We start from the raw sequence: 54,779 nt of genomic DNA, 5'->3' as shown, positions 1-54,779 counted from the left end.
TGATCAATAGGACCCGGTGAGACGAAGCTGCACACGGCCTGTTGTGTCTGGCCCCCCAATGCACTGGTCACGGCCGGAGGGCGGCGGTCACTTGTCGGACGGATGCGGGATTTCCATGCGGGACAGCCAAGCTGTGAGCAGCCCTTCGAGTGCCTCGGCTTCTGCGGGCGTCAGCAGGTCCAGCAGGCGGCGTTCGTTGCGCATGTGGTCAGTGAACGCCCGGTCGATCAACTCGCGTCCCGGACGGGTGAGGGCGACGATCCGGCCGCGCTGGTCGTCGTGGGAACGGCGGCGGGTGACGAGTCCGGCCCGCTCCAAGCGGTCGATTCTCTTCGTCATCGCACCGGTGGTGACCATGGTGTGCGCGGCGAGTTCGCCGGGTGCCCGTTCGTAGGGCTCACCCGCGCGGCGCAATGCGCACAGGACGTCGAACTCTCCCTCGGTGAGGCCGTAACGGCCGTAGACGAGGCAAAGCTCCTCGGTGAGCTGGTCGGCCAGGCGGTGCAGCCGACCGATCACGCCTTGGGGGGTGATGTCGACGTCGGGCCGTTCGCGGCGCCAGTCGGCCTGGATACGGGCCACATGGTCCAGCGGTTGCGGGTCGTCCATGAACACAATATAGCTTCCCGGGAAGCTATATTGTCTTCCGTGGAAGCTAATATGCGATGGGTGACACTGACCGCTGTCGCGCCGGCGGCCTGGGGGACCAACTACTTCGTCACCCACGAGTTCCTGCCCGCCGACCGCCCGCTCTGCGGGGCGGCCCTGCGGGCGCTGCCCGCCGGCCTCATCCTGCTGGGTCTGTGCAGGCAGCGGCCTCGCGGCGCGTGGTGGTGGCGGTCCGCGGTGCTCGGGATGCTCAACGTGAGCGTGTTCTTCGTGCTCGTCTACGCCGCCTCCCAGCTGCTCCCGACGAGCATCGCCTCGACCGTCATGGCGGTGTCCCCACTGGCAATGATGATCATTGCTTGGGTACTGCTGTCCGAGCAGCCCGGCATCGCGCACCTGGCCGGCGCCGCGATCGGGCTCGGCGGGGTCTGCCTCATGCTGCTCACAGGGACCGAAGGAGTAAGCGTGCCGGGCGTCCTTGCTTCGGCCGCAGCCATGCTGGTGTCAGCATTCGGCCACATCCTGGCCAAGCGGTGGAGCGCCGATGTGGACGTGCTCGCCTCGACCGCCTGGCAGTTGACCGCCGGAGGGCTGTTCCTGCTCCCGGTCGCCGCAGCTGTGGAGGGCCCTCCGCCCGCGCTTTCCAGGTCGGCGCTCCTCGCGTTCGGCTACGTCTCCCTGGTCGCCACCGCGCTGGCCTTCACCGCCTGGTTCACCGGTCTACGGCACCTTCCCGCGGGAACCGTGGGCCTGATCGGACTGCTCAACCCCGTCACGGGCGTGCTGCTCGGCACGGTGGTCGCCGGAGAGGTCCTGACAGTCCAGCAGCTGTGCGGGCTGGTACTGGTCCTGGTCGGAGTCGTCCTCGGCCGACCCGCCCGCGCGGGACGACGCAACAGCACCCAGGGGCCTCCCCATCCCGCATCCGATGAGTGTCCCACCCACGAGTCATCCACCTGCAATCCCCGGTGAGGACAAGAGGCACGGGAGCCAGGGCTTCGCCGATGTCCCTGGACGGGCCAAGGCATTCGGACCACGGCAGCGAGAACAGTGCTCTTCGGTGCTTCGCCAGAACTCGCGGAGTGCGGTGACGAGGGCCTCGGGTGCCTCTTCGGCGATGTGGTGTCCGGAGACGATCGGGCCACCGACCAGCCGGTCGCCCGCCCAGTCGCGCCAGACGCTCAGCACGTCGCCGTACAGGTCGGCCATGTCGTCATGGGTGGCCCACAGGACCTGCAGCGGAGAGCCGATGCGTCGCCCGGTCTGCCGGTCGGCGTCGTCGTGGGCACGGTCGACACCGAGCCCTGCTCGGTAGTCCTCGCACATGGCGTGCACCGTGGCCGGGTCGTGGATCGCGCGGCGATAGTCCTCGTACGCTTCGGTGCCCATCCTGTGGTGTCTGAGACGTTGGGAGACCGTTTCCCCAGGCAGACGCGTTCCTGGGGGAGAACCTGTGACCCTGTGACATAGCTGGTAGGTGCAGCCCGCGACGATCACGGAAGGTGACTGTCACACTGTCGCGCCCAGGGGGTGTCACGCACCCCGTCCGGCTGTCAGGAGGGTGTCACGCAGCCGGCTTGGCCCGGAACCACGGGCCCGGACCCCGATCCAGGCCTCTCGCCTGATCAGCGTGACACGGCTCGCGTCCGGTTACCGTCCGCTCCTGAACAGACCGCCCGACCTAGTCCCGTCACCGAACCCTGATGTCCCGTCTCAAGCGATCTGTCCGGAGGCCATGCCTGTGAGCCTGGTGCGACCAGATCAGCTGAGACGGATGAACCCCTGTGAGCCGAAGGTGATCCGGTCCAGTGGATCCGGACGTTGCCCGCCATCCCGAACGATCTGGTCTGCTGGTACCGCTGTGTGGCCCTCAGCGACCCGGCCCGTGGCGATGGACCAATGTGTGATCCCGTGCGTGATACTGAATCCGACTTGACCATTTTCGGGTGATTTACCGGTCTCGACTCGCGGTACAGGAGTGCATGCCAATGAACCTGGGTCTCACCGACAGGGTTGCTGTCGTCACCGGCGCCAGCAAGGGCATCGGCTTGGCCATCGCCGAAACCCTCGGCCGCGAAGGCGCCCGGGTCGTCGCCGGCAGCCGTACCCAGACTCCTGAGCTCGCCGCACTGTGCGAGAGGTACGGCGCAACTTTCGTTCCCGTCGATCTGGGTGAGGCCCAGGGCCCGGGCCTGTTGATCCATGCCGCTGCCGAGCGCCACGGCCGGATCGACGTGCTGGTCAACAATCTCGGTGCTGCCCGCCCCCGCTCCAGCTTCCTGGACATCGACGATGCCGAGTGGCAGGGCGTCTTCGATCTGACCTTCTTCAGTGCGGTCCGCACCAGCCGCGCCGCATTGCCTCAGCTGCTCGCCGGCAATGGCGGAGCGATCGTCAACATCAGCTCCGTCAACGCCCGCCTGCCCTTCCCCATGGTCGTCGACTACTCAGCGGCCAAGGCTGCGCTGAGCAATCTCACCAAAGCTCTGTCGGAGGAGTTCGCCCCGCAGGGCGTACGCGTCAACGCCATCGCCCCCGGGCCGGTCCGCACGCCGTTCTGGACCGCCCCCGGCGGCTTCGCCGACGCCGCAGCAGCCGGCACCGGCAAAAGCGCCAAGGAGACCCTCGACAAGGTCGTGCCCCAGCAGATGGGCATCTCCACCGGACGGATCACCGAACCCCAGGAAGTAGCCGAACTCTGCGCCTTCCTGGCCTCTCCCCGCGCCGCCAACATCACCGGCGCGGAATTCGTCATTGACGGCGGGCAGATCAAAACCACCTGACCCGTCCCCAGCCCCGCCGAGCCTGGCGGAGGATCCGCGGATCTGCCCGCTCAATGAGACGGTCACCTGCCTGAGCCGTCTGTCGATGAACCCGGGGAACCACTCCTTGATCAGCTTTGACCAGTCGGCCTCGCTCATCGGCGGCCCGCCCGGGCTGATCCGCTTCCGCCGGCGCCAGGTACTTCCTGACCGTCTTGCGGTCACCCCCAGCGACGCGGCCAACTCGCTCTTCGACTCCGCGACGACCAGGTCCCTCGATCCCGACCTCCGCACTACCCATGGCCAATTAGGAGAATTCGGGATGGAGAATTATATGAAACTCAAACCGCCCAAGCTGGGGAAAACTTGATCGTCGACAGGAACACCTCCCAACCTGGCGCGCCCGTCTCGCTCACGAGCGGGGCGAGGAGCTGCCACCCGAGGACAAGGCCCTCAAGCTCGTCCGCGACGCTCTGGAACACCTCGACGAGGACGCCTTCACCGAAGACGCCGCCCGCTCTCCGGAATCCAAGGGACCCGCTGGCCGGGCCCTCCGCGACCTTCCCGAGCAGCAGCTGCGCCTGGTGCTCGGAGGCCGCAGCCTCTTCGAGGTCCTTAAACGCGGAACAACTCGACGAGGAGGCCCTCAGGGGCGTCCAGTCCATTGAGGACGAGCTGGGGGAGCGAGCCGTGGCCGCGTATCAGGCCCCCTGAGCGGGCACTGACCCTCACCGCTGTCCTGTACCAGGGATGGGATCGAGGCAACCCTGGCAGGGCTCTGACCGGCGCGATCAATGTTCGATGACGCAAACGCGCGTCCGCCACGCTTCGGTGGCACGCGGTCAGAGTTCGGTGACACAGGACAGACCTGTCTCATCACCCTCCTGTTCTCCCAGGCGGACATGCCTGTCTGTGTCACTGATCAGCTGATCTGTGTCATCGCCGACCGGGACCCGGGTGGACCCAGCAGCCGCCCCAGAACCATGGGTCCCTGGGTCCGAAACTGGTGTTTTCCCTGGTAGACACGAACGGGGCCCGTAGCTGGGTCCTCCTTGGTCCCGCCCGCTCGCACGGGCCGGTTCGTCCGGAGTGGTCCCCAGCACCCGGGGCGGCCGATACCGTGGGGGAGACGCCAGTTTCGCCCTTATGGAGTCCTTGATGAGCGAACAGCAAGCATCGGCCGACCACGCCCGGCAGCAGCTGGAGCCCGCGGCCGCCGACGCGGTCCGCGCGTACGCGGCCAAGACCCGCGAGAACGCCGACCAGCTCGCCGCCGTCCTGGAGGACATCGCCACCAACGGCCTGCCGTCGGTGGAGGACTGCACGCCGTGGGAGGAGCTGCGCGAGGCCCACCTCGCCCGGCTCGCTCGCCAGCGCCCGGCCGTCGCCTGATGGCCCCGCAGCACGGCCCGCGCCGCGCCCGCATCGCCTTCTCCGACTCCGCCGCCAAACAGCTGGAGAACATCACCAGCGAGGCAGAGATCCACGCCCTGGACCGCGCCCTGGTCGTCGTCTCCGTCGACCCCGACGTCGGCGAGTCGATCCCCGGGGACACCGTCGGCCCCCAGCTGCGCCAGTACACCGACGCAGTCGAAGCCGTCCGGGTCCTGTACTTCGTCACCGCGCTGCGCACCGTCGTGGTCGTCGCCTACATCGAGGTCTAGCCCGACCAGGCCGACCCTTGCGCCCATTCACCGCGCCTTCGGCCGGCCCGGACCTGCAGCCGACGGCCGGCCACTGACCCGTCTCACCGAACTTTGACCGATCTCACCGGACTTTGACCGGTCCGGCTGTTGGTCGGCGGGCGGCTGCCGCACCCCTCACGACGGTCTCTGGCTCGGCGGCTGGCCGACAGCACCGCTCCGCCGCACGATTCCGCCGCCGGACGGCGTGATCAGGCCAATGCCCGGTATCTGCGGCTGCTTCGCGGTACTTCTGCGTGCTTCCCCCTGTTGTCCCCGGCGACGATCACCGCTCGCCCCGTTCATCCGGTGCAGGCGGTGCCACGCGCCGAGAAGGGACACCACCGCCGAATGAGCACGCACCACCTGGGCCGGACGGCCGCCGTACTGACCGCCGCCCTCGCCCTGGCCACGGCAACGACCGGGCTCACCGCGTACGCCGCCGACCCCGCCGATACGACGGGCAAGCACACCACCGCCATGCCCAGCGGTGGCCGTGCGGGGCAGTGCGACGACGACCCGGACGGCTGGGAGCGCGACGGACTGTGCCTGAACGCCGCGGACAACCGCAAGGTCGACGGGTACCTTGCCCGCGCCCGCGCGGCGGAGCCGTCGATCAGCCGCGACGTACGGGCTGCCGCCGCCCTGAGCCACGCCGAGCTCGTCGGCTTCGACTACCGCCTCAAGTCCCCCGACTCCCTCAAGCGGAAGGTCGCCACCGACCTCAAGGAGCATCCGGAACGCAACACCGACGACGTCCTGGCGCGCCTGAGTGACGCGGTGCGCTACACCCTCCAATGGCCCGACGACCGCTACGTCACCGGTGCCACCATCGCTTCGCAGGCGCTGTCCGCCTGGGGCAGCGACACCACGAAATGGTCCAACACCTGGGGCCGCGAGAAGGGCTACAAGGGACTCAACACGGGCTGGCGCGCGCCCGGTTCACGACAGCTGTTCGAGGTGCAGTTCCACACCCCGGCGAGCAAGTCCGCCCAGGAGGAGACGCACAAACTATACGAGGAGGAGCGACTGCCCTCGACCGGCCCCGAGCGGAAGAAGGAGCTGCAGGACCAACAGGACGCGATCTTCGCCGCAGTACCTGTCCCGGACGGCGCTCCCGCCCTCGCTCCACCCGCCCCTCTGCCCCATCACACGGCTCTGACACCGGCCGCCTGACGCCCACTACGCAGCCCCGGCCGCCTGCCCGGGGCTGCCCTCAGTTCCCCCGCGCCACCCGGTGACCCGGCCGCGCTCCTGGAGGAGAGCTCCAATGTGGTGTCTCAGCGAAGCTGCACTGGTCTCACTGCAGATTGACGACCGGCCTGTTCTCATCTGAGATTCAGGTCACCTTTTCGTACCTGAGGCGTTAAGCCGATCATGAATAGGTTGCATTCCATCGCCAGGGCCATGGCGGCAGTTGGTGGGGCTGTGGTGCTACTTGCCACGTTCACCAGCCCCGCCAACGCGGCGGGCGGCCAGTTCCCCTACGTCAGGTTCGACACCGGGCCCCTGGACGCACTCGTCAACCCGCCAAACGGCGTGTGCCTGCAGCTGCCAGGTGGAGCAGCTCACGCGGGCAACGATACGGATGCCACCGCCTTCGTGTACGCCGACACTGGGTGCCAGCAACTGCTCGCCATCATCGGCGTCGGAGGCACCTGGGACGAGACGGGTCCGCCGCCGCTGCCCGCCCGCAGCGTGGCCTTCGGATCCGGCTGATCCGAACCCGCCCGATCCGTCTGCCCTCCCTCGGATCAGCAACAACGCCCGGCGAACGACAGCCTTTGCGAGCCGAGTCCGAGTCCGTGCGCTCGTTCAGCCGTCCTGCCGCAGGGCGTGCCGGTCGGCCCAGCGTGCCCGCAGCCGTTGGCGACGGCCTGGTGGCGGGGGTCCGCCGGGTGACGGCGCGGGGCCGGCGCGAAGCTGGGCGGCGCAAACCTCAGCGACGCGCAACGGCATCTCCTCACCCGTGGCCGTCCGCCCTCGGTGGTGCGCGTGGCCGCTATCCTGCTCCGCGCGCGCCGACACCCCTGTCCGAACCCGGCGGTGACCCTCGCAACGGTCCAGGAGCGCCTCGGCCGCCCGGGCCCTTCCCCGGCTGCGCGGGGAACGGATCGCCGACCTGGTGCAGGCCGAACCGGCACCCCCGAGGAGGGCGCCAGCCGCCTCGGCTACCCGACCGTGGTGCAGCGTACCGCCCTTGCCGGCGCCGCCACCGAACTGCGCGCCCGGCAGGTCCAGCCGTACCTGCAGCGCGTCGCCGACGTCCTGGTCGGTGCAGGCCTGGCCGAGGCTCAAGCCGTCAGGGTGTAGCGCCTGGACGGAGACTGCTCGCCGCGGCCGTGGCACTGAGCGGATCCGTAGCGCCCGCCCTCGTGTGGGACGGGCGCTACGGCTGGCGTACCGCCGTCAGCAAGCGGCACCCGATCGGCAAGGAGACCGGCACTCCGCCGGAGGGCGATGGCATCCGCTACCTCAGCGAGTACCGGCAGCCCGAGCCCGCCGAACTGCTTGCCGCACTCACCGACCGCCGGCACGGCGCCAGGCATCCCAAGACTGTTTACACGGGGGAGGCACGCTGCAGGGCTGAACTGCGCCAGCAGGAAGACGCGAGGGGCGATATCCCCGGCCAGCGGCCTGGACACCACTTTCGGTGTCCAGGCCGCTTCGTGTGGCCGGTGTCGGTCAACGTGCCTGGCTTCGTAGTGCGAGAACGCAGAGCGAATGTCGATGGGGCCTGGCATCGGTTCTTGATCGAGATGTCCGGAAATGTTGATGAGAACTGGCAGCGCCCAGAGGGCTCGGCTCGGGCGTGTCGGCACGGACGGACATAATGCGGCTGTGGACCTGAGAGCAGAGTTGTTGCCCCCGCCCGTGAGTCGGCAGCGGCTGGATGAGCTAGGCGCCGAGGTGGAGCGGATCGTTGACCTGCTGGAAGCCCGCCCGGAGGCGGCGGACGAGGCGATTGCTGCCTTCAACGCGATGACTGGGCACGATTACGTGGCTCTCAACTTCGCCGAGTACTACGGGAGCAGGAGTCTGGAGGAGTTCACGAGGGAGGCGGCCAGGCCGGCTCGCCCCGTGGTTGCGGACATCACCCGGGACGAGCTCGTCGAGATGGTTCGCAGACTCCTCAGGGCCGATCCGGAGAGCGACTACTATCTGCGGCTCCTGGAGGCGAACGTGTCGCATCCCAGGGTAAGTGACCTGGTCTTCCACCCTTCGGATGCCCTTAAAGATGTGTCTGCGGAGCAGATTGTCGACGAGGCTGTGAAGTACCGCCCGATCGCGCTCTGAGTTCCAGGTTGCCGTGGATGAGCGCGCACTCGCGGAGGAAGTTGGGCACCTGGTCAGGAGCGACCGTCAGGTCCCCGCTGCCAGCATCGGGAAAACTGCGCGCCCAGCGAGTGAACCATGTCCGACCCCCCACACCGTGGAGCGCCGGCTCTCGGGGCCGGCCAGGTCGGAGCAGTTGGCAGGAACGTCCTGCACGCACATCTGACCGTCATCACAACAACGAACAGGTCCACAGCCAGGCTCACGCTGCTACCCGATCACGATTCCTCCTGGCTGGTCCAGAACGTTGGCCCCCGCCGTCCGGGACTACTCGGTCGTGGAGGCGCTTGCTGTCGGTCACGGCGGTCTGCGCGAGGCCGCGGGCCGAGCAATTAGCATCGTCGCGAGGTTGGACGAGGAGTTCGAGCGACGGACCTTGCCGGATCCGCTGTCCCCTGTGAGGCTCGGCGCCGGCTGGTGGCACCGACGCCTGACGGGACGTCACGCTTCATCCCCGTCGCAGTCGCGGCTTGACATCAGCATTGGGAAGTCCCGTAAAGGCTGGTGGGACCGCCGCGACTCGGACCTTGCGCCTGTGGCAGCCTGCCGTCATGCCAGCCGAGCTGAGAGAACATGCGGGGCGTCACTACGCCATCCAGTTCCATTACGCCCTGCCCGACGATGCCTGGGCTGTGGAGCTGAGCGAGGCCGTGCCGGCACCAGCCGCGTGGGCCGAGGACCCCAGCGCCGAGAGGCACCTGCCTGGAGCCGCCTTCTTGGTGGCGTTTATCCCCGACGAGGATCCAGATCTGGAACCGACCGTCCACATCCACAGCCATGATGAGCACGTCATCCCTTACGAGATCATGCGCTGGTTCATGGAGCAGGTGGCCGAGCAGGTCGAACGCTGCCGCATCGCGTTCGCGCAGGACGGGCGGGAAGCAGTGGAATGATCTTGCCGTGGCTGGTGTGATCACGGCATCGGAGCCGTCCTGGATAGCCCCGTTCACCGGCTGAGCCCGCGTGCATTCGGGAGACTGGTGACGGTTCTACGGCGCGAGGGCGCGGATGCGGTCCGCAGGGGCCGGCCGTGGAGCCTTCCGTTGGAGGACCGGGCACTGCTGGTGGCCGCTTACTGGCGCACAAATTTGACGATGCGGCAGCTCGCTCCGCTGTTCGAGGTCTCGAAGTCGGCGGCGGACCGCATCATCGACCACCTCGGGCCGATGCTCGCGCTTCAGCCCCGCAAGCGATTCGCCAAGGGCACCGTGCTCATCGTGGACGGCACGCTGGTTCCCACTCGCGACCACTCCGTGACGGAGCAGTCGAAGAACTGCCGGTACTCCACCGCCCACCAGGTCGTCATCGACACGGACACCCGTCTCATCGTCGTGGTCGGCCGGCCTCTGCCGGGTAACCGGCACGACTCCTGCGGCTGGGGGGAGCCCGGCGCCAAGGCCGCCATCGGCAACACCACCACGATCGCCGACGGCGGCTACCAGGGCACCGGACTGGTCATCCGGCACCGAAAGGCGAAGGGGCAGGCCGAACTCCCGGACTGGAAGGAGGAACACAACAGGTCCCACAGGCAGGTCCGAGCACGCGTCGAGCACGTCTTCGCCCGCATGAAGACCTGGAAGATCCTCCGCGACTGCCGTCTCAAAGGCGACGGCGTTCACCACGCCATGCTCGGCATCGCCCGGATGCACAACCTGGCCCTCGCCGGATAGGCAAGCGGGCCGCACGGCGGTGCACCATGCCCGAGGCGACGAGAAGATCACTTACGGGGTGTGTCACTCAGGGGCTGTACGGTCGCTCGCGCAGCCTCGGAGTGGTGCCACCTCCCGCTCCGACTTACTCGCTGAACGGGGCTGCCGCGCCTGCACGGCATCTCCGACCCCTTCGTTCTGACGTTATCCACAGGCCCGAACGCCGCGCCCTGTGCTGCCCGGGCCGGAGACCGTCATACAGGAACCCCTTCCGTCACGGATGACAGCAAGAGGCCGTCCGCCCGCGCATCCCCCGTCCGCCTTGCTGCTTCGTCGGAGCCCGTGCCTGATCGCCTTGCACCGTCCCGGACCCCGTGTCGGGCCGCGACTGGGCAGGTCATGCTGCCGGACCCCCACCTCCGAGGAGTGGGACGCCTTCCTCGCCCACTTCGAACGACGCAAGCCCTCCGTCGGCATCTGCGCCCGCGCCTTCGGCACCTCCTGTATCCACGAACACGCCTGCATCCGCTGCTCCATGCTCCGCCCCGACCCTGCCCAACGCGCCCGCCTGACGGAGATCCGCGACAACCTTCTCGCTCGGATCACCGAAGCCGAACGCGAAGGACGGCCGGGCGAGATCGAAGGACTCGAGATCAGCCTCGCCGGAGCCCAGGACAAACTCGCCTTGCTCGATGCAGAGCAAGCCCGCACACGGCGAACCGTCGACCTGGGGATGCCCTCCTTTGCCAACCTCGCCGGACGCACCTCTACGGCCGACCAGCCGTGACCAGGACGCTTTTAGATCACTCGCCGCGCGAGCGCTTCATTGCGGCCGGTGAGCTGATCGCGGACGCACGCCAGGTCAGACACCGCAGGGAAAGCTCAGTCGACGCCATCTCATAACGTGACGCTTCGACCGAGCTTCATCCAGGCGGTTGATCAACACCACAGCGCCCCAGACCACGGGCCACGTTCTACGGGCGGCGGGACAGCACATGCGTGTCGAGGAAGCCCCGCTCGGACGCTGGGTCGTGGAGCAACCGCGCGAACGTGACGAGCCCGGCGCCAGCCAGCAACTCGGCAAACCGTCCCGTCGGCCAGCTATAGGCGGGCGCGACCTTGTGGTCGAAGCGGACCGGCTCCGGTCCCTCGGTCCCGAAGAAGGACACCAGGAGCAGGCCCCCTGGTGCCAGGACTCGCACCTGCTCCGCGAGCAGCGCGGGCAATTCCTCCGGCGGGGTATGGATCATCGAGTAGTGAGCCAGCACTCCGCCGAGCGCGCCGTCCTCGACCGGTAGAGCCTCCATTCGCGCTTCGTCGAACCGCAGCGCCGGATAGGCCCGCCGAGCGTGAGTGATCATGCCCGGGGAGAGGTCGATCCCGAAGGCATCCAACCCCAAGTCGTGCAGCATGGCCGTCAGATGACCAGGTCCGCACCCGACGTCCGCTACCCGCAGGTTCCCCGTATCACGTACGAACTCGGCGAAGGTACCGATCATGTTCCGTGCGAACGGCCGCGTCTCCAGGCGATTTGAGAACATCGACGCATACAGGTCGACGACCCCGTCGTAGGCCGCTCTGGTTTCATCTTGGTGTTCTAACACGGGAAGGAAGCTAACACCTTTGCCGTGCGCGGCCGTTCTCCGGCCTCGTACCGGCCCCTTCCGGGATTGGCGCCCTCGCCTGATCACGGGTCGCCCCGGTGGTTCAGAGAAGGCCAGCGTGCCGGTCAACGTGGTCGGCGCGACCGTGGCCGTCGCGAAGTACGCGTGGAGCAGCAGGGAGAGGCTGGGCCTGCTCCGTGTCCGTGACGACGTCCTGGTCCTGCACGCCATGCGCTGGCAGGACGAGATCCGCGACCCCACCGAACTGCTCCCGCCGCCGGTCGAGGTGTCCGACGCGGAGATCGACAGCGCCCTCGCCCTCATGGACACCATGACCGTGGACAAGCTGGAGGGCCCCGAGTTCCAGGACCGCTACACCGAGGCCATCGCCCAGATCATCGAGGCGGAGCGGGAGGAGAAGCCCCTCCCTGGGGTGCCGGAGCACGAGCAGCCGGCCCAGGTGCTCGACCTCATGGCCGCACTGCAGCAGTCGGTGTCGAAGGCCAAAGCCGCCCGCGGCGAGGACACCGGGCCGGGCGAGGTACACGAACTGCCGAAGCCGAAGAAGAAACCAGCGAAGAAGCAGCCCGCCAAGAAGGCCGCGGCGAAGAAGACGACGGGCCGTCCGCCGCGTAGCGCCTGAAGGCGTGTCCGGTGGATCGGTTCCTTGCCCACTGGACACGCCCCGGCACTGCGGAGCCGGACGGCGGCCTGGCTCGGCCGCCCCTGTGTCCGGCCTGTGTCCTGCATCATCCGGCGGGCGGCCCCAGCCACGCCCAGAGCGCCCGCCGTGAGACTGTTCCGGGCGGTTGCGCGTCAGTCGTTGACGCAGACGTTGCCGAACGTCGGGTTCAGCAGGCCGACGATGTCGATACTGTTGCCGCACGCGTTGATCGGCACATGGACCGGCGCCTGGATCACATTGCCGGAGACGACGCCGGGCGAGCCCACCGCTGCGCCTTCGGCGGCGGAGTCGGCGAAGGCGGCACCGGAGCCCCCGAGGATGGCTGCCGCAGCCAGGGTGCAGGCGGCGACGGTGGTACGGATACGCATGGTCCCTCCCATGGATAGTGGTCTCGAACCGGCGGTGCCAGTCGCCAGGACTGCCAAGAAGTGCCGGTTGCAGGGAAGAAGATCTCCGGCTCCGTCCCGGACAAACGATTCAGGCACCTGGTTCCATCGAACCGGTGATGACCTCGAATTGCGCTGTACAAAGGTCAGTTGAGTAGTCGCCCCACCGGACAACCTCTCGTCGAGGACGCCCAACTCGGTGTCCGGCCGGCATTGCGGGCAGGCCGCGACGCCCTCGGCCGGCGCCCTCAGTGCGGTCGATCGGTCGACACCTTTGCTGCGTCCTCCGGCGTTCCAGCAGCCGCCGACGTGGACCATACGGCGGCGGCGTCCCGGTTTGAGGCCGAGTTGCAGCAGCCAGTCGGGCACGGGCGGCCGTGCCCGCTCACCGCGCTGCTGTTCCGCCTGACGCTGTTCGGCCGCAGCGATCTGCTGCCCGGACTCGGTCGAGGGAGAGCACCAGCCAGGTCTCCAAGGTGCGGAGGCGCGGCAGGTCGGGCGGCATGTCGTTCACATGTTCGATTCTAGAAGGTAGGCTGCCCAGCGGCACCACACAGGGGCGCTTGTCCTTTGCCATCCGATCTTGACCAATTGACAAGTGACCTTGATCGGGCCCGCCGGGGCGTTGCCCCAGATGCGGCTTCACCCAGCGACTTGTGATGCGGTTCTTTCAGGTGACTGGAGCGAGTTCTGCCCCTGCTGGAGGGCGCGGATCGTTAGCGTCGAGCCGGCCGGGTTGTCGCATGGAGGGAGAGCGCCGTGACTACGGATCCGACGCGCAGGATCGTGCTCGTTCGTCACGCCAAATCGGAGTGGAACGACGAGGACGACCACGAGCGTCCGCTGGCGGATCGGGGGCGGAAGGACGCCCCCGTGACCGGTTGATGGCTCGCCGGCAGCGGCGTCAACCCTGATCTCGCACTCGTGTCGACCGCGGCGCGCGCCCGGGAGACCTGGAAGCTCATCGTCCCCGAGCTCGCCCAGCCTCCCCGGACCGTTTACGAAGACCGCCTGTACGAGGCCGGCCTCGCCGAACTCATCGCCCTGCTCAACGAGACCTCGGACGAGGTGGCTGACCTGGTGGTGGTCGGTCACAACCCCGGTATGCACGCTCTGGCGGACGCGCTCGCGGGTGAGGCCGACTGTGATCTCCTGGCTCGTATGAACCGCTCGGGTTTCCCGAGCAGCGCGGTCGCCATCCTCGCCTTCGTCGGCTCCTGGAAGTCGGTCGAGCACGGGGGCGCCCGCCTCGTCGCGGTCTGGGCTCCGCACGCCTGACCGTGAGGAGGTACGGCCGCTCATGCCCGAGGGGCACGCGTGAGCGGCCGTACCTCTTTGCAACCACTGGTGGCGTGCCGTTCCTTCGCTTCGGGCGGTCAAGATCACTTGGCAATCGGTCAAGATCACCTGTCACAGGACAGCGCTGCCCTATCGCAGTGAAGGTTGAGCGTTCTCACCGAACCTTGGTTGACGGCTTGTTTCACACCGAAGGTTGAGCGCGCTGGACAGAGCTGGGTCCTTGGATGGATGCGTTGGTCAGCGCGCGCAGAGCGGGCACGTCACTGATCTGCGCCGTTACCTAAGGATGACGGCATGTCTGACCGTCACAGGACCGTGGCTGGGGAGGCGCGTCGGACCGTGCTGTCGGTGGGCAGTGCGAGGAGCGCGATCGACAAGGTGTTGAAAACCGGATGATGCGAAAGGAGCAGGGGCGCTAGCGTGCGCGTATGGATCTTGAACCTGGAAAGACCGTGCCCGCCGTTCCCGTTCCTCTCGATGCCGAACTTCAGGTCGCTTATGACGCCTACCTGGCGGAGGAACCGGACTTGGCACCGATGAGCCTCGAGAAGCTGTCGGTGATCCGCGCGGAGGCCGACGCCGCAGTGGCGGCGCTCGAGGACCTCAGCCATGGCGGGCGCTTCACCGTCTTCCAGCCCTCGGTGCCCGGCCTGGACGGCGCCCCCGAGATCCCGCTGCTGGTGTGCACACCCTCCGGCGCGCCCGCATCGCGGCCGGCGCTCTACTTCATGCACGGCGGCGGCTTCTACTGTGGCGATCACCGCACCGGGCTCGACCAGATACTCGAGACGGCCGAGCGGTTCGGGGCCACGCTGATCTCGGTCGGCTACCGGCTCGCGCCCGAGCACCCCTACCCCGCCCAGATCAACGACGCTTACGCCGGTCTGCTGTGGGTCGCCGACCACGCGGACGAGCTCGGCATCGACTCGGAGCGCATCGTCGTCACGGGCTTCAGCGCCGGCGGCGCCCTCAGCGCCGCGCTCGCTTTGACCGTGCGCGACAAGGGCGGTCCCCGCCTGCTCGGCCAGCTGCTGATTGCCCCGCTGCTCGACGACCGCAACGACAGCGCCTCAGCCCTGCAGATGGACGACGTCGAACTCTTCGACCGCAGCCGCAACGGGTTCGCCTGGAGCTCGCTGCTCGGTGACGCCCAGGGCGGAGCTGACGTGCCGCAGTATGCTGCGCCCGCCCGCGCCACCGACCTGGCCGGCCTGCCGCCTACATTCATCGACGTCGGCTCCGCCGAGTGCCTGCGCGATGAGATCCTCGCCTACGCCGACCGGATCTGGCAGGCCGGCGGCGAAGCCGAGCTGCACGTGTGGCCCGGCGGAATCCACGGCTTCGACCGGAAAGCCCCCGAGGCGCGGATCAGCAAGGCCGCTGTCGCGGCACGCCGCAACTGGCTGGAGCACCTTCTCGCCACCAACTGACGGTCTCCTCCGGCGGTAGTCGGTCGCGGGATGGACAGCGTGCCGGCCAGGCGTCCCATAACAACGAGGTCGAGGAACGTTGCGCGGGACTCAGGCGGATGGCTGCGTGACACGGAGCCCTCCCAAGGTTCTGGACCAACAAGTGTCCAGCATCCCGGCTCCGTCGAACCCCGAGCGCATTACCGTAGACAGCCTCGAACGAGACGTTGTGGAGTTCACGTGGCAAGTGCTCCCAGCTGCGATGCTTTGATCTTCGGCAAGGCCGATCATCGCAGATCAGGGAGCACTTCTGCGTTCCGACATCAAGATCCGGACTTGCCTGGTGAACGCGTCAGGCTAGAAGCGATGCTGTGCAGGAGATGAGGGTTTGGCCCCTCGGAGTCACCCTACGGGGGGAGGCTCCAAACCACCACATGCTGCGTGAGCGGTGACGCGATCGTGGTGAGCGATGTGGGAAAGGCGCCCATGAGGTGTCAGGTAGGGACCAGCCGGGCGGCGGCCGGCACCGGCCTGTCGCCAGCGCTGATCGCGGTGTCGGCCGCGTCGAACCGGTCGAAGGCGGACCAGGACCCCTCCACGTGGCTGCCGCCCGCCGTCGGATACCGCTGCACCTATGTCACCGACTGGGTGGTGGACAAGACCCGCTGGGGCTTGAGCGTCGATGCCGGCGAACAGGCCGCGCTCGCTGAAGTCCTGGGCAGCTGCCCGGACGTGCCTGTCACCGTGACCCGGGCCCGCTGACCTCCGGTCCGCGCCCTGGTCGTTCTGCCCCGCGCCGGGCCCCGGGGCCGCGACGTCAACGCGGGCGATCTTTCCCGGATCGGTCCCGAACCTGCCGGAGGGGCTCCTGGTGTCGGCTCGTCAGCGTCCAGCCACCAGCGCCGGGGGAGAGCGGTATGCCCAGCAGGAAGAACCTCCTCGAGGCGCTGCGGGCTTTGCGCGACCACGAGGAGGCGGCCCAGCACGGCTGGGAGGGCGGGCCGGTTGTGTGGGCGGTCCGGCTGATGTGGGGGCTCGCGTGAGATCATCCGTCCATGAGTAGCGACCCGGAAGGGAGTGCTCTGGCGATCAATGTCACGATCCCGCAGGCCCTCCGCTGGACGGACACGCGACGCGGTGAAGCGTTCACCCTCACCACACTCAACGTCCGGCTTCTCCCGGACGGTCACCTCGCCGTAAAGGCCTATGGCCGACCCGTTGGTGGTGGTCGGGGCGCGTACGTTTCGTTCCCAGTGCCCGACAAGCCCGAACTGGCGTCCCTGGTTGCAGACGCTGCCAGCCGTGCCGGGAAGTTGTGGGCCGCCCATCGTGGTCTCGGCTGAGCTCAATTCGACTCGATGGCGGAAGGTGGCAGTGCCGGGTTTCACCCTCGCGGCGCGGCCGGTGAGGATAGATCTCCATTCATGGCGCGAGTGCAACTGACGGACATGGAATGGGAGTTCATCGGGCCGTACCTGTCGATCGGCGAGTACGGCCCGTATCCCGAGCGGTTACGGCAGCAGTTCGAGGATGTGATCTGGCGGTTCAAAACCGGCGGTCAGTGGCGGGGGATGCCGCAGGAGTTCGGTGCCTGGTCGACCGTCCACCAACCGCTTCCGGCAGTGGCGTGACGCCGGGGTCTTCGAGGCCCTGCTGGAGGGCTTGATCGCGGAAGCGGCGAAGCGGGGTGAGGTGGACCTGTCCCTGGTCGGCATCGACTCCACCACCGCGCGTGCTCACCACGACGCTGCCGGGATGCGCCTGAGCGAGGACGTCCTCAGCACACCGGAGAAGGCTGCCGCCGAGGAGGAGAAGGCCAGGTCAAAGGGGGCCGCATCGAAGAACAAAACGGTCAGGACGCCGAGACCGATCCCGAGCGGGAAGAGCGACGACGTATCCAGCGGAAGAACGGCTGGACCCTGGCGGAGGAAGCCGGCCATGCGGGCCCAGATCGCATCCACCGAATGCTGAACCGGATCGAGTGGGACGCCGATGAGGTACTCGACGACGTGCGTCAGTACGTGGTCGACAATCTCGGTGATCTCGATGCCGTCCTGATCGTGGACGACACAGGCTTCTTGAAGAAGGGGACGCGGTCGGCCGGGGTGCAGCGGCAGTACTCCGGCACCGCCGGGCGGACGGAGAACTGCCAGGTCGGCGTGTTTCTCGCCTACGCCACCGGCCGCGGGCGGACACTGATCGACCGGCGTCTGTATCTGCCCACCTCCTGGACCGACGACCCCGAACGGTGCCGCCGCGCCGGCATCCACGACGACGTCGGCTTCGAGACCAAGGTGGCCATGGCCAAAGCGATGGTCCGCCGCGCCATGACGGACAAGATCCCGTTTCGCTGGGTGACCGCCGATGCCGCCTACGGATTCAGCAAAGGCTGGCGCTCCGAGCGGGAACGGGCGGACGTCTTCCACGTCATGGCCACCACCCGCCACGACACCGTAGTCACCCGATGGGCGATCGACCACCCCATCCACGACCTGTTCAACGCCCTGCCACAGCAGAAATGGAAGCGCCGCTGCTGCGGCAACGGGGCCCACGGCCTGCGGATCCACGACTGGGCACGCGTCGAGGTACGGCCCTGGCACCGACCCGACCGCCGCCACTGGGTGATGGCCCGCCGCAGCGTCGCCCGCCCTCAGGAGATCTCCTACTACATCACCTACTGCCCCGCCGAGACCACACTCGACGACCTGATCCGCATCGCCGGCAGCCGATGGGCCATCGAGGAATGCTTCCAGAGCGCGAAGCAGGAATGCGGCCGCCTCGTCGAACGCCCCGAGCCCTCTCTGCGTGAGCAGCCTCAGCCGGTCCGCAGAAGCCGGAAGGGTCTCAGGCACGCGCGCCGTATGTGCAGGTGGCCCTCGCGGGGGAAGGAGGGCGGTGCCGCGGGCAGGAGGGTGTCGAAGTCGTAGCGGCTCTTCTGTGCGACCCGGCACGATGCCGGGTTGTCCACCTGGTGGAGGAGTTCGAGACGTTCAAGACCGTCGGCTTCGAAGGTGTCGAGGGCCCAGCTGGTGAGTGCCTCCAGGGCGCGGGAGGCTACTCCCCGGCCGCGAGCGTGTGCCGCGGTCCAGTAGCCCACTTCGGCCGCCGGTTTGCCGGAGGTGACTTCCTTGAGGACCACGTTGCCCACCAACTGTTCGCGAACTGAGTTGGGTTGTTCCTCAAGGACGGCGAAGCCGAACCGGTTCCCCGCTGCCCAGCCCTGCTGCTGAGCCTGCACCCAGCGTGTCCCGTCGGCGTCGTCGTCCACGACAGAGCTCGCCCACTGGCGCAGTGCCCGGTCCCGGCTCACCTCGACCAATGCGGCAACGTCCTCCATGCGCCAGGGGCGAAGGACGAGAGCGGGAAGGACCGGCGACGCGGTCACCTGAAGGACGACCGGGGCACTCATCAGCCGGTCATGTGTGGTGGCGTTTTCACTCGACGCCGGCCGCGTCCGCCCCATGCCTCTTTGCGACCGCCCCGTCATTGCTGTGTCCGGACGCGCAGGGCCTGGACGGACCAGTCGAACACTGGAGCCAGACTCTCCGGGGCCGGCCAGCCGTTGACCACCGCGAGCAGCTGGAGATATCGCTCCCTGCGGGGGTCGCTGATGCTCTCCAGCCGAGTCGCCAGTCGGCGGCGAAGCTCGATGTCGTCGGGGCGGCCGAGGAGGTGCGCGTAGTGCGCGGTGAAGGCCGCGACGATCGGATCAGCCTGGGGCGAGGCCGGGTCGATGCCGGCGGTCAGGGCCGGGCCGGCCTGGTCACGGACTTCTGCGGCGATGTCGCGGCGCGGGCCCCGCATGTCGCTTCGGGCCCGCTCGGCCGCCTGGTCCTCGGCCATCCGCCGCACGGCGGCGCGGAAACCCGGGTCCAGGGACATTTCGGCCAGTTCCACCCACGCCTGGAGCTGTTCTGCCTCCGGGTTGTCGGGCAACTCGGGGGTCATCGAGCGCATGACCCCCGCGAATGCGGGGTCGGCGTCAAGACCGCCGAAGACGGCGTCGAGGAAATCGCCGATCAGGCGTCTGCGTTCGTCCTCGGAAAGCTGGGCCAGCCGGTTCATGAGTTCCGTCTCCTCAGGTGTGGACCCGCGCTCGGCCACTGCCGTCAGCACCGCGCGCCGCAGGCGCAGGACGCGGATCTGCACTGCCAGTGCTTCGGCGTGCGCCGCGGCGACCTCGGGAAGCGAGAGCTCGCGGTCCACGACCTTGCGGATCGTCGGAAGGTCGAGTCCCAGCTCGCGCAGGGTCCGCACGAGGTCCAGGCGTGCGACGGCGTCGATACCGTAGAGGCGGTAGCCGGCCGGGCTGCGGTCGGTCGGCGCCACGATTCCGCGATCGGAGTAGAACCGAATGGTCTTGACCGTGAGACCGGTCCGTCGAGCCAGTTCACCGATCGAGTAGAGCGTGTCGCCGTCCATGTCCCCACCTTCGTGTCTCCCCCTACGGGAGACTCAAGTCCCTTCGCCTGCCGGCAGGCAACCACTCCTCATCCAGACGTCGTGACAATTCCTCTTGCCGACCAGGGCGGGCGGCTCGCTGTCGGTACGCTGCCCGGGCCGGAACAGGAGGTCTTGGTCGGTCAGTTGCGCGAGCCGAGCTCCTTGGGGCCGTAGAGCGCCGTGGCGTTGCCCGTGAGCAAGGCCCAGTAGCGGTCCCCGAAGGACCAGTGCCACCGTCGGGTAGCCGGGGCCACGTTGCCGTGGCCCCAGCCCCCTCAGAACCGGACTTGCAACTTTCATCGCATCCGGCTCAAGCAAGCCCCGGAGGGCTTCGCAGGATTGCAGATTTAGGGGTCCTCTTCCCATCGCCTGCATGGTGTTGACGATGACATTCGGAGTGCACAAGGCGGAGATTGGTTCGTTCATCCGAGCCGCCGTCGCGCCGGTATGTGAAGTGATGCTTGTGGAGCATCTTCTTCGACGCCGAGAACCAGTCCATCCACTCGCGTGGACTGTCTGGCTCATACTCGGCACCGGCGATCAGCGCCTGTTTGCAGAGCGGGCATACCCCTCTCTGCCGAGCGGCCAGGTAGAGACTTGTCCTGTCCATCGGAGGAGGCGCTTGCTTGCGACGACGGTTCTGCCAGTAGCCGATCAGGCTTGGGTCATCCGGGGATGCCCCACCCTTCACAAGCTGGTGGCGAGAGATGCTCGTCCAGACAAATTTTTTGGGAGGTAGGCACCGTTACTCCGGTTCCCGAACACCCAGTTGTCTTGCCTGTGTTGATTGAACCTGCCGTAGTACCGGGCTGTCACCCAGTTCCGCGACTTCCCTTCGTGGCTGCGCCTGGCCCATCGGTAGGTCAGCCGCCACATGTACGTGTCCATCGAGTTGAAGACTTTCGATGACGCCACTGACCGGTAGTAGGCCGTCCAGCCTCGAACGATCGGGCTGAGCTTCATCAGCACGGCTTCGATGCTCGCCCCTCGCAGGGCAATCATCTCCTTCCGTAGCCGTTCCCGGAGCCTCTTGCGTGCCGCCACGCTCGGTTTGATGATCAGTTTCCCACTCAATCTACGCACGGTGAATCCAAGGAAATCAAACCCATCTTCCAAGCGGACGATGGAGGTCTTCTCTTCGTTGAATTGAAGACCCCTTGGTGCCAACCATTCTGTAAGTCGAGCCTTGACCTGACGCGCCTGTTCTTCGTCACAGCACAACACGACGAAGTCATCGGCATATCTCACGAGCACCGGGTGGCCAGGTACAGCACCGGGAGACTTCCCGGCCCTGACTGTGGCGTACCGGCAGCCGGCGGCCTGCTCCATCCCGTGTAGAGCAACGTTCATCAGGAGAGGGCTGATTACGCCACCTTGAGGTGTTCCTTCTTCTGTCGGAGCGAATCGGCCTCGGTCGATCACGCCAGCTTTGAGCCACCCACGGACGAGTCCCCTTGCAGGGAACTCGCCGAGCATCGCCATCAGATGGTCGTGATTGATCCGATCGAAGGCTGCTGACAGGTCGGCATCCAGTACCCACCGGCGGCTCGGGTTGTGGCCCTTCACCGTCCAGAAGATCGCCGCTACCGCATCCTGACAGCTGCGGCCCGGGCGGAAACCGTAAGACTTCGGCTCGAACCGCGCTTCCCACTCGGGTTCCAAGGCGTTCTTAACGCGCGCCTGGAGGATCCGGTCACGGATGACCGGGATACCGAGCGGCCTCTGTTTCTCGTTGCTCTTGGGGATGAACACGCGTTTGACTGGCCTGGCTCTCCAGGGTTCAGACGACTGATGGATTTCGTCCGCCAGCCTTCCTCGCTCCTTGGGAGTGATGGCCTGTTCCCCATCGATTCCAGGGGTCTTGCGCCCCTTGCTCTGCTGCGTGACACGCTTCACGCTCACCAGCGTGTTGCTGTGACTCCGCAGCATCAGCTTCTGCAAGTTTCGGACCTTCTTCAGATCCCCTTCCTGCGTAGCCTTGAAGATCCGCTGCCTCAGTCGTCGTACGTTCTTCTCGCACTCGGCCCAGCTGATGCTGTGCCAGTCGACGTTCACGCCTTCGGGTCCGTTCGCCGTCGGCATGGAAGCAGCAGCGGTCGCCTTGGCCCCCAATTTCGCCTCCCGCATCTAACTTGCCCCTCAGTTCGGACTACCTTGCTGCGGTGAGTTCAAAGGCTCACCTGATCCACGTGGGCTCCCTTTCGGGCCGAGCCATGGGGCTCGTATCCGGCGAGTTATGCGAAGACAGATGAAGGTTCCGTCCCCGGTTTCCTCTGACCTTTCGGTCCACCGGCATTTGCTTCTTGGATCATCCTGTTCCCGCCAGGGAGTTCCGCCTTCCTTGCGGTCGGCTTACCAAGCCATGACTTGGACCCTGTCGGGGTTACCACGTTCCACACCAATAAGATTCGGCTGGGGTGGGCGCCCCCTTGCACTCCGGGACCGACGGTGTCCTCCCACCGAGCAGAATTCCCCGGTGGTCGCCTGATGCATTGCAGCACCTGGTCCTTAAGCCGCCGATTGCAAACCACCAAGCGGCTTTACCCTTACGAAGCATCATCGAGGGTTCACTTGCGTTCGCCCGTCCAGCCTTCCCCTTCGCCTGTTGCTTCCCGATGGCCGGGACGCTCTTGGGCTTGACGCGCTCAGCTTCACACCCCGCCGTTACCAGCGACGCATGTGAGCGTGGGGACGAGCCTTGGACACTGGCTCGGAGTTCAGCCGTCGGGTACCTCCTTCAATTGGCTGTCCTCACTTAAATTGGTGCGACTTCGTGTCGCACACTCCGTGGGGTAGTTCACCAGCCCTGCGGCCGTGAGCACGGTGCCCAGCAGCTCCCGGTTGGCGCGGGCCTCCTCGCTGATGTTCGGGGCGTGGGTGTAGCAGGCGCCGACGCTCTCCTCCGGGTCCGCGTTCATGCGCGTGCCCAGGTCCAGCTCGTTCCCGTCGGCATCGGCGAGGGTGAGGTCGACGGCCGCGCCGGCGCTGTGCGGGGCGATGCCGGGGGGTGACACGTACCTGCTCGCCGCCGAGTGGATCTCCTGGGAGGACCAGCCGGGGTGGGCGGCTCGCAGCTGGCCGGCGTACTCCTCGAAGTACTCCCGCTGGAGGGAAGGGGGCCGGTACCCCTCGACGAACAGCAGCCGGATGCCCGTCGGGAGCATGGTCTGTGCCGTGAGCAGCCGCTCCAGCACGCCTTCCCGCAGGTGGGCGAAGGCGTCGGCCGGGTCCTGCTTGCGGGTGTCGACGAGCAGACGGCCGCCGAGGCGGACGTCCACGAGGCGTTCGCCGGACTCGGTCACGGGCACGGCGGCGACCTTCGGGCGAGGAAGGAGGCGGCAGCACGTCGTCCGCCTCGCCGACCGTCTCGAAGAGAGCTCGAAGTCGACCACGTCGACCAGCGACTCGACCGCCCGCGGTCTCGGTGTCGCTGGTCTGGCCGTCGGCGTACTGGGTCTGGCGGCGGCGGGGTTCGCCGTCTTGCGCAGCCGCTCCGCCGGTCGCGGTCCGAGTAGCGGGCTCAGCAAGAGGTCGTGTGGACACGTACGCGTCGGCACGACCTCTCTGCGGCTCCGAATACAGGTGACGCCGTCTCCTTCGTGCCGCGCCACATGCGCGTTCCGGAATTCGGCTGCCCACACACCGCAGCCAGGCCGCCGGCTAAGCAGTGGAAGGCAGCACGTGGTCGCCGACTTTGTCTGTGCTCAGGCACAGGGAGCAGACGGCCGCGTCGTGTGTGGCGCAGGCGGTCAGGTCCGGGCGTTCGTACGGCTGGTGGCAGACGTGGCAGTCGAAGGTGAGAGCGCTCGGGTTGCCGTCCGCATCCAGCAGGGGCTCGTCCATGCCGTCGTCGGTGCGGCGGAGGTAGTACTTGCCCTTGGTGACGATCGCCATCAGCGGGGTCAGGGCGAAGGCGATGACGGCGGCGGCGACGGGGGAGTACGGCTGGAGGGTGTCGCCCAGCAGGTGGAAGTACATGGCGATCGACAGGCCGGAGGCGGCAACGAAGGCCACGACGCCGACCGGGTTGACGGGGTGGAGCATGCCCCGGCGGAACTCCGGCTGGAGCGGGGAGAGCTTCAGCAGGTACTTGTTGACGCCGATGTCGGTGGCGACGGTGACCACCCAGGCGATCGCGCAGTTCGAGTAGAAGCCCAGGATGCTGTTGAGGAAGCTGAACATGTCGGCTTCCATCAGGGCGAGCGCGAAGCCCAGGTTGACCAGGACGAAGACCATGCGGCCGGGGTAGTGCCTGGTGACTCGGGTGAAGGAGTTCGTCCAGGCGAGCGAGCCGGAGTAGGCGTTCGTGACATTGATCTTGATCTGGCTGATGACCACCAGTGCCACGGCGAGCGGGATCACCATCCAGGACGGCATCATCGCGTCGAAGGCGCCGCGGAACTGCTGGATGGGCTCGGTCGCGGCGGCCGGCCCGACCTTGGCGAGGATGTAGACGGCGAGGAAGACGCCGATGGCCTGCTTCAGCGCACCCAGCACCACCCAGCCGGGGCCCGCCATGACCACGGCGGTCCACCAGGTGCGCTTGTTGGTCTCGGTCTTGGGTGGCATGAAGCGCAGGTAGTCGATCTGCTCGCCTATCTGGGCGATGAGTGAGAGGCAGACGCCGGCGCCGAGTAGGACCGAGGCCGTGTTGACGCCGCCGCCGTCCGTGCCGGCGTAGGCGAGGAAGCGGTTGACGGTGCCGGGGTCGGTGCCGATCAGGTAGACCAGCGGGACGACCATCAGCAGCAGCCAGATCGGGGTGGTCCACACCTGGAGCTTGCTGAGCGCCTTCATGCCGTAGACCACCAGGGGGATGACCATGAGCGTGGAGATCAGGTAGCCCAGCCACAGGGGCAGCCCGAGGCCGAGTTTGAGGCCCTGGGCCATGATCGAGCCTTCGAGGGCGAAGAAGATGAAGGTGAAGCTGGCGAAGATGACGCTGGTGAGGACCGAGCCGTAGTAACCGAAGCCTGAGCCGCGGGTGATGAGGTCGAGGTCGATGTTGTAGCGGGCGCCGTAATAGGCGAGGGGGAAGCCGGTGATGAAAATGACCATGGCAGCCACCGCGATGGCAACGAGGGCGTTGCCGGTGCCGTGCGCCAGGCCGATGCCGGCGCCGATGGAGAAGTCGGCCATGTAGGCGATGCCGCCAAGGGCGGTGGTCGCCACGACCATGGGGGTCCAGCGTCGGTAGCTGCGGGGAGCGAAACGGAGGGTGTAGTCCTCCAGCGTCTCCCTGACCGCCTGGTCGGCGGCGGCCTTCGGCGCGCCTGCCGTTTGGGTTCGTGACTCGGTGGTGCTCATCTCGCGCCTCCCGATGATGCTGGTGCGGGTGCCTCTGTGGGAGGGAAAGCCCCGCTTGGCGTCATCGGCAGCACGGGGGAGCCCACGGACCGTCATGCGTTCCGTTCGGCCGTGTATACGACTCTGATCCCACGGCCGGTCACGCTAGAAAGCGGTCGTTACCGTCGGTGCCCGCCGTCGTGAACGCGAAGTTTCCGAGAACTCACCTGCTCCGTTCGGTGTTGGTTCACCCCGGTGGCTCGACGCCACTCGGAAGAGGCGGGGCTGGACGTCGCTTGCGATGGTGGCGGCCTTGTCCATGTGGACTCGTGCCTCGGGGTTGGTGAGCCAGGGCGCTCGCCGGGTGAGTCGATGGCCTGCTGAACCAGGTACTCGGCGAGCTTGTGCACATCCTTCTCGCCCAGCGTGTGCTTCTCGCCGCGGAAGGAGACCAGGTCTTTCAGCCTCACGGGTCTGTCGACCAGGCCCGCGCCAGGCCCCTCTGCTACGAACAGTCTTTTGATCAGTGAGCCGACCAAACTGGAGGCGAGTTTCCCGCCGAGTACCACAGGCTCCATCCGACACCCCCGTGCATTCTGGGTACGGCGGCACGGGGCTTGGCCGTCCAGTACCCGGGCCGCCCCGCTGGATCCTGGCCGGACGTCTGTGGCGTCGGTCACGGACAAACCCGTCCGCCCAAGGGGCAGTCAAGGCGGAAACGGACACCCATCGGGTCTGGCCGTCAGACCGCGGACAAGGGGTGCTTCCTCACGGTGGCTCCAGCTCGTGCGTACATCGGCGTGCGGGCCGGACGACCGCCGACCCGGCCAGCATGCCGGAGGAAGGAAGAAACAATGCCCACATACGACCGACCCGCCCACTACCCCCGCTCCGTGCGGCCGCCATCGGGGAGTTCCACCCGCCGCGCCCTCGCCGCCCGGCCCGGCCGCGCGCCTCATGTTGACTGCTGGGCAAGCCCTGGTGAGGCCCTGCCGTCGGCGCGTGCGTTCCCACTGCCGAAGCCACTTCCGTGCCCGGCACCCGCACACCCGTCTTTCCCCCTTGTCACCACGGGTTTCCGGGCCCTCGCCTGCTCGTCACAGCCCACTCTCTCCGCTTGTCCTTGAGTTGGTTGTCGGTGGTGGGGGAGATCATCGGGCCCGGGGGCCCGGTCCCCTCCACGGCCGGGGGCCGACGCCCGGCCGCTGGCTGGTCGCGGACGACGGGAGGGCGAGGCTGATGGCGGGCAAGCGCAAGGAGAACGAGGCGGGATCGAGCAACGACCTGCGCGCGGATGTGCTGCGCGTCCTCGGCGTGCTGAAGGTCGCCACCGCCGACCAGATCCAGCGGCTGTCCTCGCCGCATCTGACCTACCGGAACACCCTCAAGCCGACGGCGGTCAAGCAGAAGGAAGCCCGGACCGCTTCCCACCGGGCAGCGGTGAACGACCTTCGGCGCCACGGCCTGGCCGCCGACGGCGGCCGTACGCGGCGCGGTGAGGAGACCCGGCTGCTCACGAAGGACGGTCTGGCTGCCGCCGCGATCGACCTGGACCGCGAGATAGAGGAGATCGGCAGCGCCCGCGCCGACGTCGTCCTGACCGGCCCCCGAGGCCGGGGTGCCGCTGCTGTTCGTGTTGACGAGCAGTTCCTCGCCGCCGAGCAGCAGCACAAACGCATCGTCGCGTTCTGCCGATCCGCGGTCATGCCAGCGTCCTTGCCCAGCTCGGATGCCGTCCGTGGCCTGCGCGGCATCGACTTCTTCCTGCTCTCGCTGCGACGACTGCAAAGGGTGTGCGAACTCGTACCAGGAGCGGGCTCCCCCACGGGCTCTCTACGCCGGGTCATGGCGACGTTCGACGGGCAGGTCTCGCCGGTGACCAGCGGGCACAACGCACTGGAGCACCCTGGATGCCACCGCCGTTATCGACAACGCGGGATTTGGCTGCGGCCTTGGGGAGGACAGGGTGATCATCACCCACAACGGCACCCTACTCGACGCCATGACACTGTTCATCGCCGCCCAAGACGTACATGCGGCCATCCGGTTCGTCGTCGATCCGATTGCGGCTGCAGACGTCTACGGTCAACACCCGATCATCGTCCTACCTGGCTCTGCCTGATTTTTGCCGCTGCCTGCGGTCGGCTGGATTGGATGACCCGGCAACTCGATTCGGCGACAATGGATTTCGCGATCCACGGCACCAGCCGCTGTGCGTCGCGCCATGAGGAACATACGGCCGACCCCCAGAGACAGCCACTGGCCTCGCGATTGCGGCAGTCACCGTCTGGTGCCCGATTCTGGATGATCTCTTACCGCCGTCTTCACGGCCGCCGATGGTCCGGTGCGTACGGTTGCCGTCGTGGTGGTCGTCGGTTGCGGCGGCCTTCGATCAGGTGGGGGAGTGAGCGGATGACGGCTGGTCGCCGTGCGGTGATGGCTGCCCTGGCGGGAGGGCTGCTCGCCGGTTGTGCCGGCCCGAAGAACGACAATGGTGCCCCCGCCTCCTCCGCCGCGCCGGAGAAGGGCGCGGGCCCAGCGGCCCGGCCGCCCCTCGCTTCCGTCCCCCCGGCCACGGCCTCCACCGCGCACTCTCCCGCCACCCGCGCGCAGATCGTGGCCCGCTACGGGCGTAGCGTGCCGCGCACCTGGGGCTTCGACGCCCCGGGCGTAGTGCACTCCTTGCCGCCCACCACGCGCGACATCGCGCTGACCTTCGACGCGTGCGGCGGCCCGGGCGGCAGCGGCTACGACCAGGCGCTCATCGATCTGCTCCGCGCACGGCACATTCCGGCGACCCTCTTCCTCAACTCCCGCTGGATCGACGCCAACCCGGCGGCATTTCACCGACTGGCCGCCGATCCGCTCTTCGAGATAGCCAACCACGGCACCCGGCACCGCCCGCTGTCGGTCACCGGTCGTTCCGCATACGGCATCCCCGGTACCCGCGGTGCAGCAGAGGTGTACGACGAGGTCGCCGGTAACCAGGCCAAGCTGACCCGCCTGCTGGGCGCCCCGCCGCGCTTGTTCCGGTCCGGGACGGCCTACTGCGACGACGTCGCGGCACGTATCGTCACAGACCTCGGGGAGCGCTTCGTCAGCTTCTCCGTCAACGGCGACGGCGGCGCCACCTTCACCGCCGAGCAGGTTTACACCACCGTGGCCTCCGCCCGGGCCGGTTCCATCGTCCTGTGCCACATGAACCACCCCGAGGGCGGTACGGCACGGGGCATCGCACGCGCCGTCCCGCACCTGCTCGCCGGCGGTCACCGCTTCGTCCGCATCTCGGACGCCCTGAATCGGCCCTGACGTGAGCCGGCGGAGCCGGAGCGGCGTACCGAAGGTGACCGGTCCTCGCGCGAGGTGACGGAGTCCAGGTGCCCACGCGAGCCGGTCGACGCGGCCGACGGGGTCAAGGCGTGCGTCAAGCCTCAAACACCCCACCTCGTGAAAGCGCGAGGTTGGCTCGGGCTCCCTGAAAAGGCATATACCGCGGATGTGCCCAGACCGCGGGGTTGCCCGAGGGTTCCCGCTGTTGCCTGGCCGAAGCGGCCGGTCAGCTCGTGCCACAAGTACGAGCCTGCCAGCGCCTCTTGCAGCGAGTTGACGAACCGTACTGCCTCGGGAGGCACGGCCGCCGGGGCCCCGGCCAGAGCGTCGACCCTGGCAGTCAGCAGACCGAAAGGCACACCATGTCCGGCTCCCTGATTCCCGGTGTATCCGGGTTTGACGGCATTGGCGAAGACGCCATGCGCAGGACCGTGAGGAGGCGCAGTATCACGTGTCGCGGTCGGCGTCCGGTCGCGCTGATTTTCGTTGGTCTTCTTCGGTGTCTTGCCTGTACACCACGTTGCATGGGGATATGGACCGATGCCTTCATTGCGCCTGCCGAGCCGGTTCTGCTGTCACGGGAAGAGTTCGGTCAGCTCGTGGTCGACCTGGCGCGCGAGCGTGTGGTGTGCACGCCCTGGGCGCTGCTGGCGGGCGAGCTGTGTGTCAACGCGAGTTTGAATTGGGGGAGCGTCAGTGGACAGGCCCGCTGGGACGACGCTGAGATCGGTACCGTCCTGCATTCTGAGGAGTACCCCGAAGGCCTGCGGGACGACGATCCGCCACCGTGGGGCGACTCGCATGAGCGAGCCCGTCTGCTGGCCCGTGGCGAGGCCATTCTCGACGTGCTGGCAGCCCTTGAGCAGGCGTCGTACGGGAAGGAGGACGTCGCGGTCGTCTTCTCCCACCTCGACTTCACCAACCGGGCGATCGTCGACTACTTCCAGTACGAGGACAAGCGCACGATCCTCGTCGCCTTCGCCCTGGCCCACCCGCAGAACCGGCCCCTGTCCACGAACGACGGCTGGAAACCCCATGGACCGGTGCACTCTGTGCGCACGTGCCTGGTACACACCTTCAAACGCGCGATGGACGACGGTCCGCTTCCGCCCCTCGCCTCCATTGCCACCCGGCATTTCGGTCCTGCCCTGGTCAACGGCGAGACTTGGGGCTGAGTAGCGTTCTTGCCTCTGTCGCGGGTCTGGGTGTGGCACGCCACCGCTGGCCACCGGTTGGCTGGGGCACGCGTCGGCCTCCGTACCGGCCGAGCCGCTGCTGGTCCCGGCCATGGCACCGAGGCTGGGACCAGCAGGTCGACGGACGACGAGAATCAGCTGCGCCGGTCAGCGCTGCTGGATCCACTAGATGGTCCACCCGGTCGCGCTCGCGCCCAGGGCGCCCTTCGTTCTCCCTGCCGACGCGGGGGCGTTCCGGCGGGCGCCCAGGCGACGGGCCGTTAGCCGGCTTCGGTCTGGTGTCCTTGCGGGGGTCGGCGGGACAGCCGGGCGCGTGGCCGCGCAGGAGCGCTTTGTGGCCGGTTCGGTGGGTGTGGTCGGGGTCCCGGTCGCGCCCGCCGACGATTTTGGATCCATGGACCGAGTGGTCCTTCAGGGTTGGGGAGTAGGAGAACTTGATGAAACCCGTCCCGACGCCCGGACCAGACGCGCCCCCGCCGTGTACCGCGTACGTCCGCGTCTTGTCGCTACTGCGGGCGGGCTGCTGTCCGAGCACGGGGGACGGGTGGAGCGGCGGTGGCGTTGCGTCAGCCGGTCGACCTGTTCGGCGAAGGTCCTGCGGGCGTACGACTTCCTGTCGCGGAAGACGCGCCGTACCCGCAGGCGAACGACCAGCTTCTGTCCGGCCGGGGGCCGGTCGGACAGGCTGTGTCGGTAGGTCGAGTGCACTCTGCGTCTTCGCCATGGACAGCTGGGGCAGCAGGGAGGTCGTCCGCAGGCCGCAGCATCCACGATCAGCACCGCAGCGGTGACGCTCGTGCCCTCCAACTGCACATCGATCCCGGAAACGACACGTCTTCGGTCGAGGAGGTCCCCATGATCGAGGACTGCCCCGAGTGAACGTTCTTGCATTCACGCTCTGGCCTGGGCTTTCACGGAACTGCGGTCAGAACCTGAATCCCCCCGCTGGGCGCTCGGGTTGTCCTGGAAGTTGCTCGGTTTGATGTGCCAGGCGGGCACGCGCTGGCCGGCGGATGGACGCGGCATGGGAGGTTGCCGCTCGGGCGGCGTGCCGGTGCCGGGTCTCCGGCTCAGATCAGTGGGTGGTGATCTTGTGGATGGTGGTGTCGTCGGGGTTCAACCGGCGCCCGTCCGCAGACAGCACTTCCAGTGGGCGCAGGCGCTGTCCCTGGCGGCGGTCGACCAGCTCTGAGTGGGGTTCGCCGGGGTCGAAGAGGTTCTGTTCACCCCATTGCCGCAGTGCCACGATGACGGGGAAGAGCGCCTTGCCTTTCGGAGTCAGTACGTACTCGCGGTAGGCGCTGCCGTCCGAGGCGGGTACGGATTCGAGGACGCCGCCGGCGACCAGGGTGCGCAGACGCGCAGTGAGGATGTTCTTGGCCACGCCGAGGCTGCGCTGGAACTCTCCGAAGCGCCGGCTTCCGTCGAAGGCGTCCCGCACGATCAGCAGGGACCACCAGTCGCCGATCGCGTCCACCGACCGGGCGACGGGACATTCGCTGTCGTCGAAGCGCGTCCTGCTCACCATGGCGTCCCTCACTCCCACTCTGGTTGCAACATGCTACCAGGGGGGGCTAGTGTCGCCACTGGTATCAAGATGCAACCGGATTCGTGGAGGGGCGATACTGATGGCTGACAGCGGTGAGGCTGTGACACCAGGGATCGCTGCCCGAAGCGATGAAGGTTCCGCGTCCGTCCTGTCCCGTGGCGTCGTTCTGCTGTTCGCTGTCGCGTGCGGTGCCGCGGTGGCCAACGTCTACTTCTCCCAGCCGCTCCTGGTGACGATGGGTCACGACCTCGCCATGAGCCCGGCACTTGTCGGCAGCGTGGTAACCCTCACTCAGGTCGGATATGCGCTGGGACTCTTCTTTCTCGTGCCGCTGGGCGATGTAGCCGACCGCAGACGGCTTATCGTGGCCCACCTGCTGCTCCTGGTGGTGGCATTGGCCGTGGTAGCCGCCGCCCACACGGCGGCGGTCCTGCTCGCGGGCATGGCCATGGTGGGGCTTCTCGCGGTGGTCACGCAGACTCTGGTGGCCTTCGCGGCATCACTGGCCCCTGCGGCCGAGCGCGGACGGGTCGTCGGTCTGGTCACCAGCGGCGTGGTCACCGGAATCCTGCTCGCCCGCACCGCATCCGGCCTCCTGGCCGATCTCGCGGGCTGGCGCTCCGTCTACCTCTCCTCGGCGTCGCTCACCGCTCTGCTCGCCCTGGTCCTGTACCGGGTGCTGCCGCGCCGCAGTGGCGCTCAGCCGGCACCTCTGGGCTACGGACAGCTCCTGCGCTCCACGATCACCCTTTTCGCGCGGGAACGACTGCTGCGGCTCCGGGCCCTGCTCTGTCTGCTGGCTTTCGCCGCCTTCAGCACCCTGTGGAGCAGCATCGCGCTGCCGCTCAGCGAGGCCCCCTACTTCCTGTCCCACAGCGCGATCGGGGCGCTGGGGCTGATCGGTGCCGCCGGCGCCCTGGCCGCGACCGCGGCGGGCCGCCTGAACGACCGCGGACTCTCCCGGTGGACCACCGGCATCGCCCTGGCGTTGCTCCTCGTTGCGTGGTTGCCCTTGTACTTCACTCGCAGCTCGCTTTGGGCCCTGGTCGTCGGGGTGATCCTTCTTGATCTCGCCGTGCAGGCGGTCCATGTCACCAACCAGACGCTGATCTACGCGCTGCACCCGGACGCGGGCAGCCGGCTGATCGGCGGATACATGGTCTTCTACTCGATCGGCAGCGCCACCGGTGCCATCGCTGCGACCTCCCTCTACACGGTGGGCGGCTGGAACGCCGTATGCGCACTGGGTGCCGCCTTCAGCTGCCTCGGGCTCGTGCTGTGGGCGTTCACTCGACACGGCATCCCGGACCCCGCCGCCAAGGTCACCTCTCGCAGCGAAGACCGGCACCCCTCGGGTGGGTGATGCTGCAAGCGCCACTGACAGGCTGCCCCGCCCGGGCACCGAACGGGCAGCCAGGTCCAGCTCATTGATGTCCTGTCGCTCGTTGAACTTCTGACGCTCGGAGGGGGGTTTGTTGGGGTTGTGTCGTGTGTGCTGAGTGGGGCCGGGCTCGTTGTGGGTTTCGCCAGCGTGTAAAGGCTCGGTTGGTGTTTGTGCTGGTCAGCGCTGTTTTGCCTGGTCGGTGGGTGGGGGTTAGCGGCTGCGGGTGGGGCGGTTGTGTTGTTCGGCGAGGTGGTCGAGTTGTACGGCGTCGAGGGTTGTTTTGGTGATGCGTTCGGTGCCGTCGTGGATGGCGGTGATGGCTGTTTGGCGGATGAGGCGGGTGAGGGATCCGATGCGGCCGGCGGTGCGCTGGTGGAGGTAGGGGGCGTGGCGGGGGAGGGTGCCGGGTTTGTGGTGGTGGAGGTCGAGGGCGTTTTCGATGTCGGTGATGACGTCGCGGAAGGGTTGGCGGGTGCCGTGGCGGGCGGGGAGGGGGCCGCAGGTGATGAGGGTGGCGCGTCCGGCGAGTTGGGCGCCCCGTGTCCCGCTGAAGAGGGGGGTGTCGGGGAGGTTGATGCCGGCGTAGACGAAGGTGGCGGCCAGGCGTTCGGTGAGGTCTTTGAGGAGGTCGGCGGCTTGGGCGCCGGTGGTGGTGCGGGGGTTGAGGCGGTGGATTTCGTCGATGAGGACGAGTTGGACGCCCGCTTGGGTGTAGCTGTGGCAGACGGCGTCGGTGATCTGGGTCTGGGTCATGCGGGTGGCCACGGGGATGCCGAGGTAGCGGGCGAATTCGGTGATGAGGGATTTCGCGGTGGCGCCGGGAGGGACGAGGACGTACGCCACGGGTGCCGCGGCGTGGGCTGATCCGGGCGGGGGCGGGTTTTTGCGGATGTGGGCGAGGTGGCAGGTGCGGCCGACGTTCAGCAAGGCGGTGGTTTTCCCGGCTGCGGCGGGTCCGGTGACGATGAGGGAGGGCCGTGCGGTGGTCTGCTGGTGGCGGCCGAGGATCATCAGGGTGCGGACCTGGGTGGCGAGCTGGCTGATGGCGGGGGTGCGGATGGTGACGAAGACGGAGTGGTAGGCCAGGCGTTCTTCGGTGCTGCGGGGCGGGTCGTCGGGCTGGGGCGGGGCGGGCGGGTCGGTGGTGGCGAAGCGCTGCCAGCCCTGCCAGGTGGTCAGGGACCAGGACGGCTCGGCCGCATCACTGTCGCCGGCGCCGACTGGTGTGCTGCCCGCACTCTGCGGGTTCGGGTTCACCATCTGTCGGCTTCCTGGTGTGCGTCGTAGAGCCCGAATCCGGTGGCAGGGGCGGGGCTGGAGTCGCCGTCGGGCGCGTCGTCGAGATCGTCGATGCTGTCGTCCTCGCCGTGCTGCGCCGACTCGCCGGTGGTGGGGTCGGTGTCGTGCTGCGGATGTCGGGCGGCGGGGATCGACGCTGTGGTGGCGCGGGTGACGAGAGCTTGTTCCGCCTTGGTGGCGTGACCGGTGGTCACGCGGCGCATGAGCTGGTCGAGGGCGTCGGCGAGGCCGGCTTCGTAGTGCTCGGCATCATCGTGGTTGCCGTGTACGGCGAGGGTGCGGATGTGCTGCCAGGTGTGGTCGTTGAACGGCTGGTGGACGTGGTCGCGGTGGATCCAGGGGATCTCGGTGAGGTCACCGTCGGGGAGGCGGATCCAGATCTGGCGGACGTCGTGGGGGTTGTAGTGGATCTCCCATTTGCCGCCTCGGCCAGCGTGGGGGGAGGGCTGGCCGCGGTAGGGGGCGAGAAGGTCCGCGTCGTAGGTGCGGTGGTGGATGCGGATGCCGGAGGCGGTGATGGCCTGCCAGCGCACGGGCAGCAGTTCGAGGTAGTCGCGGCCGGTGAGCGGGACGGGGACGTGTCCGGCGACGGCGACGAGCGCGGCCCACATCTGGTTCGGTGTGAGGGCTTTGCGGGGCATCATCGGGTGGCGCAGGCCTTCGTGGGGGCGGTGGTGGTAGTGCACCAGCCATTCGTCGAGCAGGTCTTGGAGCTGGGCGACGCTGTAGCAGGCGTCTTTCTCGGTGTCGGGGCCGCGGCGGGTGACGTCGGATCCGGTGTAGCCGGGCAGGTGCTGGCAGAACAGTGCGTTGATGGTGCCGAAGGTCCGCTCGACGATGCCTTTGGCGGTGGGTGCTTGGGGCGGGGCGGGCTGGACGCTGATGCCGAGGTGCTTGCAGGCGGCGGTGAAAGCGGCGGAGACGAAGACTTTGCCGCGGTCGACGACGATCGTCTCGGGCAGGACGACGGGCCGGGCCGCAGCCCCGGCCAGGCGCTCGTCCAGCGCGGCCAGCCGCTGGTGGGGGAGTGCGGGAGCGTGTTCCATGCGCAGGATGTCCGGCCAGGTTGGCCGGGCGGGGTGCGGGACGGCCATCTCCGCCAGCAGCAGGGCCGCGTCGACGGCCTTGGTCGCGCTCGGACACAGCACGGCGGCGAGGACGGCGCGGGTGGCGACGTCGACAGCGATGGTGAGCTCGGGGCGGGCCAGGCGTCCGTCGTCGAAGAGGGTGAGAACGTCCAGGCGGGTGGTGTCGACCTGGACCTGTTCACCGGGCCGCAGCGCCGTGGCGGGGGTGAAGGCCCGTCCGTCGTAGCTCGCGGGGGTCTGCCGGACGGGCCCGGTGGGCAGCTCGCCCGGTCGGGCCAGGGCGGTGACCAGGCGGTACAGCGTGGCCTGCGACGGCGCGGGCACGGTGCCGGGGCCGTGCCGGTCCTGAAGGATCTGGTTGATCAGCGGGAACAGGCCGTTGACGGTGCCCTTGGAGCGGCCGCGGCGGCGGCGCAGCGCCTCGCGGACGGCAGCGACGACCCGTTCGTCGGCCCGCCCGGTAGGGCTGGAGACGCGGGTGGTGCGGTGGTCGAGCAGCCCCCACAGCCCCTGTTTGCGGTAGGCAAGTCGCATGCGCTGCACCGTGGTGCGCGACACCCGGCCGAACCCGAGCGCGGTCAGCTCCTGCGCCTTGGCCTGCTCCCGTTCAGCCAGCGTATGCCGTGCAGGGTCGTACTGCGTCCGCACCGTCCCTTCGCTGCCGGGCCCGCCGGGCAGTCCGCACTCGACTTCCCTGACGTGCCGCTGCCACGCCAGCGCCTTCTCCCGTGCTGCGGCGGGGGCGGTCTCGAACAGGCCCCACTTCGGGGCCGCCTGGGGCACGTCGGCCCCGATGACGGTGAAGCCGGGGTCGGCGAACAGGTGCCCGGCCAGCACAGCTTCACCTCCGCCGTCCGGGCCGACGAGATGGATGCTCTGCCCGGCCAGAGCGACGACCTGCCACGTCACATCCCGGAAGCGGACGCGCGTTCCGGCCTTCACCGCCGGACGGGCATCGCGCCGCGCGCTCACCCGGCATCTCCCGACCTGCCTGCAATTTCCGCGTCCCGGGGACCGACCAGGACACGCTCGTGCAGCGGCGTGTCCAGGCAGGCCGCCAGATGTCCGTGCCACAGGGCGTGGAAGACCACGGGGAGGACCTCGACCGGGTCACCGGCCGCGATGGCGCCTTCGAGCAGCGGCCGTGGCCGCGTGAACGCCTGAAGGACCGCGGGCATCAGACCGAGGCGGCCGGCGTTACGGGGGTGGCGGTAGCCGGCCAGCCACTTCAGGTTCGCCGCCGCTGCCTCGTCCAGCGGGGCGAGCCGCCGGTAGGTCCAGCCGATGTGCGCGCACGCCTGCGCCACCGCTCGGGCGGCTTTCACCGCCCGCTCGCCGCCGGCCTCCGGGTGGCTGGAGCAGTCCGCGAGCAGCGCAGTGCCGTCGGCACGGCGGGCGAAAAGCTGCGGCACCCAGGAACGCACCTGCCCGCGGGGATTACGCCAAAGCAGCCGCACGGGCCGCCCCGCCAGGCCTGTCACGTCCGGGTCGCGGTCCAGGACCATCAGCTGGACACGCATCGCTTCCGACCCCGCGGCCACGTGCCGTCCGGTGGTCACCGACCACCACAGGCCCGGCCCCCAGCGCCGCCCCGGGACCACCGGGAACGCCGACACCGGCGCCAGTTCCTCGAACGCCACGGTCATGGCGGCCTTTCTCTCCGCCCGCCCGGAGTTCATTGGCCGTCCAAGGCAGGTCAAGCGCCTGCTTACCGACAGCGCCACAGACCTCGGCCGGGAGCGGTACGCCCAGGGGGCGGGCCTGGTCGACCTGATGCGGATGCTCGCGAATGTCTGACGAAGGAGCAAATGCCATGACACGACTGGCGACCAACGAGCCGGTGTGGGACCTCGAGTTCGACGAGAAGGGCCAGCTGGCGGCGCCGGCCGAGGGAGACTTCCTCGAAGAGGTGACCGCCGAAGGTGTGGACGACCTCTTCATGTTCAGCCACGGGTGGGGCACGTCAAAGGACAAGGCGCGCGCGCTGTACGACGAGATGTTCCCAATGATCCGGGAGGCCGCGACTGGGCTTGCGGGCATCAGCAACACCGGGTTCGCTGGCATCTACTGGCCGTCCTTGTGGTTCCCGCCCACGCAGGCGACCCCTCCACCAATGGCTGCCGCGACACAGGCTGGCAGCGGTGATGTAGTCGATCTCAACGCCGGGACAGCAGCACTCTCCGGGACGGAGATCGCTACGTCCCTCCAGCCGGGCTTCGTCGATCCGGTACAGCAGCAGGCGGTGTTGGAAATCGGCCGGCTCATCGACGAGGGGGAGAAAGCAGTTGGCTCGATTGAGTCCGACACACAGAAGGAAGAACGGCTGCGCCAGATCCACGAGCTGCTGCAGTCACTGGTGCCGCTGGCGCCCACTGGAGAGGTCGAGGACTCGGGCGAGACCGCCCTGCTGCTGACCGCCGAACCGAAAACGGCATACCAAGCCGCGGCCGAGGCATTCGGCAGCGCTCCGCCGGACTCCGCGACCCAAGGCATCGGGGACTGGTTCAGCCACGCCATCAATGGCGCGAAGGACGCCATGCGAGTGCTCTCGTACACGATCATGAAGACCCGTGCCGGCGACATCGGCCGCCGCGGACTGGGGCCGCTGCTTGAGACCCTGCACAGTCGGTCGCCCGCCGTGCGGGTCCACCTCATAGGTCACAGCTTCGGCGCCCGGCTGGTCTCCTTCGCCTTGTCCGGCATCAGCGCACGCGCAAACAGTCCGGTCGCATCACTGCTGCTCCTGCAGGGTGCCTTCTCTCATTGGTCCTTCGCGCACGCGAAAGACAACCCCTTCGGCAGCGCGGGCGCCCTGAACGCCTTCGCAGATCGGGTACACGGCCCCCTGGTGGCAACCTTCAGCGTCTTCGACTGGGCAGTTGGCGTGTGGTATCCGAAGGCCTCCTTCCTGGCCCAGGAAGACGCACAGGCCAAGACCGCGGGGCGCTGGGGTGGCATGGGCGCCGACGGGTACCAGGCAGTGAACCCGTCAGACGACCGTGAGATGCCGGCCAATGGCAATATGAACTACGAGTTCACTCCCGGCACCTTCTACCGGGTCAACGCCGCTAGCGTTATCAACAATGTGCAGGGAGAACCCTTCTCCGGCGCGCATTCCGACATTCGCAAGCGCCCCGTAGCAGCGCTCGCTGCGGATGCCGCCGCAGCGCATGCATAGGTGAGACGCCGCCGATCTGCGCTCCGAGGCGCGTGGCACTGCCCTATTCGCCTTGCAGGAGGCGGGCCAGTTCGTCGTCGACGTCGACCTTGCCGGTGTCGACGGCCGTCTCGATCCAGTCGAGGGTGGCGGACGCGGGCGACGTTCTCGTGGAGGATGACGCGTTCGTCGTCGCCGAGCTGCCGGTCGCGCAGGCTCGACGATGCCGCCGGACGCGGCGACGAACGAGTGGCAGGCGGCCTTCCCCAAGCCCGGTCGGCAAGCGTGGCGCCGAACTCCTCTACCGCGTCGGCGACCTCAAAAAGTGGGCTCGCAATCGACCCCGTGTCGCGTCCGGGACGACCGACCTCGACTGACCGCCCCGGCCCCGTCCGGCGGCCGCGCACCGGGACCTGTCCGGTCCGGCCGACACCATCCCGAGCACTGGAGAACACCCGGTTCACCAGGCACAGCACAGAAGAGGAACACCACGATGACGAACACGACCGCGCTCCCGAAGCTGCTGCGCCTCACCGACCCCGGCCTGCGCCAGCAGCTTCAGGCGCTGCCCGACTCCGCCGCACTGATCGGTATCAGCACCGACGGCCGGGCCATCCCCGTCGACATCGACGCCGCCCCGCACATCCTGGTCTTCAGCAGCGCCGGCGGCGGCAGCACGACCATCCTGCGCACCCTCACCGCCCAGTGTTCCTCCACCAGGGCGCCCACGCCCTGGTCCTCGACCACACCCGCATCGCCCACCTCTGGGCGAGGAACCTGCCGACGGTGACGCACCGCGGCAACGTCGCCGGCATCCACGACGCCCTGGTCGGCCTCGGCTCCGAGCTGGAGCGCCGCATCGCCCTCGACGGCGACCTCGACGGTGTGCCGCGGCTGATGGTCGTGATCGACCGGGCCGACGCCACCCTGCGGCACCTCGCCCGCTACTGGGAAACGTTCCGGCAGAAGAACGACCCGAAGCGGTCCCCGGCCATCGCCGCCCTCGATCGAGGCCGTTCTGTACGAGGGGTGTGCGGCCCGCAACCACGTCATCTACGACGGACCCGCCACCGTCGGCGGTCGCCTCATCCCCGGTGCCCGCGAGCAGGTCTCCACCGTCATCCTCGCCCGGGTCAGCGCCGGCATGTGGCAGCGGCTCGCCCCGATAGTCGACCCCGCCTCTAAGAACTCCTAACGGAATGGGTGCGTGGCAGGTGCTCGAAGCTTGCCGGGACCCAGGCGGCCACTTACTCCATGCGCAACCGATCGGTTGCGCGTGCGCCTTCGGATGTGCAACCTTTGGGTAGCGCATCCGGATGAGATGAGGTTGCAGTGGTCCCCAACACGATCGAACGCGCCATCCTGATCAATGCCTCCAGGGAACGGGTCTGGTCCGTGCTGAGCGAGCCCGCTTTCCTGGGCCGCTGGTTCGGCGATGGAGAGCCGGTCAAGATCGACCTGCGGCCCGGCGGTCTCCTGGTCTTCGACCACGGCATCCACGGCGTCATTCCCGCTCGTTTCCAGACAGTCGAGCCTCCGCGCGTCCTGTCCTGGCGGTGGTCTCAGGGCGCGGCAGGCGAGGAGCCGGACGACTCGAACGCCACTCTGGTCGAGTTCACCCTGACCGAAGACGACTCCACGGGAGGCACCCGGCTCACCATGGTCGAAAGCGGCTTTGCGTACCTTGGGCTGCCCACGGAGGAGGTCATCGACCGGCACCGCGCCAACAGTCAGAACTGGCCCGGCAAGCTTGACCAACTGCGCGCGGACTGCGAACAGACCACGGCATGACCCGCACCAGCGAGGGCGAACGGGCCCCCGATGACGTCCTGGTGGCCCTGGCCGACCCGATCCGCAGAGAGGTCCTGACCGTCCTTGCCCGCGAAGGCGGCGCGACCTCGACGTCCCTGGCGGCAAGCCTCCCCATCACCCGCCAGGCGGTGGCCAAACACTTGGCCGTCCTCGACCGCGCCGGACTGGTTCGCGCCCACCGGGTCGGACGCGAGGTCCGCTACGAAGCCGAGCTGCAACCACTGAGGCGGACAACGCGGTGGATGGACACCCTCACCGCCCAGTGGGAGCACCGCCTCAACGCGATCAAGGATCTGGCCGAGGGGCCACTGAGCCCTGAACCCCCGTAGCGCCGCTTCAAAGGCCCATCGCAGTGCGGAGTCTTCTCCAGCAGATCAGTGCGCATCCCAGGGTGAGGAAGGCTTCGTGGATGTCGTCGCGTATCTCCCAGCGGATCCGCAGGCGGCGGAAGCAGTGCAGATGGGCGAACGCGCGCTCCACGACCCAGCGTTGCGTGCCCAGGCCGGAGCCGTGCTCGGTGCCGCGGCGGGCGATCAGCGGCTTCACGCCGAGGTCCCAGACCAGACGGCGGTACTTGTCATGGTCGTAGCCGCGGTCGCCCAGCACCACGTCCGGGCGGCGCCGGGGCCGGCCGCGCTTGCCCCGCACGGGTGGTACGGCTTGGAGGAGCGGGATCAGCTGGGTGACGTCGTTGCGGTTGCCGCCGGTCAGGGTGGCGGCGAGCGGGATGCCGGTGGCGTCGGTGATCAGGTGATGTTTACTGCCCGTCCTGCCCCGGTCGACAGGGCTTCGTCCTGTCTTTGGTCCCCCTTTAACGCCCGGATGTGCGAGCCGTCGACGGCCGCCCGGGAGAAGTCCAGGGCGTTCGCGCCGCGCAGCTTGGCAAGGAGGGTCTCGTGGAGCCGGGGCCACACCCCGGCCTCGGTCCACTCGGCCAGGCGGCGCCAGCAGGTCATGCCCGAACCGAAACCGAGTTCCTGCGGCAGGTGTTCCCACGAGATCCCGGTGTGCAGCACGAACAGGATGCCCTGGAACACCAGCCGGTCAGGATGCCGCTTGCGCCCGGGGTGCCGGGTCCGGCGCTCGACCCTGGGCAGCACAGCGGCTCGATCACCGCCCACAGTTCGTCGTCGACCTCCCACGGCTTCGGCCGCGCCACCCCGCACCCCCTGATCATCAGTCTGTGAGTGATCCAACCACGTCGAAGATCATTTCGTTAGGAGTTCTAAGAGCAGCCGGCTCCCGGGCCGTGTCCACGTCGTCCAGAACGACGACGCCCACCCCGCCCAGGTGCCGCTGATGACCGACGCCGAAGCCGCCGACTGGCTCACCACCACGGCGGCCGGGGAGATCTGACCCACGTCCGGACACACCACGGGCCCCGGGGAGTGAAGACATACCCAGGGCCCGGTGTATGGAGTCGTGCTGCTCAACGACGGCGGGACGTCTTCAGGCCGTTCTTCTTCAGCCGGGCGAGGCCCTACAACCTCCGCGAGCAATGGATAAACCGATTCGTTCGCCGCCCCCCGTCATTCTTGCCGGAGTGAAGAGGGCGGCGAACCCACCAACCAAGGAAACTGAGCGTTTCTCTCTGGATCTATCGGTGATCGCCTGGCTTTACAGCCACGCTCAAAGGGTCAGCAAACGGGACTTCGATGCTCCTGTCAAGAGGAAAACTCGGGAAATTTCCCGGCCGTCGACCGCCCTGGACAAATTCGTCACCTTGACGCAAACTCGTGTGCACACCGAATCTGCCTCACGGGTCGTGTCGATCTTGCCGGAGTGAGCGACCCGTTGAGGCCCGCCCCAGGGAGATGTCAATGGTGATCCTTCTCTGCCTCATGGTCATTGCTGGACAGGTCCTCCAATCCTTCTATGCCCCCCTGTGTACTGCGCTGATCCATTCGACCATCCCGGAATTCGGAAGCCTTCAACACGTCCTAATTCAGACCGGAGTTGCGGCCATTTTCACGTTCGTGCTCTTCGACGTCATCAGGCGGTCCGTCTCCACAGACGGACGGGTGCAATGGTTCACGGCGGCATTGCTCGGATGGAGCCTGGGAGAACTCATCACGCCCTTCATCGGCCCCTAGTAGGGCCGTTTAGTTAGCACACGGGATGAGCCCGCCGCCGCGGCGCATGACCGGCTCTGGCTCGTACCGTCACGCCTCGGGCCGTGAAGGATCCGCCTGGCGCAGGCAGTACACGCACCGGGACTGCGAATCGACGCGGCCCATGCACCGCCGGCAGTCCCCGGCTGCGCGCACCGGCCCCCGGCCGTCCGCGCAGCCGGGGCAGGTCATCACCGGCTGCCGGAAGCCGAAAGCTGACCACCCACCCGTCGCCTTGAGCGGCGTCGCGCGCCAGCTGCGAGACCTCGGAGGCGGAGCGCGCGTCTTCGTCGTCGCCGGTCTCCACCGCCAGGTAGATGGCGAAGCAGTCGTCGGTGTCGCGCACGACAGCCACTCCTGTGGCATTCGATCCCCTCTCCAACCTCAACTGCGTCCCACAAGACCTGCTGATGGGAACGTCCTCGCACTGGCGTCCCCGCAAAAGCCGGATCCGTATGAGTTGAACCGGAGTAGGGGAACCCTGCCGGGAACCTGCGGTACACCTGGCGGCTGGAAGTTGAAGGCCGCCACCTCGCATCAAGGTCCCTGAGCAGCCCGGAGCCCGGCCCTCAAGAGGCGGAGGCGGTCACGGCGACGCTGCCAGCTGGTGTTCTTCACCGCGTGCAAGGCCGCTGGGGGCGCCGGTGGAGGGGAGGGGCCCAACTCGGGGCGGCTCCGTAACAGTACGTGCAGTGAGCGGGCCGCACACCTCGGCAGGGCCGTCGCCTGACCGGGGTGCCAGACACATTGCTTGCGACAGGCGAGCGGCGACGCCCCGTGCCGGCACCCGCAGGGGTTTGCGTTCGGTGGTGAGCGAGATCGAGCAGGGCGGGCTCGCCGTGGGCAGTAGCCGGCAGTGGCGGCTCGCCATCCTTCGGTCCGGCTGGCGGGTGGTTGACCGACGCAAGGCGTTACCCGCCATGGCGACAGGGCACACGTCTTCCCACCTGGGCTCGCCCACCGGACGGCACCGGGACAGATGTGGGGCGAGCGAGCGCGGGCGTGACGTGGCTGCTCTTCGGGGCGTCAGAGCTGTGGGGGATGATCGGGTCATGCTGCGAGCGAGAGACGAGCACGGTCGTCAGGTGAAAAATCCGGGGCCCACGGCCTTGAGCCGGATGGTGGCGAACCTCGGGCGCGGCAACGCCTTCGTCATCGTCGAGCGAGTCGACGATGACGCGGCTAGCGAGTGGTATGTGCAGGTGTGGCTCAGGGATGACAACACCTATCAGCTGGAGTTCCGTGACGGGACGGCGGCAGAGCACTACCAGACCCGGACGATCTCCCAGGAAAAAGTGATCGCCGCCCTGAACGGCTGGGCCAAGGGCCGCCCGAATTGGAAGGACGCTCTCATGTGGAACAAGATCGGCGCCTCGTTCGAGAACGCCGACTGACCCTGCCGCCGCCTGAGGCCGACAAGGTCAGTGACGTGCGGTCGATCAGCTGCGCCGCATGGGGATGACGTCGGGACTTGCTGCGGGGATGGCGGGCCGCGCGGCCTCGGGAGTGGCGAGAAGCGCCACGATGGTGACGGGCTTGTCTGCCATGACCCTCCAGTCGGCGGGCGACCGGACGTCGGGCCCTCAGTCCGGCGAAGGACACCGGTCGGCGGCCGGTGTGGTCGGCTTCCTTACGCTGGTGACGTCTGTAAACGTTGCCGTGCCCCACGCCAGCGGTGCAGGAAGGTTACGTCGCGCGTGCATGCCCTGCCGATGTAGACCGTCCGGGTGTCTGCCGCCGCTGTTGTTCGACGGCCGGGTCTTCCTGGGCGTGCCGCACAACCTTCTTCACGGCCTGCTCCACTTCGTACTGGCTGGCCTCGGTGGCTTTGGCGTGCGCGGCGACGGCCGCCTGCACGGCCTCGAACGCCTCGCGCCAGCGGCGCCACTGGGCGTCGTGGTCGTCACCGGCGAGGCCGGCGAGCTTCGCGCGCTCTTCCTCGGCGGATCGTTCCAGTCGGAGCAGCTCATGGGGGGCCTCTGCCACGAGCACGGATCCTTGACGCGCTGTGGGAGTTGTTCCAGCTGGTGGTGCCAGAGGCTCCGTCGCGTCCGCAGGGCGGGGGCCGACGCCGGTGTGATGACCGTGCGGTGCTGGCCGCGATTGTGTTCGTGGCCACCTCGGGCTGCACCTGGCGGCAACTGCCGCCGGTGTTCGGGGCTTCCTGGCAGACGGTGCACCGGCGCTTCGGCGACTGGTCGGCAGCCCGGGTGTGGGCCAAGCTGCACCGGGTGCTGCTGGATCGGCTAGGTGCGAACGGGGAGGCGGACTGGTCGCGCTGCGCGATCGACTCCACCAGTGTCCGGGTGGTCAAAGGGGCCCTTGACGGGACCGAATCCGACCGACCGCGGCAAGCAGGGCTCGAAGATCCATGTCATCTGCGACCGCAACGGTCTGCCCCTCTCTGTCGGCATCTCCGCCGCCAACCTTCACGACAGTCAGGCACTGGTGCCGCTGATGCAGGGCATACCGCCGATCCGCTCCCGCCGGGGCCCCAGGCGCCGCCGCCCAACCAAGCTCCACGCAGACAAGGGCTACGACTTCGATCACTACGGAACTGGTTGCGCCGTCGGCGGATCGTGCCGCGCATCGCAGGTCGCGGCACGGAGAGCTCCGACCGCCTTGGCCGGCACCGCTGGGTCATCGAACGCACGCTGTCGTGGCTTGGCGGCTGCCGTCGCCTACACCGCCGCTACGAGCGCAAGGCCGAGCGCTTTCTTGCCTTCGTCGCCCTCGCCGGCGCTCTGATCTGCTACCGATGACTGCTGTGTTCAACCATGCTGCGTAGCAACACCGGCAAACAGAACAGCCGCCGCACCGAGAACAAGCAGGTGAACGGACCCGGCGATCCACCATCGCAGGCCCATCAACCCGCCACCCCCCACGATCGCTGCGCAACCGCTGATCCACGCCCCGCGCCGCCCGGCTTGGGCAGTGCGAATGCCAGAGGATCCGAAGTCATCACCCGAGAACATCACATGCATCCCGAGCCAGGCGATAAGCACGGCCGACACCGGAAGAAGCACGATCGCCAGCCCAAGATCCAACCACACCGAAGGACGCTGCATGTCCGCCAGCGTGCCGCCCCACCCGCAGACGCACCTGAGTATCGGTACTCATCTGCACGCCAACTGAGACAATCTTTTACGAGTTGGTGCGTGATAGCGGGTGGGCATGCTCGTGTGGTGAGGGGCATGGTCCATCGGGCGGTGTTGGCGCATCCGGTGTTCACGGGCGTCTCGATAGCTCATCTTGCGTCGTTGGTTGAGGAGTTGGCCCGCCTGTGGGCGTCCGCGGTGGAGGGACGGCGTTTCCAGCAACGAGGTGGTGTGAGGAGACGTGCGCAGGGTGCCGGTGCCCGCTATCGGCCAGTGTTGGGGACCGGCTGTTGGCCACGCTGATTAATCTGCGACACGATCTGCCGCACGCTGTGCTGGCAGTGCTGTTCGGTGTCGATCGCTCGACTGTCACCCGGGCCGTCGGTGGGATGCGTCGGCTGCTGGCGGAGCGGGGTTTTGCTGTTCCCGACAGGCCTGGCATGCGGCTTCGAACGCCTCAGGACGTCTTCGCCTATGCGCAGGCCGAGGGTGTCGAGCTGAGGTTGGACGCCACCGAGGTGCAGGTCCGACGGCCGGCCGCCGGGCGGGGCGGCAGGCGGGCATTCGTGTCAGGCAAGAAGAAGCTACGGGCCGGTCTGGTCCGTCGCGAAGCCGCACCGGCATAGCGGGAAGCCTCCGGCTTCAGCCGGGGGAGGAGTCACCAGATCCAGGTCTTCCTGCACACGGGGGATCACCCTGGGGTTCTCGACGAGCTCGATGAGTGCATCTGGTGGGTCGGTGGCGGCGTGTGGTGATGACATTTGCGCTCTGGTCGGGAGATGGATGTTAAGGCGTCGCGGTGGTCTGTTCGGTGGTCAGGCGGGCTCGCCAGTCACGGACGTTGTCGGGGGGGATGGAGGCGAGGCGGGCTATCTCCGCGTCGTCGCGGCCGTCGGCCCAGGCCAGGATCCGGGTCACGGTGCGGTTCCGCGCGGTGCGGAGGTCTTTGAGTATGCCTTCGAGGCGTTCGACTTCCTTGCCTTCGTAGACGAGCTGCTGGTCGACGGCGGTCCGTTCGTCGGCGCGCAGCTGCTGCAGGTAGGCGGGGAGACCGGTCAGCACCAGCCCGTCCTCGTGCGCGGCGTTCTGGAAGCGTTCGGCCAGGGCCGCCAGCACGCAGTCCGGCACGTCGGCGAGCGTGGCTGCGGGGGGCTTGGCCGCCTCCCAGGTGCCCCTGCCGGCCTCTGTCGTCTCCAACCAGGTGCGGGCCTCCGTCGGGGAACGGTCGCCGCACGCCCGGGCGCGGTAGGCGTACAGGGCGGCGCGATGGCCGTAGAAGGTGAAACCGTCCTCGATCTGCCGGTCGCCGGGGCGGCACATCCGCCCCGGGACACCGCCGTAGCCCGAGTCGGGCCGGTAGTCGGCGTAGGCCTCCAGTTCCGCGTCGGTGGCCACTTCCCAGGACGGGTCGCACACCGGGGAGCTGGCGCTCCAGGTGCTCGCGCGAGGCTCGCCAGTCGACGTCCCCGAACCAGACCGCACCGCTCTGCGCGTCGATGGCCAGCCACTGGTGGTATCCCACGCCCGGGCCGTCCCGCTCCTCTTGCTGCTCGGCGTCTTCGTCGTGCCAGACGTACTCGGCGGGGGGCGGGTTCAGCCCCACGGCCACGAAGCCGTCCTCCACCCGATAGCCGGTGAGGATGTGGGCTGTGATCGGTGCGCTGTCGGCGGCGGTCATGAGGGGTTTCCTCTCGGTGGGACAGTAACCGCCGCAAACCGTAGTGAGCCTGTCGGTCACCAGTTCAATTTTGAGTCATTCATGCCTGGCTCGGCGCGGCAGGCGGGCACTGCCGGGGCCCCGGTGTCACGCGAGGTCTACGCGCGTGCAAGTGATCTCCAGGTTGGCCGTAATTCACGCGGCCTCCACGTTTTATTCACTTCACGGCATGCTTTTGCAGCCCGCCCTCGATCGATTCGAAGGCATGTCGGGCGCATACGGCCGCATGGGACACCGGTCGCCAGATCGGCAAACACCTATAGTTTACGGTTCTCCTACTGGTCAGGGGTTGCGGCGCGTTCCCCACGAACGCAACGTGCTTGACGCCAGCCGCCGCCGATCCGGCGCGACCTTTCACCACCGGCATCCGCCGAAAAGCTCCGCCCTTGAACACCGCACTCTCAGGAGCCCTCTCCGTCGCCCTGCTCCTGGGCGGTGCTGGCCTGCGCGGTGATCCAGCCGTGGGGCTGGCCGTTACTGAGGATCTCGGCGCGGTGTCGCCTGGCGGTCGACGAGACCTGGTGGAGGACATGTGACCGGAGCTGCTGTACGTGTCGGGGCTGGTGGGCACGAGGGGGGAGTGCGACGGTGAAGTCGTCGTGGTGGAGGAGATGTCCAGCTCTGCGGTCGGCAACGAGGTGCTGGTCCGTGACGGGGCGGGCCGCCGGTTCCGGTTGTCGCTGCGTGAGGTGCTCGCCTCTGGCCGGGCCCAGGTCATCGCGACCGGACCGGGGCCACAGGCGGACGACGACCGCGAGACGGCCTCGGTGCTGCTCGCTCAGCTCAGCGATGAGGAACCTGCCGCAGTTCGGGAGCGGGCTGCCCATCCCTGATCTTGCGTGGGTATCCCCGGCTTCAGCCGGGGAGGGAAACGCATCCTCGGACCAAGCCGCGCAGCGGCGGAGTTCGCTGCGCCTCTTCAGCCAGGAAAAGTTCCACTGCATCGCGTGCGACCACCAGGCGCACGCGGACACGGTGGGCGCGATCAACGTTCTACGGGCCGGGCTGGTCCGTCGCGAAGCCGCAGGCATAGCGAGAAACCCCCGGCTTCAGCCGGGGGAGGAGTCACAGCAACGAGGTTCTGACCGGCTTCCCGGTCGGGCAGCGACGAACTCGCAGAGCCTGGCGAGCCCCGGCCGCAGTACGCGGACCACGGTGCCCAAGCTGCAGTGATACGAGGAGAAGGCCACCGAGCTGGGCGTGAGCGTGAGGGCCATCAAGCGGTGGGCGCGCTGGCGACCGGGAAGCCGGGCTCGTGCGTGACGGCCCGGACCGTGGGAGCGGCGACATGGGAGGGCTGGGCCGGGCCGCCGTGCGGTGGGTTGAGATGGCCCTGGGGATCATGGCCGAGCACGGGAAGGACTCGAAGCCGGCCCGTGGAAGGTGAACCGTTCCGTCGGCCCGCGCCTGGAGGCCGCTACGGCGAAGGGGAGGTGAAGCTGCCACGTCGCGCGACGGCATACCGGTGGCCGTCGGCCCAGACGAGTTCCAGCCGGTGGTGGGCGTCGGCCACCCGCTCAAGCAGCACCTTCGCGGCGGCGCGGTCCCCGATGTCCGGGCGCATGAAGCCCAAGACGAAGAGGATCGCGCTACATCACGGGCGTCGCCCTGGCGGTCGTCGGGTACGCCCTACTGCTGTGGCATGGCCCCTGGTGGATCGACGGCGCTCACCTCCGCACTGTGTAGGGGTTCACTGATGGTGTGGGGGCCCGGCCGCCCGCCTTGTGTGGGGTGGCGCTGGGTGAGCTGTTGGGCTGCGCAGCCTGCGGCGTGGCTTCCAGCCGGTAGCGCGTGCTGCGCATGCTGTGCACCGGTCTTCTACAGGGCCTTGTGCGTGGCAGGGTCATGGCCATGGAGGAGTTCGTTGATCAGCTGCTCCGTCTCCAGTTCCAGGGACGCATCCAGTGATCTGTCGACCTGCTGGATGCGAGCGATGGCGGTGTGCAAGCCCGAACGGTTCCCGGCGGCGTGTTCCACCCTCATCCAGTCCCTGTACAGCAACTCGGCGCTGTCGTCGACGTTGAGGCCGGTCGCGATGGCTTGGCGTGCTGCGCTGAGGTTGTGGTGGGGGCCGGGTGGGGTGCGGTAGGTGGCTATGGTGTGCGCGACGTCGATGATCCTTGTGATCATTTCTTGTTGGAAGGGTTCGGCCCAGGGCAGCGGCTTGGAGCCGAACGGGCGTCCTCGCACCAGGCCGAGCGCCTTCTCCAGATCTGGGAGACCGGCTGGTCCCTGGGGCAGTGCGCGTTCGGCGAGTTGGAGGAACCTTGTCCAGTCGCAGCGGACGGTGGGGGCCAGCCGGTAGGGGTCGTCGCCGGTGCGGCGGCGTGGCACGTATGCGTTGCCGGCCGGGTCGTTGCCCAGGGCGCGGCGCAGGCCCTGCAGGCGGGCGTTCAGGGTGGTCGGTGACCACGGGTTGAGCGGGTCCATATCAGTGCACAGCGCATCGGCGCTGCGGCCGGGGCGGAAGTACATCAGCGCCGCGAGCTGGGCGATGCGCGGGCCGTGCCCGGAGCTGGCGACGTTGTCCACTTCGACTGGTCCCAGGACGCGGATCTCCGGTGCATGCAGGTCGTGTGCTTCGCCCGGCGTCGTGCGTTTGGCGCTGTTCGGTTCTGGCACCGCAGAGGTCGGGCCTTTTGGTTCTTCGGTCTTGGGTGCATCTGTGGCGGGGTCCTTTCCGAGGTGGTTCTGCCCGTGATGTGGTGCGGCAGGCAGGAGACGGAGTGCGGAGGGATCGGTGCTGGCGGCGAGCAGGGCCGGGAACACGTCGCTGTCGGTCACGTTGCCTGTCACGGGCGCCGTCGCGTCGGTCTTGCTGCTGCGGTCCGGGTCGGCTGCGGTGCCGTCGGATTCCTGAGGGGATGTCTGCTCGGTCTGATGCGTACCTTCAAGCTCCTCTGGAACGTCCTGCCAGGGGCCCTCGGCTGGGTGGGACGGCTGCCCGGACACCTTCAAGGCGGTGCTGATCTGCAGGTAGGCGGCGTGTTCCAGGCGCTGCAGGGTGATGTCGGTGCCGATGGAGTTGAGGGGCTGTGGTGTGCTGAGGGATGCATTGAGGGTTTCTGCTTCGGGGAAGTGCGCCGCGGCCAAGTGGGCGGGGGCGATGAGCGTGACGGGAACGTCGCCGGCTTTGTCGATGAGGTCGGCGAACTGCCAGGCGGTGTCGGTGTCCAGGGTGGCCGTGCACAGCAGCAGATAGGGCTGATGCTGGGTGTCGGGCATCTGGTGCGCTTCCAGCAGCCGTTCAGTCAGGTCGCGCAGGGCATGGGCGGGCTGCCGCATGTGTGCGATCCGGCAGGTGGGCAGGAGCTGCGGCAGGTCCTCGCCGAAGCCGACGGTGACCACTTCGGCCTCACTCGCCCACGGGCTCATCCCGAGTTCCAGGGCGAGCGAGGTGCATACCTCGGTGATGTGCAGCGGATCGCCGTCCAGCAGCAGGGCGGGCGTCTGCGCGAGGTTGAACAGGACGAGTTCACCCGAGGCAGTGCTGCCGATGGTGACCAGGCCCGGATACGGGGCCGGCATCCCGCGTGTTTCGTCCTGGTCCAGGAGATGGGCGTCGGCGGCCAGCTGCCACCATCCGGCCTGCCCCATCGTGAACGGCGCCCGGGGCTGCTGGGCGAGGTCCTCCGGTAGGACCTCCAGCGAGCGGGCCCCGATCCGTGCGGCCCGCAGCATGGGCGCCGTTTGACCATCCTGGCCGGCCAGGTACGCGAGGGTGTGCAGTGCCAGGTGCAGGCGGGTGGCACCAGCGGGTTCGGCGGCCGCTGCGAGTTTCGCCTCTGCGGGAGAGGTTTCCGAAGCGATGGCGATGGTCTCGCCCGGCTTGCGGCGGCGGCGCTGCAGCAGCCTGCGTACGGTAAGCGCCCCGGTGATGGCGGCTGCCAGCAGTGCGCCGGCGCCCAGGATTGTGCGTAGCTGCAGCGGGCTGCTCGCTGACGACGCAGGCGCCTGGGTGCCGGTTGCAGCGGGGGAGGAGCCGGGTGCGGAGGCGCTGGCAGAGGGCCGGGACGCCGTGGGCGGCACCTGTTGCTCCCGGCCGGGCTGCGCGCCGGGCGTGGAGGATGCCGGCGGGCTCGCACTCGGTGCGGGGGCCGGCTCCTTGCCCTCGGTGTGGCCCTGGTCCTGCTGGTCGTGGCCAGTCGTGGTGGGCGGGGGCGTGTGCGGGCGGCTGCCGGAGTTGCCGGCATGCCCATCGCCCTTGCGCCCGGTGCCCAGGTCTTGATCGTGCCGGTCGGATGGGGCGCCGGGCACGGTGATCTGCTGCCCCGGGTAGATCACATTCGGGTTGGTGATCTCGGGGAGGCCGCCTGGTTGGGGTTTGCCCCGGCTGGCCTCGAACAGCTGCGGCCAGGCGTTACCGTCGCCGAGTTCCTTCTGGGCAATCTTCGACAGGTAGTCGCCGTCCCGCGCGGTGACCACGCGTTCCCTCTTCTCGGAGGCGGCCGGTGCACGGGCACTCAGCTGTGTGCGCACCCCTTCTGATGCAGAGGCTTCGGAGTTGTTGTCCGCTGTGTCGCTGGTGGCGGGGGCGGAAGTGCGGGCGTCGAGGGGCAGCTTGATGAGTGCTGCTTTCGGCAAGTACTGGTCGCCGGCGGTCAGTTCGGGCAGGTGCGGATTGAGGGCGGCGAGGTCTTTCCAGCGCTGGCCGTTGCCGAGATAGATCTCGGCAAGGTCCCAGGGGGTCTCGGTGGCCGATGTGACGGTGTGCGTGGGGAAACCGGCGTCGGCACTGGGTGTGCTGCTTGGTGTGGCCGCGGCGCTCGCGGCGGGGCCGTTCACGGTTTGGGTGTTGGCGATGGCGGGGGTGGTGGTGGCGGCTGATGCGGCGGTCGGGGCCAGCAGGACGATGCCGCCGACCAGGAAGCCGGCCAGGGCCTGCATGCTGCCCAGGCCGCGGATGCGGGGCGCCGAGCGGCGACGGGCGACGGCGACGACTTCGAGGGCGACGCTGAAGGTGAACGCGGCCCAGGCGGCCCAGCCGATGCAGGTGAGGGCGACCAGCCACAGGGTGCCGTCGTCCTGCTCAAGCAGCAGGTTGGCCCCGCCGGACAGCTCGGTGGGCTGGTGGCCGAGGGTGAGCAGGGCGAGGGGGCCGCCACCGACCAGGGCCGTGAGGAGGACGAGGCCGAGGAGAGCGCGCAGCAGTACGCCGGCGGCGCGCAGCGGCTTGGGGGTGCGGGGTGCCATAGCGGCTCAGCCTCCGGCGTGGGTTTGCAGGTGGGCGGTCGCGGTGCCGTTCACGTGGATCGTGCCCACGCCGAGCAGGGATGCGAAGCGGGTGGCGTAGGTGCCGTGGACGGTCACCGTCAGGGTCTGCCCGCCGTCGGTGATCTGTACGTCGCCCTGCACATGCGCGGCGGCGAGGTAGTCCAGGGCGGCTCCGCGCGCGGCGTCGGGGTCGATGGTGATGGCGGTGCCCTGGATCGCTTGGGCGGCATCGACCTGCTCGCCGGCAGCGCGGGCAGCCTCTTGGGCCAGGGAGGTGGCGCGGTTGGACGCGTTCAGGGCGCCGCCGCCGTCGACGAGCAACCCCATGACCATGAGGATGGCGAGTGCGGACAGTGCCAGGAACAGGGACATGGATCCGCGGTCGCCTCGGGCGGCCAATTGGGCGCGGCGGCGGGCCGGCAGCTTCCGTACGGCGTGGATCATTGCCGCCCCCGGTAGGTGTCGATCGGGCTGGTCCAGGTCGCTGTGAGGGTCTTGGATCCGGGTAGGCCGGGCAGGGCGATGTCCGACAGGCGCGCGGTGCACGAGATGGTGGCGGTCACGGTGGCGGTCTGGCCGACGTCGAGAAAGTAGCCGGAGGTGTCGACCAAGACGTCGGTGGTCTGGCAGGTGACGCCGTCGCCGCTGAGGCTGTCCTGGGCGGCCGCCTGGGCCTGGGCCTGGGCGCGGGCGGCGTCGCGCTCGAGAGAGGCGGCCCGGGCCGCGGCGTGGGCGGCTGCGTCGACAGCTCCGTCGGCGTCGATGACACGGCCGAAGGCGATCATCAGGCCGAGCAGGGCGATGATGGCCGGGGCGATCACGACGACTTCGAGCGAGGCGCTTCCCCGGTCATGGCCTGCTCGGCGGCGCGCGGCCGTACGGAGGCGGATCATGGATTGGTCCAGCGTTCGATCGGGCCGTGGGCGTCCTGGATGACGGTGAGTTCCAGTCCGGGAACGAGGGTGGCGATGTGCCCGGTGACCGTGATGTGGAGCTCTTCGGCGGTGCTGCCGGCGGAGGAGACGGACGCGCCGCGCACGCTGCCGCCGAACTTGGCGAGGAAGTCCTGCGCCTGGGCGACGCCGTCGCCCGGGCCAGAGCCGAACCGGCGCCCGGTGTCGACGCCCTGCCGCGCGGCGGACTGCGCGACCTTGCGGGCGTGGAAGTACAAGCCGACCTGGATGATGGTGAAGACCAGCATCAGCACCACGACAGCCAGGACGGCGACCTCCACACTGCCGTTCCCGCGATCTGAACGCAGCCGGGCGGCCAGTGCCCGCCAGCGGCTCCTGCGCGTGTGCGCCTTCACCGTCTTTGTCCTTCCCCTGGTCGTGGGTTCGCCGCTCAGCCGCCGTTGATGATGCCGATCTTCTCCAGGACCTTGGTTCTGATGGCGGCGACCACGAGTCCGGCCACCACGATCAGGACGGCTGCCATGACGGCGAGTTCGGTGGTGGACTGGCCCGTGTCACCAGCGTTCTTGATCTGTTCCCAGCGGGCCCGCAGCAGGGTCGTGAGGTAGGTGAGGTCCATCGTTCTTCCTTTTGGGTCAGCTGCCGAGAATGGTGATCGTCAGGGGAATCATCACGAAAGTGATCATGAGGATGACCCCGAAGGTGACCGGCAGGATCATCGCGGCGGAGGCTTCGTTGGCCTTGGCCTTCTGGTCGGACAGCAGCGCGATGCGCAGCTGCCGGGCCTGCGCCTGCAAGGTGGTGTAGACGGCGGCGCCGTCCCCGGCCAGAGCGAGGGTGTCGGCCGGCCGGGTCAGCTCGGGGATGTCGAGCTCCTCACCGAGCTGCTTCAAGGCGTCCCACGCAGTGACGCCGGCGAGGTCGGCCTGGTGGAAGACCTGCCGCATCCGCTCGAAGATGAAGTTCTCGCCAACCCGGGCGGTGTCAGTCAGGGCCTGGGCGGCACCGGAGTTGGCGACCCGGGCCAAAGCTACGCGCTCAAGGTAGGAGGCGGCCGCGTGCCGCACGATCAGGCGGGCCTCAGCGGCCTCCTTGGCGACCTCGCGGCCCGGCCACAGCCAGAACAGCGCCGCCAGCCCGAGGGAAAGGCCTGCCGGGACGACGTAGGGAAACCGTGCGCCGGCGAGGGCGAGCATGGCCTGCAGCAGCTGCGGAACGACCAGCCCGTAGAGGGCGAACAGGAATCGCTTGCCGAGGTGTTCGGCCGGGCTGATACGCAGCAGATTCAGATCGCGCATCGGCAGGGCGATGCGGTCACCGAAGTCGGCCAGGAGCCGGTTGCCGACGCGTTCGGGCAGCGATCCGGTGGGGACGAGAGCGTCGCCGGGCAAGGCGGCGGGCACCTTGCCGGCGTCCAGCCGGTCCAGGACGCTGGTCAGATCAGGTTTGGCGGGCCAGGCGGCGCGCACGCCCAGACCGAGCAGAACGCCGGTAGCGGCCGCAGGCGCGACCACGTTCAGGGGGATCATCGGGCTTCCTCCGTCCGGGCAGGTGCGGCGGCCGCAGAGACCCAGACCTGCGGACGGCTATCGCCGGCGCCGAAGGCGTAGCCGAGAGAGATCTCCCGTGTGCGGTGCTTGTCGATCTCGATCAGGCGCGGGTCGGGGCTGGTGCGCGCGATGCGGCGCAGAAGCATCAGCGTCCAGGCGAAGCCGGCGCCGAGGAGGGCGAGGACCCCCTGCCCTGCTGGCGTCTGGTAC

The 54,779-nt window shown here is 68.3% G+C and carries 53 protein-coding genes and 13 pseudogenes (1 of these 66 cut by a window edge); 34 read left to right on the top strand and 32 right to left on the bottom strand.

Going from position 1 to position 54,779, the window contains the following annotated elements; all coding sequences use genetic code 11:
- Positions 1-87: 87 nt before the first annotated feature.
- Positions 88-609: a MarR family winged helix-turn-helix transcriptional regulator gene (locus ABT171_RS33095; RefSeq protein ID WP_351250079.1), complete on the bottom strand. Its 522-nt coding sequence runs from the start codon at positions 607-609 to the stop codon at positions 88-90.
- Positions 610-660: 51 nt separating this feature from the next.
- Between ABT171_RS33095 and ABT171_RS33090 the strand changes: the two genes are divergently transcribed.
- The gene (locus ABT171_RS33090) at positions 661-1,581 is read left to right on the top strand and encodes an EamA family transporter (protein WP_351250078.1); all 921 of its coding nucleotides are present in this window, start codon (positions 661-663) and stop codon (positions 1,579-1,581) included.
- Here the strand turns inward: ABT171_RS33090 and ABT171_RS33085 are convergent.
- A pseudogene (locus tag ABT171_RS33085) lies at positions 1,558-2,001 on the bottom strand (alpha/beta fold hydrolase); the annotation flags it as partial. The gene ABT171_RS33090 and the pseudogene ABT171_RS33085 sit on opposite strands and share 24 nt — an antisense overlap.
- A 596-nt stretch (positions 2,002-2,597) precedes the next feature.
- On the opposite strand from ABT171_RS33085, the gene ABT171_RS33080 reads away from it, so the two are divergent.
- A complete protein-coding gene (locus ABT171_RS33080; RefSeq protein WP_351250077.1) occupies positions 2,598-3,392 on the top strand; it encodes an SDR family NAD(P)-dependent oxidoreductase in 795 nt (264 codons plus the stop codon).
- Positions 3,393-3,712: 320 nt separating this feature from the next.
- On the opposite strand, the gene ABT171_RS33075 is transcribed toward ABT171_RS33080, so the two are convergent.
- Positions 3,713-4,036, bottom strand: coding sequence for a hypothetical protein (locus ABT171_RS33075; protein WP_351250076.1), 324 nt, complete (start codon positions 4,034-4,036; stop codon positions 3,713-3,715).
- 493 nt (positions 4,037-4,529) lie between these two features.
- On the opposite strand from ABT171_RS33075, the gene ABT171_RS33070 reads away from it, so the two are divergent.
- The 9 genes and pseudogenes from ABT171_RS33070 (at position 4,530) to ABT171_RS33030 (ending at position 10,825) form a co-directional block, all read left to right on the top strand.
- Positions 4,530-4,763: a hypothetical protein gene (locus tag ABT171_RS33070; RefSeq protein WP_351250075.1), complete on the top strand. Its 234-nt coding sequence runs from the start codon at positions 4,530-4,532 to the stop codon at positions 4,761-4,763.
- The gene (locus ABT171_RS33065) at positions 4,763-5,035 is read left to right on the top strand and encodes a hypothetical protein (RefSeq protein ID WP_351250074.1); all 273 of its coding nucleotides are present in this window, start codon (positions 4,763-4,765) and stop codon (positions 5,033-5,035) included. The genes ABT171_RS33070 and ABT171_RS33065 overlap by 1 nt, the downstream gene beginning before the upstream one ends.
- Before the next feature lie 369 nt (positions 5,036-5,404).
- Positions 5,405-6,229, top strand: coding sequence for an ATP nucleotide 3'-pyrophosphokinase (locus ABT171_RS33060; protein ID WP_351250073.1), 825 nt, complete (start codon positions 5,405-5,407; stop codon positions 6,227-6,229).
- Between the two features lie 252 nt (positions 6,230-6,481).
- Positions 6,482-6,772: a hypothetical protein gene (locus ABT171_RS33055; RefSeq protein ID WP_351250072.1), complete on the top strand. Its 291-nt coding sequence runs from the start codon at positions 6,482-6,484 to the stop codon at positions 6,770-6,772.
- A gap of 465 nt (positions 6,773-7,237) precedes the next feature.
- Entirely contained in the window at positions 7,238-7,366 is a 129-nt protein-coding gene (locus ABT171_RS33050) for a hypothetical protein (protein WP_351250071.1), read from the top strand.
- A 528-nt stretch (positions 7,367-7,894) separates the two neighbouring features.
- Positions 7,895-8,350, top strand: coding sequence for a bacteriocin immunity protein (locus tag ABT171_RS33045; RefSeq protein WP_351250070.1), 456 nt, complete (start codon positions 7,895-7,897; stop codon positions 8,348-8,350).
- Between the two features lie 590 nt (positions 8,351-8,940).
- Entirely contained in the window at positions 8,941-9,282 is a 342-nt protein-coding gene (locus ABT171_RS33040; protein WP_351250069.1) for a hypothetical protein, read from the top strand.
- A 7-nt stretch (positions 9,283-9,289) separates the two neighbouring features.
- Positions 9,290-10,059 (top strand): annotated as a pseudogene (locus ABT171_RS33035) (transposase).
- Between the two features lie 514 nt (positions 10,060-10,573).
- Positions 10,574-10,825, top strand: coding sequence for a hypothetical protein (locus ABT171_RS33030; RefSeq protein WP_351250068.1), 252 nt, complete (start codon positions 10,574-10,576; stop codon positions 10,823-10,825).
- 187 nt (positions 10,826-11,012) lie between these two features.
- Here ABT171_RS33030 and ABT171_RS33025 read toward each other — a convergent pair whose 3' ends face one another.
- Positions 11,013-11,642 carry a class I SAM-dependent methyltransferase gene (locus ABT171_RS33025; protein WP_351250067.1) on the bottom strand — a complete coding sequence of 210 codons (630 nt, stop codon included), beginning with the start codon at positions 11,640-11,642 and terminating at the stop codon, positions 11,013-11,015.
- Positions 11,643-11,760: 118 nt separating this feature from the next.
- On the opposite strand from ABT171_RS33025, the gene ABT171_RS33020 reads away from it, so the two are divergent.
- A complete protein-coding gene (locus tag ABT171_RS33020) occupies positions 11,761-12,285 on the top strand; it encodes a Ku protein (RefSeq protein WP_351250066.1) in 525 nt (174 codons plus the stop codon).
- Between the two features lie 173 nt (positions 12,286-12,458).
- On the opposite strand, the gene ABT171_RS33015 is transcribed toward ABT171_RS33020, so the two are convergent.
- Both ABT171_RS33015 and ABT171_RS33010 read right to left on the bottom strand, forming a co-directional pair.
- Positions 12,459-12,695, bottom strand: a complete 237-nt coding sequence (locus tag ABT171_RS33015) for a chaplin (RefSeq protein ID WP_351250088.1) — start codon at positions 12,693-12,695, stop codon at positions 12,459-12,461.
- Positions 12,696-12,962: 267 nt separating this feature from the next.
- Positions 12,963-13,031, bottom strand: a pseudogene (locus tag ABT171_RS33010) (DUF6233 domain-containing protein); the annotation flags it as partial.
- 441 nt (positions 13,032-13,472) lie between these two features.
- Between ABT171_RS33010 and ABT171_RS33005 the strand changes: the two are divergent.
- The 7 genes and pseudogenes from ABT171_RS33005 to ABT171_RS32975 all read left to right on the top strand — a co-directional run.
- A pseudogene (locus ABT171_RS33005) lies at positions 13,473-13,991 on the top strand (SixA phosphatase family protein).
- A gap of 449 nt (positions 13,992-14,440) precedes the next feature.
- Positions 14,441-15,442, top strand: a complete 1,002-nt coding sequence (locus ABT171_RS33000; protein ID WP_351250065.1) for an alpha/beta hydrolase — start codon at positions 14,441-14,443, stop codon at positions 15,440-15,442.
- Between the two features lie 420 nt (positions 15,443-15,862).
- Positions 15,863-16,183 (top strand): hypothetical protein, encoded by a 321-nt coding sequence (locus ABT171_RS32995; protein ID WP_351250064.1) that lies wholly within the window; start codon positions 15,863-15,865, stop codon positions 16,181-16,183.
- A 155-nt stretch (positions 16,184-16,338) separates the two neighbouring features.
- Complete coding sequence (locus tag ABT171_RS32990) at positions 16,339-16,464, top strand: hypothetical protein (RefSeq protein ID WP_351250063.1); 126 nt, start codon at positions 16,339-16,341, stop codon at positions 16,462-16,464.
- A gap of 12 nt (positions 16,465-16,476) precedes the next feature.
- Complete coding sequence (locus tag ABT171_RS32985) at positions 16,477-16,764, top strand: hypothetical protein (RefSeq protein ID WP_351250062.1); 288 nt, start codon at positions 16,477-16,479, stop codon at positions 16,762-16,764.
- 81 nt (positions 16,765-16,845) lie between these two features.
- Positions 16,846-17,322 (top strand): annotated as a pseudogene (locus tag ABT171_RS32980) (transposase); the annotation flags it as partial.
- Positions 17,317-18,195, top strand: a pseudogene (locus tag ABT171_RS32975) (IS701 family transposase); the annotation flags it as partial. The pseudogenes ABT171_RS32980 and ABT171_RS32975, both read left to right, overlap by 6 nt.
- 41 nt (positions 18,196-18,236) lie before the next feature.
- Here ABT171_RS32975 and ABT171_RS32970 read toward each other — a convergent pair.
- The 9 genes and pseudogenes from ABT171_RS32970 to ABT171_RS32930 form a co-directional block, all read right to left on the bottom strand.
- On the bottom strand, positions 18,237-18,830 hold the full coding sequence (locus ABT171_RS32970) for a GNAT family N-acetyltransferase (RefSeq protein WP_351250061.1): 594 nt from the start codon (positions 18,828-18,830) through the stop codon (positions 18,237-18,239).
- 74 nt (positions 18,831-18,904) lie between these two features.
- Positions 18,905-19,843 (bottom strand): MerR family transcriptional regulator, encoded by a 939-nt coding sequence (locus ABT171_RS32965; RefSeq protein ID WP_351250060.1) that lies wholly within the window; start codon positions 19,841-19,843, stop codon positions 18,905-18,907.
- 161 nt (positions 19,844-20,004) lie between these two features.
- Positions 20,005-20,124: pseudogene (locus ABT171_RS32960) on the bottom strand (M15 family metallopeptidase); the annotation flags it as partial.
- 50 nt (positions 20,125-20,174) lie between these two features.
- Positions 20,175-20,336: an HNH endonuclease gene (locus ABT171_RS32955; RefSeq protein ID WP_351250087.1), complete on the bottom strand. Its 162-nt coding sequence runs from the start codon at positions 20,334-20,336 to the stop codon at positions 20,175-20,177.
- 215 nt (positions 20,337-20,551) lie between these two features.
- Positions 20,552-21,991 (bottom strand): group II intron reverse transcriptase/maturase, encoded by a 1,440-nt coding sequence (ltrA, locus tag ABT171_RS32950; protein WP_351250059.1) that lies wholly within the window; start codon positions 21,989-21,991, stop codon positions 20,552-20,554.
- A gap of 590 nt (positions 21,992-22,581) precedes the next feature.
- Complete coding sequence (locus tag ABT171_RS32945; protein WP_351250058.1) at positions 22,582-23,172, bottom strand: M15 family metallopeptidase; 591 nt, start codon at positions 23,170-23,172, stop codon at positions 22,582-22,584.
- A gap of 352 nt (positions 23,173-23,524) precedes the next feature.
- Positions 23,525-25,171 carry an allantoin permease gene (locus tag ABT171_RS32940; RefSeq protein WP_351250057.1) on the bottom strand — a complete coding sequence of 549 codons (1,647 nt, stop codon included), beginning with the start codon at positions 25,169-25,171 and terminating at the stop codon, positions 23,525-23,527.
- 320 nt (positions 25,172-25,491) lie between these two features.
- Positions 25,492-25,728: pseudogene (locus ABT171_RS32935) on the bottom strand (NACHT N-terminal Helical domain 1-containing protein); the annotation flags it as partial.
- Between the two features lie 487 nt (positions 25,729-26,215).
- Positions 26,216-26,938, bottom strand: a complete 723-nt coding sequence (locus tag ABT171_RS32930) for a hypothetical protein (RefSeq protein WP_351250056.1) — start codon at positions 26,936-26,938, stop codon at positions 26,216-26,218.
- 178 nt (positions 26,939-27,116) lie between these two features.
- Here ABT171_RS32930 and ABT171_RS32925 point away from each other — a divergent pair, with 178 nt between their 5' ends.
- The 3 genes from ABT171_RS32925 (at position 27,117) to ABT171_RS32915 (ending at position 29,655) form a co-directional block, all read left to right on the top strand.
- The gene (locus tag ABT171_RS32925) at positions 27,117-27,272 is read left to right on the top strand and encodes a hypothetical protein (RefSeq protein ID WP_351250055.1); all 156 of its coding nucleotides are present in this window, start codon (positions 27,117-27,119) and stop codon (positions 27,270-27,272) included.
- A 290-nt stretch (positions 27,273-27,562) separates the two neighbouring features.
- Positions 27,563-28,459 (top strand): polysaccharide deacetylase family protein, encoded by an 897-nt coding sequence (locus ABT171_RS32920; RefSeq protein WP_351250054.1) that lies wholly within the window; start codon positions 27,563-27,565, stop codon positions 28,457-28,459.
- Between the two features lie 545 nt (positions 28,460-29,004).
- Positions 29,005-29,655, top strand: coding sequence for a hypothetical protein (locus tag ABT171_RS32915; protein ID WP_351250053.1), 651 nt, complete (start codon positions 29,005-29,007; stop codon positions 29,653-29,655).
- A gap of 1,096 nt (positions 29,656-30,751) precedes the next feature.
- On the opposite strand, the gene ABT171_RS32910 is transcribed toward ABT171_RS32915, so the two are convergent.
- Positions 30,752-31,204, bottom strand: coding sequence for a winged helix-turn-helix transcriptional regulator (locus tag ABT171_RS32910; RefSeq protein WP_351250052.1), 453 nt, complete (start codon positions 31,202-31,204; stop codon positions 30,752-30,754).
- 100 nt (positions 31,205-31,304) lie between these two features.
- On the opposite strand from ABT171_RS32910, the gene ABT171_RS32905 reads away from it, so the two are divergent.
- A complete protein-coding gene (locus ABT171_RS32905) occupies positions 31,305-32,588 on the top strand; it encodes an MFS transporter (RefSeq protein WP_351250051.1) in 1,284 nt (427 codons plus the stop codon).
- Positions 32,589-32,819: 231 nt separating this feature from the next.
- Here ABT171_RS32905 and ABT171_RS32900 read toward each other — a convergent pair whose 3' ends face one another.
- The 3 genes and pseudogenes from ABT171_RS32900 to ABT171_RS32890 all read right to left on the bottom strand — a co-directional run.
- Positions 32,820-33,788: a TniB family NTP-binding protein gene (locus ABT171_RS32900; protein ID WP_351250086.1), complete on the bottom strand. Its 969-nt coding sequence runs from the start codon at positions 33,786-33,788 to the stop codon at positions 32,820-32,822.
- Between the two features lie 74 nt (positions 33,789-33,862).
- The gene (locus ABT171_RS32895; protein ID WP_351250050.1) at positions 33,863-35,968 is read right to left on the bottom strand and encodes a TnsB C-terminal domain-containing protein; all 2,106 of its coding nucleotides are present in this window, start codon (positions 35,966-35,968) and stop codon (positions 33,863-33,865) included.
- A pseudogene (locus ABT171_RS32890) lies at positions 35,965-36,648 on the bottom strand (TnsA-like heteromeric transposase endonuclease subunit); the annotation flags it as partial. The pseudogene ABT171_RS32890 and the gene ABT171_RS32895, both read right to left, overlap by 4 nt.
- Between ABT171_RS32890 and ABT171_RS32885 the strand changes: the two are divergent.
- Positions 36,641-36,793 carry a hypothetical protein gene (locus ABT171_RS32885; protein WP_351250091.1) on the top strand — a complete coding sequence of 51 codons (153 nt, stop codon included), beginning with the start codon at positions 36,641-36,643 and terminating at the stop codon, positions 36,791-36,793. The pseudogene ABT171_RS32890 and the gene ABT171_RS32885 overlap by 8 nt on opposite strands.
- Before the next feature lie 16 nt (positions 36,794-36,809).
- Positions 36,810-38,174 carry a hypothetical protein gene (locus ABT171_RS32880; protein ID WP_351250048.1) on the top strand — a complete coding sequence of 455 codons (1,365 nt, stop codon included), beginning with the start codon at positions 36,810-36,812 and terminating at the stop codon, positions 38,172-38,174.
- Between the two features lie 43 nt (positions 38,175-38,217).
- On the opposite strand, the pseudogene ABT171_RS32875 reads toward ABT171_RS32880, so the two are convergent.
- Positions 38,218-38,411, bottom strand: a pseudogene (locus ABT171_RS32875) (DUF6192 family protein); the annotation flags it as partial.
- A 235-nt stretch (positions 38,412-38,646) separates the two neighbouring features.
- Between ABT171_RS32875 and ABT171_RS32870 the strand changes: the two are divergent.
- From ABT171_RS32870 to ABT171_RS32855, 4 genes are all read left to right on the top strand, one after another.
- Positions 38,647-38,943 (top strand): hypothetical protein, encoded by a 297-nt coding sequence (locus tag ABT171_RS32870; RefSeq protein WP_351250047.1) that lies wholly within the window; start codon positions 38,647-38,649, stop codon positions 38,941-38,943.
- The gene (locus ABT171_RS32865) at positions 38,859-39,338 is read left to right on the top strand and encodes a hypothetical protein (protein WP_351250046.1); all 480 of its coding nucleotides are present in this window, start codon (positions 38,859-38,861) and stop codon (positions 39,336-39,338) included. Before ABT171_RS32870 ends, ABT171_RS32865 begins: the two co-directional genes overlap by 85 nt.
- Positions 39,339-39,485: 147 nt before the next feature.
- On the top strand, positions 39,486-39,944 hold the full coding sequence (locus ABT171_RS32860; protein ID WP_351250045.1) for an SRPBCC domain-containing protein: 459 nt from the start codon (positions 39,486-39,488) through the stop codon (positions 39,942-39,944).
- Positions 39,941-40,294, top strand: a complete 354-nt coding sequence (locus tag ABT171_RS32855; protein WP_351250044.1) for an ArsR/SmtB family transcription factor — start codon at positions 39,941-39,943, stop codon at positions 40,292-40,294. The genes ABT171_RS32860 and ABT171_RS32855 overlap by 4 nt, the downstream gene beginning before the upstream one ends.
- A 7-nt stretch (positions 40,295-40,301) precedes the next feature.
- On the opposite strand, the pseudogene ABT171_RS32850 reads toward ABT171_RS32855, so the two are convergent.
- Positions 40,302-41,142 (bottom strand): annotated as a pseudogene (locus tag ABT171_RS32850) (IS5 family transposase).
- Positions 41,143-41,785: 643 nt separating this feature from the next.
- Between ABT171_RS32850 and ABT171_RS32845 the strand changes: the two are divergent.
- Positions 41,786-42,058, top strand: a complete 273-nt coding sequence (locus ABT171_RS32845; RefSeq protein ID WP_351250043.1) for a hypothetical protein — start codon at positions 41,786-41,788, stop codon at positions 42,056-42,058.
- Positions 42,059-42,885: 827 nt separating this feature from the next.
- Positions 42,886-43,470, top strand: a complete 585-nt coding sequence (locus ABT171_RS32840) for a hypothetical protein (protein ID WP_351250042.1) — start codon at positions 42,886-42,888, stop codon at positions 43,468-43,470.
- 292 nt (positions 43,471-43,762) lie between these two features.
- Here ABT171_RS32840 and ABT171_RS32835 read toward each other — a convergent pair whose 3' ends face one another.
- The gene (locus tag ABT171_RS32835) at positions 43,763-44,062 is read right to left on the bottom strand and encodes a hypothetical protein (RefSeq protein ID WP_351250090.1); all 300 of its coding nucleotides are present in this window, start codon (positions 44,060-44,062) and stop codon (positions 43,763-43,765) included.
- Between ABT171_RS32835 and ABT171_RS32830 the strand changes: the two are divergent.
- A pseudogene (locus ABT171_RS32830) lies at positions 44,056-44,838 on the top strand (IS5 family transposase). The gene ABT171_RS32835 and the pseudogene ABT171_RS32830 overlap by 7 nt on opposite strands.
- A 9-nt stretch (positions 44,839-44,847) precedes the next feature.
- Here the strand turns inward: ABT171_RS32830 and ABT171_RS32825 are convergent.
- Positions 44,848-45,144, bottom strand: coding sequence for a hypothetical protein (locus tag ABT171_RS32825; RefSeq protein WP_351250041.1), 297 nt, complete (start codon positions 45,142-45,144; stop codon positions 44,848-44,850).
- Between the two features lie 126 nt (positions 45,145-45,270).
- Here ABT171_RS32825 and ABT171_RS32820 point away from each other — a divergent pair.
- Positions 45,271-45,758, top strand: a pseudogene (locus ABT171_RS32820) (helix-turn-helix domain-containing protein); the annotation flags it as partial.
- A gap of 202 nt (positions 45,759-45,960) precedes the next feature.
- Here ABT171_RS32820 and ABT171_RS32815 read toward each other — a convergent pair.
- Complete coding sequence (locus ABT171_RS32815) at positions 45,961-46,590, bottom strand: hypothetical protein (RefSeq protein ID WP_351250040.1); 630 nt, start codon at positions 46,588-46,590, stop codon at positions 45,961-45,963.
- A gap of 912 nt (positions 46,591-47,502) precedes the next feature.
- On the opposite strand from ABT171_RS32815, the gene ABT171_RS32810 reads away from it, so the two are divergent.
- Entirely contained in the window at positions 47,503-47,724 is a 222-nt protein-coding gene (locus ABT171_RS32810) for a hypothetical protein (RefSeq protein WP_351250039.1), read from the top strand.
- 584 nt (positions 47,725-48,308) lie between these two features.
- Here the strand turns inward: ABT171_RS32810 and ABT171_RS32800 are convergent.
- The 8 genes from ABT171_RS32800 to ABT171_RS32765 all read right to left on the bottom strand — a co-directional run.
- Positions 48,309-48,464, bottom strand: a complete 156-nt coding sequence (locus ABT171_RS32800) for a hypothetical protein (RefSeq protein ID WP_351250038.1) — start codon at positions 48,462-48,464, stop codon at positions 48,309-48,311.
- 245 nt (positions 48,465-48,709) lie between these two features.
- Positions 48,710-52,084 (bottom strand): hypothetical protein, encoded by a 3,375-nt coding sequence (locus tag ABT171_RS32795; RefSeq protein ID WP_351250037.1) that lies wholly within the window; start codon positions 52,082-52,084, stop codon positions 48,710-48,712.
- A gap of 6 nt (positions 52,085-52,090) precedes the next feature.
- Positions 52,091-52,477 carry a pilus assembly protein TadG-related protein gene (locus tag ABT171_RS32790; RefSeq protein WP_351250036.1) on the bottom strand — a complete coding sequence of 129 codons (387 nt, stop codon included), beginning with the start codon at positions 52,475-52,477 and terminating at the stop codon, positions 52,091-52,093.
- Between the two features lie 68 nt (positions 52,478-52,545).
- A complete protein-coding gene (locus ABT171_RS32785; protein ID WP_351250035.1) occupies positions 52,546-52,998 on the bottom strand; it encodes a TadE/TadG family type IV pilus assembly protein in 453 nt (150 codons plus the stop codon).
- On the bottom strand, positions 52,995-53,414 hold the full coding sequence (locus tag ABT171_RS32780; RefSeq protein ID WP_351250034.1) for a TadE/TadG family type IV pilus assembly protein: 420 nt from the start codon (positions 53,412-53,414) through the stop codon (positions 52,995-52,997). Before ABT171_RS32780 ends, ABT171_RS32785 begins: the two co-directional genes overlap by 4 nt.
- Positions 53,415-53,449: 35 nt before the next feature.
- A complete protein-coding gene (locus tag ABT171_RS32775) occupies positions 53,450-53,638 on the bottom strand; it encodes a hypothetical protein (RefSeq protein ID WP_351250033.1) in 189 nt (62 codons plus the stop codon).
- A gap of 16 nt (positions 53,639-53,654) precedes the next feature.
- On the bottom strand, positions 53,655-54,548 hold the full coding sequence (locus tag ABT171_RS32770) for a type II secretion system F family protein (protein ID WP_351250032.1): 894 nt from the start codon (positions 54,546-54,548) through the stop codon (positions 53,655-53,657).
- Positions 54,545-54,779: the 3' end of a type II secretion system F family protein gene (locus ABT171_RS32765; RefSeq protein WP_351250031.1), read on the bottom strand. The gene runs 758 nt beyond the window's last position; 235 of the gene's 993 nt are visible here — the last part of the coding sequence; the start codon falls outside the window, past its right edge; it ends in the stop codon at positions 54,545-54,547. The genes ABT171_RS32770 and ABT171_RS32765 overlap by 4 nt, the downstream gene beginning before the upstream one ends.

The sequence above is a fragment of the Streptomyces sp. NPDC001851 genome, assembly GCF_040297165.1.
In the GTDB taxonomy this organism is placed as follows: Bacteria; Actinomycetota; Actinomycetes; order Streptomycetales; family Streptomycetaceae; genus Streptomyces.
Note: the sequence above shows the minus strand (reverse complement) of the source record. Positions and strands in the feature narration are given on the sequence as shown.

Coding starts and splice junctions, on each gene's coding strand:
- ABT171_RS32970 (WP_351250061.1), bottom strand. CDS start 18,830: ATGAGTGCCCCGGTCGTCCTTCAGGTGACCGCGTCGCCGGTCCTTCCC.
- ABT171_RS33090 (WP_351250078.1), top strand. CDS start 661: ATGCGATGGGTGACACTGACCGCTGTCGCGCCGGCGGCCTGGGGGACC.
- ABT171_RS32985 (WP_351250062.1), top strand. CDS start 16,477: ATGAGTAGCGACCCGGAAGGGAGTGCTCTGGCGATCAATGTCACGATC.
- ABT171_RS33070 (WP_351250075.1), top strand. CDS start 4,530: ATGAGCGAACAGCAAGCATCGGCCGACCACGCCCGGCAGCAGCTGGAG.
- ABT171_RS32990 (WP_351250063.1), top strand. CDS start 16,339: ATGCCCAGCAGGAAGAACCTCCTCGAGGCGCTGCGGGCTTTGCGCGAC.
- ABT171_RS33095 (WP_351250079.1), bottom strand. CDS start 609: ATGGACGACCCGCAACCGCTGGACCATGTGGCCCGTATCCAGGCCGAC.
- ABT171_RS33060 (WP_351250073.1), top strand. CDS start 5,405: ATGAGCACGCACCACCTGGGCCGGACGGCCGCCGTACTGACCGCCGCC.
- ABT171_RS32965 (WP_351250060.1), bottom strand. CDS start 19,843: ATGGACGGCGACACGCTCTACTCGATCGGTGAACTGGCTCGACGGACC.
- ABT171_RS32870 (WP_351250047.1), top strand. CDS start 38,647: ATGACGAACACGACCGCGCTCCCGAAGCTGCTGCGCCTCACCGACCCC.
- ABT171_RS32910 (WP_351250052.1), bottom strand. CDS start 31,204: ATGGTGAGCAGGACGCGCTTCGACGACAGCGAATGTCCCGTCGCCCGG.
- ABT171_RS33030 (WP_351250068.1), top strand. CDS start 10,574: ATGCTCCGCCCCGACCCTGCCCAACGCGCCCGCCTGACGGAGATCCGC.
- ABT171_RS33000 (WP_351250065.1), top strand. CDS start 14,441: ATGGATCTTGAACCTGGAAAGACCGTGCCCGCCGTTCCCGTTCCTCTC.
- ABT171_RS32880 (WP_351250048.1), top strand. CDS start 36,810: ATGACACGACTGGCGACCAACGAGCCGGTGTGGGACCTCGAGTTCGAC.
- ABT171_RS32920 (WP_351250054.1), top strand. CDS start 27,563: ATGACGGCTGGTCGCCGTGCGGTGATGGCTGCCCTGGCGGGAGGGCTG.
- ABT171_RS33040 (WP_351250069.1), top strand. CDS start 8,941: ATGCCAGCCGAGCTGAGAGAACATGCGGGGCGTCACTACGCCATCCAG.
- ABT171_RS33015 (WP_351250088.1), bottom strand. CDS start 12,695: ATGCGTATCCGTACCACCGTCGCCGCCTGCACCCTGGCTGCGGCAGCC.
- ABT171_RS32915 (WP_351250053.1), top strand. CDS start 29,005: ATGGGGATATGGACCGATGCCTTCATTGCGCCTGCCGAGCCGGTTCTG.
- ABT171_RS32940 (WP_351250057.1), bottom strand. CDS start 25,171: ATGAGCACCACCGAGTCACGAACCCAAACGGCAGGCGCGCCGAAGGCC.
- ABT171_RS32905 (WP_351250051.1), top strand. CDS start 31,305: ATGGCTGACAGCGGTGAGGCTGTGACACCAGGGATCGCTGCCCGAAGC.
- ABT171_RS33065 (WP_351250074.1), top strand. CDS start 4,763: ATGGCCCCGCAGCACGGCCCGCGCCGCGCCCGCATCGCCTTCTCCGAC.
- ABT171_RS32885 (WP_351250091.1), top strand. CDS start 36,641: ATGGCGGCCTTTCTCTCCGCCCGCCCGGAGTTCATTGGCCGTCCAAGG.
- ABT171_RS32785 (WP_351250035.1), bottom strand. CDS start 52,998: ATGATCCGCCTCCGTACGGCCGCGCGCCGCCGAGCAGGCCATGACCGG.
- ABT171_RS32775 (WP_351250033.1), bottom strand. CDS start 53,638: ATGGACCTCACCTACCTCACGACCCTGCTGCGGGCCCGCTGGGAACAG.
- ABT171_RS32855 (WP_351250044.1), top strand. CDS start 39,941: ATGACCCGCACCAGCGAGGGCGAACGGGCCCCCGATGACGTCCTGGTG.
- ABT171_RS32955 (WP_351250087.1), bottom strand. CDS start 20,336: ATGCTCCACAAGCATCACTTCACATACCGGCGCGACGGCGGCTCGGAT.
- ABT171_RS32845 (WP_351250043.1), top strand. CDS start 41,786: ATGGTGATCCTTCTCTGCCTCATGGTCATTGCTGGACAGGTCCTCCAA.
- ABT171_RS33080 (WP_351250077.1), top strand. CDS start 2,598: ATGAACCTGGGTCTCACCGACAGGGTTGCTGTCGTCACCGGCGCCAGC.
- ltrA (WP_351250059.1), bottom strand. CDS start 21,991: ATGCGGGAGGCGAAATTGGGGGCCAAGGCGACCGCTGCTGCTTCCATG.
- ABT171_RS32770 (WP_351250032.1), bottom strand. CDS start 54,548: ATGATCCCCCTGAACGTGGTCGCGCCTGCGGCCGCTACCGGCGTTCTG.
- ABT171_RS33075 (WP_351250076.1), bottom strand. CDS start 4,036: ATGGACTGGACGCCCCTGAGGGCCTCCTCGTCGAGTTGTTCCGCGTTT.
- ABT171_RS32825 (WP_351250041.1), bottom strand. CDS start 45,144: ATGCAGCGTCCTTCGGTGTGGTTGGATCTTGGGCTGGCGATCGTGCTT.
- ABT171_RS32810 (WP_351250039.1), top strand. CDS start 47,503: ATGTCCAGCTCTGCGGTCGGCAACGAGGTGCTGGTCCGTGACGGGGCG.
- ABT171_RS32795 (WP_351250037.1), bottom strand. CDS start 52,084: ATGGCACCCCGCACCCCCAAGCCGCTGCGCGCCGCCGGCGTACTGCTG.
- ABT171_RS32790 (WP_351250036.1), bottom strand. CDS start 52,477: ATGTCCCTGTTCCTGGCACTGTCCGCACTCGCCATCCTCATGGTCATG.